This is a genomic window from Cognatundibacterium rugosum (assembly GCF_014284365.1).
GTDB lineage: Bacteria > Pseudomonadota > Gammaproteobacteria > Burkholderiales > Burkholderiaceae_D > Undibacterium > Undibacterium rugosum.
Genome location: NZ_JACOGG010000022.1, coordinates 1 through 41,910, shown reverse-complemented (window position 1 = coordinate 41,910; position 41,910 = coordinate 1). Strand labels below are relative to the sequence as shown.

The window sequence follows — 41,910 nt, the reverse complement described above, 5'->3', positions numbered from 1 at the left end:
CACGCCGTGTTTGAGTGCCATGCCCGCCAACGATACGCCAGGCTGCAGGCACGCCTTGACCAGAGCTTGTTTCGATTGCCGGTCATAGCGCCGCCGGCCATCACGTCGGGTGCCGGTAACGATCAGGCGCAACGCTGACTCATTCCAATTCTCTTGCATAGGTGTCCACCTCCATAAGTGGACACCTATGTTCCTCTTCTTTAAGTTCTTGCGCTATGTGCGGGGAAATTCGCGCTTACGATAGAGGCGTGCCCGCCATTGCATAAACGGCGTTTCTACCAATCGGAACAGTAGCCAGCCCCCCAAAACGCCGGCAGCCATGACCAGAATGATGGTGAGCGGTCTGCCTGGATCTATACCTAGGCTTTGCAATTCAGGGCGCAGCGCCATGAATACCGGTTTATGCGCCAGGTACACGGCGTATGACCATAGCGCCAGGCTGCTTGTACCCGGAATGCGCAGGCGGTTCAGTATTGAGGATGGACTAAGCGCCGAACAGGTGATGAGGGCGAAGCTGGCAGCGACCAGTGAGAAGCCGAACGTCGATGCTAGGAAGGCAGTCGGCGCTTCGTTCATGACACCATAGAGCGCCCCAGCCGCCGCAAGCAGGCCCGCTACCAACAGCGCGTTCCCGTAGCGCAGCAAGCTTGAGAAATGGGCTGGATGGAAATTCTTCAGCATGGCAAGTGCGACGCCCGGTAGCAATTCGTCGAAACGGCAGAAGCTGGAGTAGTACACCGGCGCAGAGAATACATCCTTGCCATTCATGAACGCGACACCGCGGGCAGTCATCCCGGCTGCGATGGCTGCAAAAAGGGCGACCCAGAGCAGGCGAGGCGAGCGTCTGCTGCCTACCAGTGCAAGCACTGCCAATGGCAGCACCAGGTAGAACTGCTCCTCAATACACAGTGACCATGAGTGGGTGAATGTTTCACCATAATTCAAGCCGAAATTTTGTGTGAACGTGATAAACCGCCATACCGGAGCGACGCTCTTTCCTGCAATCGGACTGTCTGGCAGCAGCAGGTAAACGGCCAGTATGGCATAGTAGTTTGGCAGCGTACGCAGCAGGCGGCGCGCGAAGAATGTCCGTAACTCCAAGCGCTCACCACGTGCGGCAGGCGCAAGCAGCTGATTGCCAATGAGATAGCCGCTGAGTACAAAAAACAGATCGACACCGGCCCAGCCGATGTTACCGATGACGCCAAAGGTGGACTCGTAGCTGACAAATCCATTGTAGTGCGACATCAATACCAGGACGATGGCAAGTGCGCGCAATGTGTCCAGCGCGGGGAGCCGGGTAGACTGTGAATCAATAGACGTCATAAAGTGAGTTGTTGAGGTGTTGTGCTGTATCTGCCAAGGCAATCAACTTTTCATATCACTTTCAAGTCGATTAACAGGTAGGTTTGCAGCCGGCGCTAGAACGAAACTGGTTCGCGGTCTCGAAACGCGTATCGAATTCCTGTCGCATCATACAGCGCATGATGTTGTGGAAATTGATTTTTTTATGAAAATCGTAGCGCATCAATGTATTGATCTCCCGACCAATGAGTCTTGGTCGGCAGGTCATCACCGCACAAGTAATCTTGTTCTTGACATGGGTGCAAAATCAAAAATACAATCCGGCCTATCGAAAAAATAGGAGCTATGATTTTGGACAGTTGCAGTCTTTACTTGCTAACTTGGGGTTTTACCCCAGCCATCTCCGCATAAGCTCCGCAGTTATCTGCCTGCCACAGCTATGAGACTGGCTGTGGTCACCAACGACTCTCGTCGAACCTTCCTTCGTTTAATATATGGCACGTGTCGGCTGACTTCGTCTGCAGTCTGTTGTCTGTGCTGGTTATCACATCGAAGGTCTGCGCTCTGAATACGCAGAGTTGATCATCACCACCACCCTTACCTGCGTGCCACGTGCCCTTCCTCGTCAGGTAGTGGCACTGAGCGGTGAGCCCAGCCAGCTGGGGGACGCGATGAAGCAGTTTGCTGTGAACACGAGTGCTAATAATCTGGTGTTCACGATAGAAAAATTTTCGGTTAACCGTGACCGTGGGCCGGTTTCCCTATACGACTGCACCTGCACGCTGAGTTGTCAGCGTGCAGGTGCAATACAGCCTGAATAAAACAAGTCCGGGGTTCGCTTCGTGTGTGCGCCTTCAGACGGCGATACCCATCAATCAGGGAGTTCAAGATGGAAGCAATTCAAAATATCAATTTTCATTCTTTTTTAGATACGCTGATCAGCCTGGGGGCCGCGTTTGTGCTTGGCGGGCTGATTGGATATGAGCGCCAATACCGGCAACGTACTGCCGGCTTGCGCACCAATGTGCTGGTCGCGGTAGGTGCTGCCGTTTTTGTCGACATGGCTAACCGCTTAGAAGGTCATGCCGGCGCAGTGCATGTCATCGCCTATGTGGTTTCGGGTATAGGATTCCTGGGCGCCGGTGCGATTATGCGTGAAGATGGCAATGTGCGTGGCTTAAATACGGCAGCGACACTTTGGGGTTCCGCTGCTGTAGGTGCTGCAGCCGGTGCTGACCTGATACTGGAAGCGTTTGCCGCGACGGTCTTTGTGCTGGCGGCCAATACTTTGCTCAGGCCTATCGTCAACCGGATTAACCGTCGTCCTATTGAGGGGGAGGATGTGGAGGTCACGAATACAGTTTATGTGATTGCGGCCAAACCTTTTCAGAAACTGGTCTTGGCGATGCTTTCCAGAGAGCTGGAACTGGCGAATTATCCTATCCGCGATCTGGAAGTGCATGCCTTTGGTAATGACGATATCGAAATTGAAGCCATCCTGACCTCTACCTCTGTCAACTCAGAAGAGTTAGATCAGATACTCAGTAAAATAGCAGACCGGCCGGAAGTGAAGCAAGCCTTCTGGAGTCCAAGTACGATGGAGTGATGTACCTGGCCAGCAGCGAACAGAGTCAGGCAGAGCGAGAAATGTCGGGCTCTGTGCACGCAGCTATGAAGCTCCATTCTGCTTGGCATCGTCGTTCATGCAGATGCTGCGATGACAAAGCAGGCTGCGGACTGATAAGCTTCGCTCTTATTCTTAATCAGTATCTTCAATCTCAAAATTCAATATGCACATACTGCTAGTAGAAGACGATAAAGTTCTGGCTGAGGGTGTGTCTCAGATGCTGCGCGGGCAGGGTATGCTGGTGGATGTCGCACATACAGGAAACGATGCGGAATATCTGATACCACGTCAACACTTTTCAGCGATAGTGCTGGATATAGGCTTACCTGATATTGAGGGGCTGGAGATACTGCGTCGTCTGCGTGGTAATCACAATCAGATTCCGGTGTTGCTGCTCACTGCAAGAGACGGGATTTCTGACCGGGTACGTGGTTTTGAACTGGGGGCCGATGATTATCTGGTCAAGCCATTCTCCACGCTGGAGCTGGTGGCACGCCTGAAGGCACTGGTCAGGCGCAGTGCCCCGCGCTCCAATGAAGTGAGGCTGGGACATTTGCTGATGGACCCACAGACTAAGCGTGTCTCTATCCGTGACAACGTGGTCGACTTGTCGGTGCGGGAATGGAATATTCTGGCTTATCTGTTGCAGCATGAATCGCAGGTCGTCTCCAAGCAGCAAATTATCGATGCCATCCTGCCGTATGGTGAAGACATAACGCTTAACGCGATTGAAGTCTATGTGTCGCGACTCAGACTCAAGCTGAATAATGCAAAAATCACGATCAGGACTATCCGTGGTTTTGGTTATATGCTCGAAGAAGAAAAGGAGCTTTGATGCCATCACGCCGCCTGAGCATACGCAAAAGCTTACTGATCTGGCTGATCGCTCCATTATTGCTGGTCAATACAGTCGGTGCAGGTTTGGTCTACTGGCTGGCCTGGACGCCGGCGCAAACTGCCTTTGATCAAAGCCTGGCAGATACAGGCTGGGCGCTGAGTACGCGATTAAAAAAAATCTCAGATCAGGTGGATGTCGATCTGCCTTTGCCAGTCGAACAGGTATTACGAGTCGATCACTTTAATATCGTCTATTTTGCCATTCGCAAACTCGATGGTCACACGCTGGCCGGAGACAAAGATTTTCCTGTGACCGGTACGCCATCTAAACTGGATGAGCCTGTTTTTTCTCATGGGCGTATGCGTGGTGAGGAGATACGCATCGTCAGTATACGGTTTATGGTGGATGGTGAGCCCGTCATTATTAATGTTGCCGAGACCCTGAGCAAACGGAATGCGATTCAATCTCATATCCTGATCGCGCTATTGCTATTAGAAAGTGCACTGACTTTGTGTCTGGTTGCCGTGGTGTGGCTGGCGGTTACACGCGGACTGGCGCCCTTGAAAATTCTGCAGCAGGATCTCAACAGACGCAGTTATGATGAGTTGTCGCCAATTCAGGAAGACCAGAATGCATTGGAACTGGCGGCTGTGATCAACGCGATTAACCGCTTGCTGCGCAAAATTGAGACTGGCGCATCAGAGCAACAAGAATTTTTAGCCAATATCGCTCATCAGTTGCGCACCCCGCTGGCGGGCATGAAAGCGCAGATAGAATGGATGCAGGGTCGGTACCGCGCTGATTCTGAGACTGCGCGCTCAACAGAACTAATGATGATTTCTGCTGAGCGCATGATACGGCAGATCAACCAGCTGTTAGCCTTAGCCCGTGCTGAGCCAAATACCTTTGAGCGCAAGCGCCTGGCGCCGGTCAGACTCGATAAAATCATTGCTGACAGTATTCATGCATTGATCATTACTGCTGACAGAAAAAATATAGATCTGGGTTTCGATTTGCAGCCAGTAACTATCTCCGGCGACGCTTTCTTATTGCGTGATTTGATAGAGAACATCATCGACAACGCCATCGCCTATACACCGCAACATGGCGTAGTCACGGTCAGGTGTTATGAACAGCAAGGTCACAGCGGCATTTTCTCAGTGGAGGATAGTGGGCCCGGTATTCCTAAAGCGGAACGCGAACTGATTTTTCAACGCAGATACAGAATCACCGAATCCCTTCCAGCCACCGGTACACAGCGCTCTAATGGAAATGGCCTGGGCTTGTCCATCGTTTCCGATATTGCGAAAGATCATGACGCCAGCATAGAAGTCAATGATGCGGCGCATGGGGGGACGGTTTTCACACTCTTATTTCCTCCGCTTCAGCCGCAATAAATTTGCGTTTGTCAGCATTTTGTCAGCTGGCTGTCACGTAACTGACAGCTAAGTCCTGCACACTGAGTAGGTTAATTGATGCTCAATGGCTGGACCTATGACAACTATCCCTCAGCGGCTCAGGCCGCACAGCACCTTATTATTGTATCCAACGTTGCTGCTTTCCTCTGTGCTGACCATGCCTGCTGCGTATGCCGCGGTCATCCCCGACATAGCTGCACCCTTGACCGCGTCTGATATCAACGCGAAACCGGATACCGTGCTATCACAACTTAGCCTGGCACAGGCGCTGAAAATCGCGCTGGCTGCAAATCGGGATCTTAAACTGAGCCAGATTGCAATCGACAGCGCTGCTGCTGCAAAAATCATCGCGGGTGCTGCACCCAATCCTACGCTCACCATACAGACTGCGGGTATGAATCCTAAGCTCGGTATCGGAGCAGGGACATTGCGTGATAAAACAGTCGATACCACTTTCCGTATCGACCAGTTGATAGAACGCGGTGGCAAACGGGATCTGCGCTTGCAGGGCGCCACGCATCTGGAAACTTCCGCGAAATTCGATAACGAAGGGCAGCTCCGGCAACTCCGTCTGGCGACCAGTTTCGCCTATTTCGATTTGATGGCGGCACAAGGCAAGTTCAGCATTGCAAACGAGCTCAGATCCATTTTCAGAACGACGTTAAGCACGGCGGATTTGCGAAAAAAAACCGGTGACATTGCGGGTGCAGATGCAGCCAGGGTCAAGGTAGACGCAATGCGCGCTGAGAACGATGCACGCCAGGCTGCGAATGACTTATTTCAGGCGCAGAGCAGCTTGCTGAGCTTACTCAGCGCGCAGTCAGCTCCATCTGACCTGAGGGCGATAGATGCTTGGGCAGACATAGCTGCTGCTGATGCGCAATTGCTCTACGCGGACATTCGTCCTCTGATTGCGCAAAGGGCAGATGTGAAGTCTGCTCAGGCCAGGCTCGATGCCGCATTATCGGCGCGCCAGCTCGCGTTGGCCGCGAAAACCAGAGATGTGTCAGTCGGTCTGCAGTTCGAGCATTATCCGGTCAGTCCGACAAATACACTGGGCTCAGGTAACAGCTTTGGCATATCGGTACAGATACCTTTATTTGCACGTTATGCCTATCAGGGCGAGATCAGTCTGGCTGAAAAGAACGTAGACAGCGCGCGCGAGATACTCGAAAAGACCAAAGAAAACGCCAGATTTGAGCTGTTGAACATACAAGAGTCGGCGCGTTCAGCGCAGGAAAAAGTACAGCGCTTTCAACAGGAATTATTGCAGGCAGCAAGACAGTCAGCCAGTGCTGCTGAATTTGCATTTAAAAATGGTGCCATCGGTGTCACCGATTTGCTGGATGCCAGACGCATTTACCGCACCACAGAATTGGATGCCATCAATGCTCAGGCTGACTATGCCAAAGCACTCAGCGCCTTACGTATCAGTATTCAGGAAGTGACTACACCATGATGAACAAGAAAAAAATCCTTATCAGCGCAGGCATTGCTGCGCTCTCCGCCATCACCTTTTTTTACGTAGGCGCAGTTGGTTCCACCGAAAAAAAGAAGGATGAACCGGCACCGAAACCGGAGACCGGACGTATCAGCTATCTCAAGAACGCACCACAATTATCTTCTATTAAAGTCGCAGCTGTGGACATAGTCAGTATGCCGCTGGCCGACGCGATGAATGCCAAGCTTGCCTATGATGAAACAGTAACTGCCAGAGTCAGCTCGCCAGTCTTGGGGCGGGTGTTGTCCTCCGCGGTCGAGGTGGGTGACAGCGTTGTAAAAAACCGTGCGTTGGCTGAGATCGATTCACCCGATCTGGCCACCGCAGAAGCTGACTGGAGCAAGGCTAAAGCGGATGAACAAAGAAAAAAACTGAGTTTTGAGCGTAGCAAGCTGTTGTTTGAGCACGAGGTGCTGGCACGTAAGGACATGGAAAATGCGGAAGCAGATTTCAGACAGGCTCAGGCTGAGACCCAACGCAGCAGCCTGCGCATGCGGAATCTGAATTCGGTTGGAAATGAAAAGGGACAATTTGCGTTACGGGCACCGATAGCTGGTGTCATCACCGATAAGCAAATTAATCCCGGCACGGAAGTACGCCCGGACGCGCCTTTGCCTTTATTCGTCATTTCTGACTTACGGCGTCTGTGGGTGTTGATTGATGTACCGGAAAAATATCTGCAATCTGTCAAAGCGGGACAGAAAATGACCGTGGAACTGGATGCCTATCCGGATCAGCTGTTTGAAGCGACTGTGGATCGCATCGGGCTGGCGCTGGATCCGAATACCCGTCGCATTCAGGTGCGTGGAGTAATCGATAACAAAGAAAATAAGCTGCGCCCGGAAATGTTTGCACGTGTTGCCTTCTTATCTGAAAGCGAACAGAAAGTCGCCAAAATACCGAATACCAGCCTGGTATCGGAGGGTATGTACAGCTACGTCTACATAGAAAAGAAGGACGGTGAGTTTGAGAAAAAACGCGTCACTGTCATCCGTAAAGGCGTGAGCTACAGCTATGCAGACGCTGCGCCTTTGACGGGCTTACGTATCGTCACGGAAGGTGCCTTATTGCTGAACGCGGAGGTGTCTGCTCATGCTCAATAAATTTGTCGATTTTGTGTTAACCCAGCGCGTGTTTGTGCTGGTACTGACACTGGCATTAATCATCTTTGGTTACCGTTCCCTCTCGAATTTGCCGATAGAAGCTTTCCCGGATGTGCAGGATGTCCAGGTACAGATTGTTACGCAATTTCCCGGACAGGCGGCAGAAGAAGTGGAACGTTCTGTGACCTTACCGATAGAGCGCGAAATGAGCGGTGTACCCGGACAGACGCAGGTACGTTCTGTATCCATTACAGGATTGTCGGTCGTGACCTTGACATTTAAAGACGGTACAGACGACTATTTTGCACGCCAGCAGGTGATGGAGAAATTGCAAGGCGTATCGCTGCCGGCAGGGGTGCAGGCAAGTATCGCGCCGTTAACGACGGCAGTCGGTGAAATCTACCGCTACATTATCGAAGCACCGGCCGGTATGTCTGAAAATGATATCCGTGCTTTACAGGATTGGGTGATACGTCCTGAGTTGCGCATCGTGAGCGGTGTCGCCGACGTGGTGAGTTTTGGCGGCACGATTAAAGAGTATCAGGTGCAGGTCGATCCAAATCTGCTCAAGCGCTATGCAGTGACACTGGATCAGGTGAATCAGGCACTCGCTAATAATAATTCGAATGTCGGCGGCGGTACTATTAAACGTGGTGATGAGGCGCTGGTCGTCAGAGGTATAGGTTTATTTAACAGTAAAGACGATATCGGCCGTGTCATAGTCAGTTCTAAAAATGGTAAGACTGTATTGGTTTCAGATGTTGCGGATGTAGAGATCAGTAACCGTCCGCGTTCTGGCATCGTGGCGTATAACCAGGGTGACAGCTATGTGCTTGGTATCGTACAGATGAGCAAAGGCGGGAACGCCGCAAAGATTATTGAGGAATTAAAAAAACGGATAGAGGTAGTCAATGCGAAATTACCTCAGGGCGTCAAGCTACGCAAAATCTATGACCGTACTGAGTTGTTGCAACACACGGTGATGACAGTGGTGGAGAACCTCATCGTCGGTGCGGTGTTGGTCACCACCATTTTGATCCTGTTTTTGAATAACTGGCGCGCTGCCCTGATCGTTGTGACAGTGATTCCTCTGTCGCTGATGTGTGCTTTTATTATGCTCGACATACGTGGCATTCCGGCGAATCTGATTTCGCTTGGTGCGGTGGATTTCGGCATCATCATCGACAGCGCCGTGGTATTGGTTGAGGCACTGATGGTCAGGCTGGCACTGAAACAGCACGAGGGCCACGAAAGCCTGTTCCTTTGGCGTAAGCACGTCTTAAAAGATACTGTGGTCGAGATGGGGCATCCTATTTTGTTTGCCAAGGCTATCATTATTCTGGCATTTATCCCGATTTTCACCTTCCAGCGCGTAGAGGGAAAAATCTTTTCGCCAGTTGCACTCACACTCAGTTTTGCGATGCTGGGTGCCTTGATATTGACCATGACCTTAATACCGACTTTGCTGACGCTGACGATGAAGCGACACAGTCTGGCAGAGCGTCATAGTCACTGGATGGACAGGCTGCAAAAAAAATATCGGGAAATTCTGCACCGGGCCACTGATAAAAGACAGCTGGTGATGGTCGTTTCCTCTTGTGTGCTGGCGTTGACTTTGGTGCTGGCACCACGACTGGGTAGCGAATTTTTGCCAAAACTGGATGAGGGGAATATCTGGCTTACGATCAGCCTGCCACCTTCAACTGCGTTGGAAAAAACTAAAGAAGTGGAGCGCCAGGTACGTGCGATTTTGCTTAGCTATCCGGAAGTCAACAGTGTAGTGTCGCATGTGGGCCGACCAGACGATGGTACCGATCCGAAAGGGCCGAATAATATGGAAATTCTGGCCGATCTGAAGCCGCATGATCAATGGAAGTTTACGGACAAAGAGAGCCTGATCGAGAATATGAGTGCGAAAATCGCAGCGCTGCCTGGCGTACCTTCCAATTTCTCGCAAGTGATACAGGACAGTGTTGAGGAATCTTTGTCTGGCGTGAAAGGTGAAATTGCGGTCAAAATCTTTGGCCCGGATCTCGATATTCTGACCCAGAAAAGTGAGCAGATCGCGGCGATTTTGAAGAGCATCCAAGGCTCGGCTGACGTCGAAAGTGTCAAAATTGGTGGCCAGACTGAGCTCAATATCGTGATAGACCGACAGAAAATAGCACGGCTCGGTATCAATGTCTCTGATGTCAATAACACGATTAAATCCGCCTTATCCAATAGTCCGGTATCGACTTTCTATGAAGGTGACCAGCGCTTCGATGTGACCTTGCGTCTGAAAGAGGGCTACCGCGATTCGATAGATCGTATCGGCAGCTTGCAAATTAGCTTACCGAACGGCTTGGGTACGATGAACCTGGCTGATCTGGCAACGATAGAAATTCGGCAGGGAGCGGGTCGTATCAGCCGTGAGGCAGGTGGCCGCAATGCTTCGGTGAAGGCCAATTTGCTGGGGCGCGATCAGGGCAGTTTTGTCGCCGAGGCACAGCAAAAGGTAGCGGCGCAGGTCAACTTGCCAGCGGGTTATTACATCACCTGGGGTGGGCAATTTGAAAACCAGCAAAGGGCAGTGAAACGATTGGAAATCATTATCCCTATCACTATTTTCCTGATTTTTGCACTGCTGTTTTGGGCATTCAGATCGGTCAGGATGGCCTTGCTTATTCTGGTCATGGTGCCATTTACGATGATAGGCGGCGTGGTTGGTCTGGCACTGGCAGGCTTGCATTTTTCAGTATCTGCAGCGGTTGGTTTTATCGCGGTAGCCGGTATTTCTGTGCAAAACGGCGTAATTATGCTGGAACAAATTTTGGAATTTGAAAGAAGCAAAGCCTCAGATTTTGCCAGTGAAATTGAAGGGGCTGTGACGCGGTTGAGACCCATATTGATGACAGCACTGATGGCTGGACTAGGCTTATTGCCAGCGGCACTCTCGCATGGCATAGGCTCTGAAACACAGCGCCCGTTTGCGGTGGTCATTGTCGGTGGAATTGTATCGGCGACGTTTTTTACTTTGCTGTTGCTGCCGCTGAGTTATACCTATTTCAAAGAAAAAGCAAAAGAGGAATAATATGTTTTCAGCGACACCAACATTATTCGCTCGTTTGTTATTCGGATGCCTGATCAGCGTGGCGCAACTGGCAGCGGCCGGGGATGCTGATACTGTGCCATGTCATACGATGGGAAGATGGCGTAATTGTGTCGCCGTTGATCTCGATTCCGTCAGTCGGGACGAGGCAGAAAAAAATTTCGACGCGCCGCAAAAAGGATACGCAAAGATCTACATCTATAGGACGACTCCTGTGCGCCCCAGAAGTAAGAGCGAAGTTTTTTTAGATGATGTGGCGCTTGCAACTTTAGGTGTGAATACCTATGCTGCATTTGATATAACACCTGGTAAGCACAGCCTGCATGTCAAGACGAAAGACAATGCTGCCATCGACATTAATGTGGAAGAAGGACATCGGTATTTTATCGATTTACAGCTTGAGTTTTTATTTTGGCGTAACAGCGAGCGCCTGGAATTGACGGATGAAGCGACTGCAAAAGCGCAGATAATGAAGTCGCGTTTAGTCAAAAAGTTTACTGACTAAAGTGATCTAAAATTTTTTTTGGCTCTAAGATAAAGTCAAAAGCGGTGTGACTGCTACGCCAGTCATACCGCACTTCTTTAAGCACGCTCAGGAATTTAAGCAGGATCTATTGTCAGCATAATGAGTCAAGAACGCGTGCTGGGATTATTGTGTTACGCTTACTCGCTTGACCGGTACGCTGGAAGGAGAACAGACGATGAGTATGTCGTTGACGAGAAACGAAACCGACTCCATGGGTAGTATCGCGGTTTCTGCCGACTGTTACTGGGGTGCACAGACTGAGCGCTCGGTGCATCATTTTCCTATCGGGGTGGCGCGTTTCCGCTGGCAACGTCCGGTCATTCGTGCACTCGGCATACTCAAGCGTGCAGCCGCAGAAGCGAATGTGGAACTCGGGGAGCTGGAACCACAGCTGGGTGTATGGATTATGCAGGCTGCTGATGAAGTCATCGCCGGAATGCTGGACCGGCACTTTCCTTTAGTGGTATTTCAGACTGGCTCAGGTACGCAATCGAATATGAATGCGAATGAGGTGATCTCCAATCGCGCCATTGAATTAGCAGGTGGTGTGATGGGTAGTAAGCAGCCGGTGCATCCGAATGATCATGTCAATCGCGGACAATCGTCTAACGACACTTTTCCGACTGCCATGCATATCGCCGTGGTGTCTGAATTGTTTTCGCAGCTGTTCCCCGCCGTGACGCAATTACGAAATACGCTGGCGCAAAAAGCGCGGGATTACCATGATGTGGTCAAGACAGGACGCACCCATTTACAGGATGCGACACCGATTACCTTAGGGCAGGAAATTGGCGCCTGGGTGGCACAAATCGACTTTGGTCTGGCCGCAGTGCATGCTGCTTTGCCCGGCTTATACGATCTGGCAATCGGTGGTACGGCTGTCGGTACCGGCTTGAATGCGCATCCACAATTTGGTGATCTGGCGGCGAGCCGGATCGCGCAACTGACAGGGCAGCCATTTCGCTCTGCGTCCAATAAATTCTTTGCCTTGTCTGCACATGACGCCATGGTGCAGGTATCGGCGGCGCTCAGAACGCTGGCCGGTGGCCTGATGAAAATGGCGAATGATGTACGCTGGCTGTCCAGTGGGCCGCGCTGTGGTATTGGAGAGTTGCGCATACCTGAAACGGAACCTGGCTCTTCTATCATGCCGGGTAAAGTCAATCCCACCCAGTGCGAAGCATTGACCATGGTTTGCGTACAGGTGTTTGGCAATGATGCCGCTGTTGCGTTTGCGGGCACGCAAGGGAATTTTCAGCTCAATGTATATAAGCCGGTGATGCTACACAATGTGATGGAGAGCATCGCCTTATTGGCAGATTCCTGCACAGCATTTGATCAGTTCTGTGCCAGCGGGATAGCGCCGGACCTGGATCGTATTCAAAGTAACCTGGAACGCAATCTGATGTTAGTGACGGCTTTGAATCGTCACATCGGTTATGACAAGGCCGCTGCCATTGCAAAAAAAGCGCAGCATGAAGGCAGCAGCCTGCGCGAGGCGGCACTGGCGCTGGCGTATGTCAGCCCGGCGCAATTCGATGCATGGGTACAAGCACTGGAAATGACCAGCAATCAATGAATCTTTGCGCCGCCTTGTTTGTTCATTAGCTGGCTTGCAAAGCCTTGATATCAAGCGCAATCGCAGTGCTCAACTGGCGTATCGCCTCGGATACGCTGGCGGCCAGCGCGGCATACTGGGACGATGCGACTGGCACCGTCATCAGCTGATGCTGGCGCCTGAGCACTTTTCTGTCCTTATCCGTTAAGACCCAGCTGATATCGAGTTCAGTTGATTTTCCGGGAATAAGCAATAAACGCTGCACTTCTATTCTGAGCCGGAAACGCGGCAGCTTGGCTTGCTCAGCAGGTTCAGTGCTGACCCATGCTGAGGGTAAGCTGGCACGCAGATTACCAGCCAGTGCAAGACTTATCTGTTCCTCCAAGGGTGCCAGCCAGCGTTGATGCTCGAGCATGCTGACCTCACCACTCTCCAGTTGAACAACCAATTGGGGCCGGTTGATCGCATCCGGAATTTTGACGCTGTCCAGCAGGATTTCGTAAGCGGGTGCCGTGGCCTGACCGGGTACGGCGGTTGTACGCTCATAGTTCAGGGTATAAAAATGCTCTGTGGCGGTACTCGCGCAGCCGTTGAGCATAGGCAGGACGGGCAGGCTAAGCAGGCAGATGCACAAGCAGTACTTACTTGTTTTCATTTTTAGGTTTTTCCTTACCGTAGATAAGTGCTTCAGGGTGGCGCTCCAGCATATCAGCCAGATTCGCTAAGGCACGTGCGGACTTCGCTACTTGCTTCAGTGATTCGCGCATATCCTGTTGTAAAGGTGCGCCTTCAGCCAGCATAGAATTGGCGTGATTGAGTGTGGTACGGGCATCTTTTAAGGTCGCGGTGAGTTCAGGCGTCACGTCGCTGTCTATGCGGCGTGTGAGTTTTTCTGTATTCTCCAGCGTCTTATTCAAGGTCGCGATGGCGGTCAGCAAATCCGCAGACATTTTGTCGAGCGGCAGACGGTCGACTTTCTTGGCGATGCGTCCTACTGTATCCTGAATTTCACCCAATCCACCTCCTATCGTTGGCAGCACCGGGACTTCGCTACGCCAGTCTATTTTTGCAGCTGGCGCATCAGGAAAAAAATCCAGTGCGATATACAGTTGGCCGGTCAGCAGATTGCCGGTGCGCTGCTGGGCCCGCAAGCCGGCGGTGGTCAGACTGTTCAGCAAAGCCTTTTCTTTAGCCATTGTTTCATCATCCGGTGCATTGGCGCCGGAGCGCAAACGCGAGCGCAGGCGATCCGGATAAATGCTGACCTCAACCGGAAAACGTGGGATCTTCCCATCACTGCCGAAATCGACACCGATAGATTTCACTTCTCCGATCACGATGCCACGCATATCCACCGGCGCGCCTTTGCTCAGACCACGCAACGATTCCTGAAAATACATGACGAAGCTGCGCACCCGGGTATCCGGCGCACGCAGTGCTTCTTCGCGGTTGTCAAACAGCGAGTAAACGCTGCCTTCAAATGCAGGCTTTTCATCCGGAATGGCATCATCCCGGTTTTGAAACGCCAGACCACCTTCGATCACCGAGGTCAGCGATTCTGTCGATAATTTGACGCCATTCGCATCCAGCGTCATCTCCATGCCGCTGGCATGCCAGAAGCGTGTATCCGCATTCACATACTGGTCATACGGTGCATTGATAAACACCCTTAGTGTGACCCCTTTGCCATCGGGATCGAGACTGTACTTGGTTACGTGACCCGCATTAATGTGGCGGAACAGAATAGGCGAGCCGTAGTTAATTGAACCTATTTGCTTACCGCGTAACACGAATTCTTTGCCGACCGAATCACGTGTCACCAGCGGTGGACTTTCCAAACCGTCGAAATCATCTTTCATATCCGGTGAGGTACCGGCATCAACGCTAATGTAAGCGCCTGACAGCAGGGTACTCAATCCTGACACAGAGCCACCCGAAATGCGTGGCCGTACCACAAAGAAGCGGGTGTCGCTGGACAATAAATCGGCAGCGCTTTTAATCAGTTGCGCTGTAACGATCACGCTTTTCCTGTCTTGCGACAGACTTAGCGCTTTGATTTGCCCGACATCGACATCCTTGAAACGTAGTTTGGTTTTGCCGACTTCCAGACCTTCCGCCGATTTGAAACTGATGGTGATGACCGGACCGCGGCTGGTGATATTGTGTATCAGCAGCCATATGCCTATCAGTGCAGCGATCAGTGGAATGATCCAGACCACAGTAGGATATTTGCGCCGTGGCCGCACCACCAGTGCATGCGCCTCGCGAACGGCATTGTTTGCCTGTGTGTCGACAGGAGTAGGTTCATTCATGATGGGTCTCAATCGTATCCCAGATTAAACGTGAATCAAAATGCTGTGCTGACAGCATAGTCAGTACCACCACAGCAGCAAAAGCGAAAGCGCCGCCACCCGGATACACTGAAGCCAGGCTTTGAAACTGGACCAACGCTACCAGTACCATCACCACATAGATATCCAGCATAGACCAGCGACCGACTGCTTCCACCAGACGGAATAGCCGGGTGCGTGGCAATGGTAACCAGCGCGAACGGCGCCAGCTGCTGATCAGTAACAGCGTGAGCGAAAATAATTTCAGTAGCGGCACCATGACACTGGCGAAAAAAACCAACAGGGCCAGCGGCCATGAACCAGTCGACAGCAGCACCACCACGCCGCTCAGTATCGTGTCATCCTCGGCGCCGAAGATGGTTTCGGTATGCATGACGGGCAGCAGGTTAGCCGGTATGTACAGGATGTAGGCAGCAATCAGATATGCGGCAGCTTTACTCAATGAATGTGGATCGCGCAGATGTAAATGGGCGCCACAATGCTCACAATGCGGGCCAGCCTGCACCTGGCATAATGCCTCACAGACCGGGCAGCTCAGATAACCGGCTTGGCTACCGTTACCAGCCTTGATCTGCAGCTGGCGTTCGTTCTGATTCAAATTAGCCATGCTCGCTCCCGCGCTGTGTCCATAGCCATAAATTGCGCGGAGTCAGCATGCTGCTCATGACGGCACTACAGACGATCAGACCAGCGCAAGACCAAAATGCGGGCCCAATGATGATTTCTGCTAAATCCTGTAGTTTGACCAGGGAAACGAGCAAGCCCAGCATGAACACTTCTATCATGCTCCAGGGGCGGATTTTCTGCAAAATCAGTATCGGCGCAGCCAGTTTGTGTGCAGACATCTGGCCGCGTAAGGCCAACACAGTGACATAGATTTCTAACGCAATTTGTAACGCGGGGACCAGCAGCGTGGTCAACATCACCAATAACGATAAGACGTGCATTTCCTTTTCCCACATCGCTAAAGCAGCACCCAGTAAGGTCGCTTCCCTGCTGGTTTGCTGCAGGTTCAGCGCCATTAAAGGAAACAGATTCATGATCCCAAACAGGATGGCCGCAGTCAGTGTCAATGCCAGTGTCTGTTCTGGAGTTGCACCTGAATGCCTGATCAGTTTCGCCTCGCAACGCGGACAGTAGGCAGACTCACCAGGGGCAAGTACAACAACTGCGGAGATCAGATCACATTCGTGACATACAAGCAGTTTGGTTGATGTGGGCATAGATCAGCACAACTCCTGAGATAACGTATTACGTCAGACATGGCGAAAAAACACTATACCTGTAAATGATGAATTGTTTAAGACTAAGTGAAGAACAGTATTTCCATAGGGTATTTTGGAACCGGTGAAGCTCAGTTTGACTGCACTATGCCAGACGGGTAAGAAAATCCTGATTGCCGGTTCTGCGCTACACTGGCTGCTTTTTTTTCAGCACGGGTATGTCGATGCACAGTGTGGCCAAAAAATATGAGTGGGTATTATTCGATGCCGATGAGACCTTATTTCACTTTGATGCCTGCCGCGGTCTGCAGACGATGTTTGCGCAATTCGGCATTCAGTTTAGTGCGTCCGATTACGCAGCCTATCAAGTCGTGAATAAGCAGTTGTGGCAGCGCTACCAGGAACATCAAATCACAGCTGGTGAGCTTCAGCAATTGCGTTTCACTAGTTGGGCGGAACGGCTGTCCACCACGCCATCCGCGTTGAATCAGGCTTTCCTGCATGCGATGGCAGAGATCAGCACCCCGCTGGATGGCGTGCCTGAATTGCTGCAAACCCTGCACGGCAACATCAGGATGGGCATTATCACCAACGGTTTTACACAACTGCAGCGCATACGTCTGGAACGTACTGGATTGCACCACTATTTTGAGGTTCTGGTGGTATCTGAGGAAGTGGGTATCGCCAAGCCTGGACGGCAGATTTTTGATTATGCACTGGAGCAGATGGGGCAACCTGCGCGTTCTGCGGTACTGATGGTGGGCGACACACTGGAATCCGATATTCTTGGCGGCATCCAGGCCGGGTTGGATACCTGCTGGCTGAATCCTGCTCAAAAAACTGCCATACCTGGTATCGCACCTACCTTTGAAGTAGCTAATCACCATACGCTCAAAACGCTGTTGACTGCTTAGCTGTGAACCTAAGCTCAACTACGGCCCTGGCGGACGTATCTGCTTCTGTATCAAACCGCACTTAAAAAAATATTTTTCGGGATGGCGCTTTCGTGGCGCACTTTGCGTCTTTAGGGCATCAGGCCGGATTCCGTGTATTTATGCAGCAGGCCAGGCATCTGGGATTTCCGTCGAATGAATGGCATTTTTCCATTCAGGCTTGAGCTTCAACAAGGTGCATAGCGATGTCAGATACAGAGATAGAAGTTCCTTTGCCGGTTGCGCAGCGCTTACAGGCTGCGCGCACTGCCTATGCCGACGCCGATCAACACTACCAGGCTTGCAATCAGGCTTTGCAAAGCCATCAGGCCGGGGTGCAGGCGATACAGCAGCAGGCGCAAGAGCAACTGCCTAAGGTGGTGCAGGCGGTGCGGCAGGAACTGCTGGCGGAACAACTGAAGAAAACACCATGGAAGCCAGCCTTACTACTGAAGGGGCTGCAACACCGGTTCCCGTTTGCCAATTGGGCAGGTTGGCTGTATCTGCTGGGTATCATGTATTTCTTTGGATTTTTTGGCGTAATGCGGGCGAATTTCGCACTTGGCCTGCCTTATCTGGTTTCCGGCTTGTTCAGTGTCACGGGATTGTTGTTTGTCTGGTTGCCGTATATCGTGATGGTACGTGCAGCCAGACGTGGCAGCGCGCTGCAATTACTGCAAAAGCCATATCAACAGCTGGCTGAACAATTGGCGACAGCCAGTATTCACGTGCTGGCGTTTGCCAGCGAAGAATCCGGTGATTCTAAGTATCCTTACTCTGCGGTGATTTATCCGGGCGAAAACCCGTCTGAGCTGGGATGTACCAGCTTCCGTCTTGGGCAGGTCGCCCGACGTTATCTGGGGGCCACGCTGCTGCAATTCACTGAGCAGGGGCAGTCAGCCCAGCCCAAGCGTGCCTGGCTGGCCTATTTACCAGAGCAGAAAAAGTTGTTGCTGGAAGGTGATCATCATTTTTTTATGGCAGAACGCTGTCAGCAGCACTGGATAGGTCTGCTCGGCCAGCATCATACGAATCTGCAGCAAGTGGTTGCGGCCAGTCAGTCTATCCGCGCTGCATATCAGGTACTGCAAACCGCACATCAGCAATTGCAGAAATGCGAACAACTGGCCAGTCTCTGGCGTGAAGTTGCAGTTCCCGATGGGTTGGCGGATAAGCTGATCAAGCTGGTCGACTTATTTGCCAGCCGCTCGGAAGTTTCACCCAAAGGTATTTTGCTGTACGGGCCACCCGGTACTGGTAAAACCACGATTGCAGAATTGCTCGCTAAGACAGCGGGCGTGCATTTCATGAGTGTCAGTGAGTCGGATCTGAAAGGCAGTTATCAGGGACATACCTCACCCAAAGTCAAAGCCGTGTTTGAAGCTGCGCGCAAACAGAGTCCTTGTATTTTGTTTGTCGATGAGTGCGAAGGCATCTTCAAACGTCGTGGCGGAGCCAATTCAGGTGGTGTGAATTTTGATGACGAACTGGTCAAGGAATTTTTAAGTCAATGGGGCGGCATCGCTCAGGGTGGGCAGGTGATGGTGGTAGGTGCCACCAATCTGCGCGATGGTATTGATGATGCCATATTGTCGCGTTTCACCAGTGTGGTGGAAGTGGGCTTGCCGGATGCGCGTAACCGCGAAAAAATCCTGAAAGCAGAATTGCTTAAAGCGAAGCTGATTGCGCCTGCGGAGATGAAAGCCATCGTACGTGAAACCAGTGGCATGAGCGGGCGCGACCTGCATCAGCTGGTGATCGCCATCGCAGCTGAGCTGGCCGGCCGGAATGATCCAGAGGCAGCTGAAATTCTTAAGGAGATCAGACGTCAGCGCGGTAAAAATTCGAGTCATGTCAGTGATCTGGGCTGGGACGACATCGTCTTGCCTGAGCTGGTCAAAAAGTCGTTCATTCATCTCGGAAAGATGCTGCGCAATAGCGAAGAGCTGAAAAAGAGTGGGATTGATACCCCGCGTGGCGCCTTGCTGTGGGGCCCGCCAGGCACCGGTAAGACCCAGTTGGCGCGGGTGTTGGCCAATGAGGCTGGGCTTGCCTTTCTGACCTGTACCACGGCTGAACTGAAGCAGGGCACAGTCGGCAGCTCGGGTAATGCGGTACGCAGTCTGTTTGAACGTGCGCGTAATCAGTCACCCTGCATCCTGTTCATCGATGAAATCGAAATTCTGGCGCCGGCACGCGGTGCACAGAACAGCAATTCAGCGACCGAGGAAGTGGTTGGCCAGCTGTTACAGGAAATGGATGGCGCGAAAAGTCATCAGGGGCTGGTGTTTGTGCTGGCTGCCTCGAATTTGCCAGATCAGATTGATAGTGCTGTGTTATCGCGTCTGGAGCAAAAACTGGAACTGCCTTTACCTGACCGTAGCGGTCGCGAAGCGATCCTACAAAGCTTATTGCGTAAAAAACCGCTGGGCTTTGAGGTAAATGAAGCCGCAGCGACACTGGGAAAAATGACGGAAGGGAAATCCGGACGCGACTTGCGTACTCTGGTCGAAGTCGCTGCACGCAAAGCTACTGAGCGCGCCTTGCTGAGTGGTGAGGATATTCACCCCGAACGCAATCCTGTTTGTCTGCAAATGGATGATTTGCTGCAGCAATTAGAAGACAGTAAGCAATCGACTAAGGTGGACAATTTAAGCTGGGATGATATTGTGCTGCCGGATGCATTGCGGCAGCAGTTTGAAGCACTGGGTCGCATGATACGCAATGCGGAGCAGCTCAAGGCCAGTGGTATTACTGCACCGCGCAGCGCCTTATTGTGGGGCCCACCGGGCACAGGTAAGACACAGCTGGCCAGAGTGCTCGCGAGTCAGTCTGGCTTATCCTTTTTTGCCCCATCCACAGCGGAGATACAGAAACAATGGATAGGTCACTCGGGCACTGCCGTCAAAGCGATGTTTGACAAGGCGCGCAGTCAGTCACCCTGCATCCTGTTCATCGATGAAATGGAAATTCTGGCAGCCAAACGGGGTGAGCGCAGCAAATCCTTTTCTGAAGAAATTATCGGTCAGCTGTTACAGGAAATGGATGGCGCACAAAGCAAGCAGGGGCAAGTGTTCGTACTGGCTGCGTCCAATCATCCGGAACTGATCGACCCGGCGGTGTTATCGCGCTTCGCCCAGAAAATTGAGTTGTCTTTGCCTGACCTGGCGGCACGCCAGACGATAGTGCGGCAATTACTGCGTGATAAACCCCTAGCCTTTGATGTGGATATCGCCAGCCTGGAACTGGCCGCACGCACGGATGGAAAATCCGGACGTGATTTACGCAGTCTGATCGAGATCGCGTCGAATCAGGCCACCACCCGTTGTCTGCTGCGTGGTGACATCGATCCGGTGACGAATCCCATCCGCATAGAATTGCAGGATCTGACCCGGCAGTTGGATGAAGTGGTGATACAGAGCGAAACCCGGTTCGTCGTATGATGCAAAAAAAGGGAGCCTGCGAGCTCCCTTTTTTTGTGATTCTATCCTGATTCTATGTCTGATTCTGTCATGACGCAAATTACCGCCTGAGTCTGCTTATTATCATCGATCAGTTAGGCGGTTGATGATCGCGGTCAGGGCGTTTCCAGGGATCGATATGCGTCATCAGATTCAGCACCCTGTGTCTTTGCATCACGCGCTGGCGCGCGAGTACCGCAATGTCGTGCCCGGCTTCAACCGTGATATTGGCATCGACTTCGATATGCGCATCGACCACGATCATGTCACCCATTTTGCGCGTATGTACATCGTGCGCATTAATCACGCCCGGTGTATCGAGCAAGGTCAGGCGTATCGCCGCGACTTCCTCTTCATCGGCCGCGCGATCCATCAGATCATGCAAGGCTTCCCAGCCAAATTCCCAACCCATGCGCGCCACCATAAAGCCCACGATTAGTGCTGCAATCGGATCGAGTATCGGATAACCGGCCATATTGCCGATGATGCCCAGCCCGACTACCAGCGACGAAGCAGCATCTGAGCGAGCATGCCAGGCATTGGCCACCAGCATGCTGGACTTCACCTTCTGCGCGACCGCCAGCATATAGCGGAACAACAACTCCTTGGAGATCAGTGCCAGCCCGGCTACCCACAGCGCAATGCTATGCACCTGTGGTACCAATTCCGGTGTTTCCAGCTTGCGAAAGGCTGACCACAGCATGCCACAGCCCACTGCCAACAGTATCAGTCCCAGTACCAGTGATGCCGCATTTTCAAAACGTTGATGTCCGTAAGGATGATCGGTATCCGCTGCCTTTTTACTGTGATGGCTGGCCAGCAGCACCACAAAATCCGATATCAGATCAGACAGCGAATGAATGGCATCGGCAATCAAAGCCTGCGAATGACTGAAGAAACCGACCATGAACTGTATGCTGGTCAGCAATATATTGACCACGACGCTGGTCCAGGTGCTGCGGCTGGCGGCAGCTGCACGCTGTGCTGCGCCTAAGGGGCCATCCTGGCCGTCTTCGTGATCATCATGAAATTCTTGGTTATCCATCTTTTTCCAGCTTGAGGGGTGGCGGATCGGTGTAAAACTGTGCACACGGTGAGGTGGCATGGGACAATGGCAAAGACCCGTAGGGTATCGGTACTTATCTTTGACCAGCTCCGTATCGCATTTCAGTTTGAAAGGAACTCATATGATCATAACGCAAACCAGGCAATCTGGCCGCACCTGGCTCAGATCCAGCGTGAATCTCGGCCTGCTGTTGAGTCTGTCATGCAGCATCGTACTGACTGCCTGTAGCTGGACTCATGCTGGAACGACGCCAACCCTAGCCATCCAGCGCGACAGTACAAGCAAAGAGCAGGCCGTGTTACAGATACAGACGGCAGCTCAGACTCTGCAATTGAGCCGGTCGCAGTTATTGGCCTCGCCCGAGGTGAAGACGATAGTGCTGGAGTCGGATGTCGCTTACGGTGGTCGTCGCACTTACCGTGCACTGCCACTCCAGGTTTTTTATCCGGATTTGCCTGCACTGAATTTGCAATTCACCGCGTTGGATGGCTTTGTTGCGACTTTACCTGCCAGTGTATTCAATACCTCTGCCCGTCCCTGGCTGGCGATAGAAGATGTAGCAGCGCCCTGGCCTGTGCTGGCGGCGGGTAAGCCCAGTGCCGGTCCTGTTTATCTGGTCTGGCAAGATCCGGAACATCAGGTGTCCAGCGAGCAATGGCCGTATCAGATCGCCAAAATCAGCCTGACGCAAACACTGGAGCAGCGTTATCCGCAGTTAATGCCACGTACCAGTGGCATGCAGCAGACGCAGGCTTTACGTGGCATGCAGGTCTATACGAAAAATTGTGCTGCCTGCCACAGCATGAATGGCGGTGGCGACGCCAGGCTGGGGCCGGATCTGAATTTGCCGCATAGTCCGGTCGAGTATTTTCAGGAAGGGATGTTGCGTCAGCTGATACGCAATCCGGCCAGTGTACGCAGCTGGCCTGCTTCAGCGATGCCGGGATTTAATCTGCAATCCTTGTCTGCGCAGGAGTTAGATGATTTGCTGCTGTATTTCAGGCAAATGGCGCAGCAAAGAGAATAGGACTGACGCAAAAGTACCCCAGTGGTATTTGGGCTCCTTGCCGGGCAATTTGCGTCTCTCCAAAAAAAACGAAAAAAATATAAAAGCACAGCCCTGAATTGCTGCTTGTGGGTATTGCGTAAGCTGTGCTCAGGCGCTGGTATTGATCATACGTCCAACTACCTGGCCGCTGCCATTGACGCTGGGCTTAGGTTTGTTTTCCTGAGCGGCACGCGCCTGTTGTAGCGCATCGGCAGACTGCGTCGCCTGTGTGGCCTGCTCCGCCTGCTGCGTCTGGGTTTCCGCCTTAACTTTCTGATTTTCCTGTTTGACTTTGTTCAGCTCGCCATCGCGTTGCCTGAGTTTCTGCACGCTATTGCTATAAGTATCCGCTTGCGATGACTGATTGTTCACGCTTCCGATATTCATGATCTTTCCTTACTGACGCTCAATATTGAGTGATGCAACGACGCGCAAGTGGCGCTGTAATTTCCAATTGGAAATAAATTTCTATGCCTAGGTATAAAAGAAAAACGTCTCAAATACAATGGAAATAAGTTAATTTCAGGTCGCTACGATATTGTTTGTTGGTATTCACTATCAGTTTTTCACCATAAATGATCGCGAATTGTCTGGGCCGCTGCAAAAACCTAAGTGCTGTACATATCTTAAAAAAATTTGGTCATGCAATTGCCATCGAGCATAGTTATACTTGCAGCCCTAGTAGGCTTGCTGCTTCGTGGTTGCTCCTATCTGGCGATAGCAAGCGTCATTTCGATTTTTATTGTCAGGATCATACGTGCTGAATTCTTTACTCCGACTGCGGTTGACACCGGCGCTGTTCATTGCGCCTTTGTTCACTTTACTGAGTGCCTGCACCCAGTTACCTAGCCCGTCTGCGACCAATACGGCAGCAGCTGCGCCTGCGACAATCAGCTATCGTGCGCCTTTAGCCGCTCCGGTGATTCTGGTGTCTATCGATGGTTTCCGTCCTGATTACCTCAAACGTGGCGTCTCGCCTACGCTCAATGCACTGGCCACCCAGGGTGTGCTGGCGGATGTGATGCGGCCCTCATTTCCTTCGATTACTTTTCCGAATCACTACACGCTGGTGACAGGGCTGCGTCCGGATCATCATGGTATCGTGGGTAACACCATGCAGGATGCGGCGATCCCCGGCGTGAAATTCACTTTGAGTAACCGTGACGCGGTGACCGATCGCCGCTGGTGGGATCAGGCAGAGCCTGTCTGGGTGACTGCAGAAAAAAATGGCGTGCGCAGTGCCACCATGTTCTGGCCCGGTTCGGAAGCCGCAATACATGGCGTGCGCCCCGGCGAATGGCGCGTGTTTGATGGCAAGGTCACGCCGGATCAGCGTGTTGATACCTTACTGAGTTGGTTAGACAAACCGGTTACAGAGCGGCCTTCCATGCTGACTTTGTATTTTGACGATGTCGATCATGCCGGCCACGATGAAGGGCCAGACAGCCAGATCGTGAATGAAGCGGTAGCACAGGTCGACCGTGCGCTGGCACGTCTGGTAGCAGGGCTGCAAACGCGTCAGATCGAAGCCAATCTGGTGATCGTATCCGATCATGGCATGGCTGCCACCAGCGCACAGCGCACGATCGTACTTGATCAGCTGGTGTCCGCATCCAGCTTCCGTATGGTCAATAGCGGCACCTACGCCGCATTTGACGCGGCACCAGGTCATGAGGCTGAACTGGAAGCCGCTTTGCTGAAACCCCATGCACATATGCAGTGCTGGAAAAAAGCCCAGATTCCGGCGCGCTTTGAATTCGGTCGCAATCCGCGGGTTCCATCTTATCTGTGTCTGGCTGAAACCGGCTGGCTGATTTTCGCCGATCAAAATCCGAAGAATCACAGCAATGGCGGGGCGCATGGCTATGACAATCTGGCACCGGAGATGGGTGCGTTGTTCATCGCTAACGGCCCGGCATTCCGCCCGGCGGCGCGTTTGCAAAGTTTGGAGAATGTGGATGTCTACCCTTTGCTGATGCGTCTGATACAAGTACCGGCGCTGGTTTCTGACGGTAAGCCGGAAGTCACGCAAGGCATTTTGAAGTAAGCTTCGCAGCCTGCAGCGTTCAGGCGCTGCAGGCTTGCATGCGGTTCAGGTATTTCACCAGTATCCGGTACGTATCGCGGTCAAAGCGCGGCTTGCCGGATGCCAGCAAAGCCGGTACCTGGGCCAGCGTCTCGGCACGACCCAGATAGCACCAGGCCTCGATCACATGATAGACCCCGGCTTCCTGCAGCAAGGCAGGTCCGGCAAATGGCCAGGCCTTAAGCTTCATCTCGGCCAACGCTTCGATCAGACGCAGATTATGTTGTAAAGCACTTTCCTGACCCACGCAGGCACCCTTGCATTGCTTGAGCTGGCGCGCAAAACAAGGTTTGCCATTGCCGCCTTTTTCCAACCCCAGCGTGGCGGCGCACAATTGATATTGTTTGACCGCTTGCAGTAAAAATTCCCGTGCACTGGCACCGCTTTTAAACAAGCCATACAACTGTTCCTGCCTGCCGAGATCCAGATCGCGGCCATACACCAGTTGCGGTTGCAGCAGGCCGCTGCCCAGATCACTCAGGCGCCAGGAGCAAAATTCGCTATTCCTGCGTAACTGACGGTTCAGGGTAGGTTGTTTTTCCTTGATCAGTCGCGCTTCGGTAATCAGCGCATCGATTTCACCCGCGCATTCTATCCATTCGATATCTCTCACCTGTTGGGAGATATTCATTTCCTTAGCCAGTGCATGATCCGCCGAGAAATGCGATAGCACACGCTGGCGCAAGGTATTGCTCTTGCCGACGTAGATAGGCAGCCGGTTTTCTCCATAGAACAGATAGACGCCATAGCCCTTAGGTAACTGGTCGACGATATCGGCATCCAGATGCGGTGGCAGCGCCGGGCGTGAACTTAGTTCTTTCACCGCTGCCAGCAAGGCGGCCTCGCCCGGCACCTGTTGTAACGCCTGCCAGAACTGCAGCAGGGCATCGGCATCGGTCATCGCACGATGTCGCTCACCGACTACAATCTGATGCCTTTCTATGATGCTGTCGAGATTGTGCTTGACGAATTGCGGGAACAGTTTGCGCGAGAGCTTGAGCGTACACAGTACCGGTGCTCGGTAAGACATCTCCAGACGGCGGAATTCGTTTTTTAAAAAACCGTAATCAAAGCGCGCATTGTGCGCCACCAGCATATGGCCTTGCAGCTGTGCCAGTATGTGCGGTGCGAGCTCTGCGAACAGCGGCTGATCCGCCACCATGGCATTGCTGATGCCAGTCAGTTGTTCGACGAATGGCGGTATCTGGGTTTCCGGGTTGATCAGTTGCGACCAGCGTTCTATATGCTCGCCGTCAAAACGGATGATGGCGATTTCGGTAATCCGGTCACGGGTGGCGATCGTGCCTGTGGTTTCCAGATCCACAAATGCCAGAGGTGTTGCTAATTTGCTCAAGATGGGACTCAGTGTTCAAGATGTGGCGTCATTGTATCGCGTTAGCTTGCACGTGGCTTTCCCCTGTGAGATCTGCCTGCTCGACAGCATGATTGAAAAACAAGCGTAACAGGATTAGAGTCGCTGTCCTAAAATATCACTTGCGTAACAAAAGTGTTTTTTATTACAGTTAATTTATAACTTTGTTAAGAAAGTTGCCCGATGAGTAAAGGTTCATTTGCAGACATGAATTGCCCGATCGCCCAGACGCTGGAGCAGGTGGGGGAGTGGTGGTCTTTACTGATTTTACGCAATGCGTTTTGCGGTATGAGCCAGTTTCAGGATTTTCAGAATCACCTTGGGATCAGTACCAATATTTTGTCCCAACGGCTAAGCCAACTGGTGGCGAACGGCATCCTGACGCGCCAGCAGGCAGCGGATGACGGGCGTGTGGTTCACTATCACCTGACCGCCAAAGGCCAGTCTTTGTACCCGATTCTGGCGGCGATGACAGTTTGGGGTGAGCAGTGGGCGCCGCATCCTCAGGGGCCAAGAATGACGATCGTGGCCAGCGATACAGGAAAAGCCATCCGCGGTGTAGGCATCATCGCTGAAGACGGGCGCGAATTGCGACCCGATCAGCTCGATACGGTTGCCGGTCCGGGCGCCGATGAAAAAACGCACATGTTGATGCGGATGAGAATGGAGACGATGAAATGACAACAGAAAAACACTGGCTCAAATCCTACCCGGCAGGGGTACCGGAGACCATAGACCCGGAACAATACAGCTCGCTCAATCACTTATTTGAAGAATCCTTCAGCAAATATGCTGCGCGTCCGGCCTATGTCTGTATGGACAAGCAGATGCCCTACAGCGAACTGGATGCCTGTTCGCGCCATCTGGCTGCCTGGTTGCAGCAACGTGGACTGGCTAAAGGCGCCAGAGTCGCGGTGATGATGCCCAATGTGCTGCAATATCCGGTCGCTGTCACCGCTATCCTGCGTGCCGGTTGTACCGTGGTGAACATCAATCCTCTATACACGCCGCGTGAACTCGAACATCAGTTGCGTGATGCTGGCGTTGAGGCCATTTTTATTCTGGAAAATTTCGCGGTTACCCTGGAAAAAGTATTGCAGCAAACGAGCGTTAAACACATCGTCGTTGCCAGCATCGGTGACATGATGGGCAGCTTCAAAGGTGCGCTGATGAATCTGGTGGTGCGTCAAGTCAAGAAATTGGTGCCAGCCTTCAGTTTGCCGGGTTCCATCCGCTTTCGCACAGCGCTGGCGCAGGGCGCAAAACTGAGTTTGCAAGAAGTAGCGGTCACGCATACCGATATCGCTTTCCTGCAATACACCGGCGGCACGACGGGTTTGTCTAAAGGTGCAACGCTGACGCACAGGAATGTGATCGCCAACATGCTGCAAAACGATGCCTGGGCAGGGCCTACGATGCGCCATGAAGCTGCAAAAGGCGCGCTGGTCACCGTCTGCGCTTTGCCGCTGTATCACATCCTGGCATTGAATGCCTGCATGCTCATGGGGATGCGTTGGGGCGCGATGAATGTCTTGATTCCCAATCCGCGTGACATGCCGGGTTTTGTCAAAGAACTCGCGAAATACCGCGTCAATTTTTTTCCGGGTGTGAATACGCTCTTCAATGGACTGTTGAATCAGCCTGCGTTTGCGAAACTCGATTTTTCCGGTTTGCGTATTACGCTGGGTGGAGGGATGGCGGTGCAGGAAGTCGTGAGTGACCGTTGGTGCAAAGTCACAGGCAGCCCTATTCTGGAAGGCTATGGCCTGTCTGAGACTTCGCCTACTGCTACCTTGTGCCCGCCTGATCAGAACGGTTTCTCAGGCACTATAGGCTTACCCGTCCCATCCACCGAAGTAGCCATCCTGAATGATGAAGGTGAGCCAGTGCCGTTCGGACAGGCAGGTGAAATTGCGATCCGCGGCCCGCAAGTCATGATCGGCTATTGGAACCGCCCGGATGAAACAGCCAAAGTCATGACCGACAACGGCTATTTCAAGTCAGGCGATGTCGGCATCATGGATGAGCGCGGCTACGTCAAAATTGTGGACCGTAAAAAGGACATGATCCTGGTTTCCGGTTTCAATGTGTATCCAAACGAAATCGAAGCCGTCATTGCCGCCCATCCGGATGTGCTCGAATGCGCATGTGTCGGTGTCCCCGATGCGGTATCGGGCGAAGCGGTGAAATTGTTTGTAGTGAAGAAAAATCCTGCATTGACGACGGATCAGCTCATGGATTATTGCAAACAGCAGCTGACCGCTTACAAGAAACCTAAATACATAGAATTCCGCCAGAACCTCCCCAAGACCAATGTGGGAAAAATCCTGCGCCGTGAATTACGCGATACAGGTGTGGTCGCGATGACACAATAATCTGCTGAGATAATCGCTGCTAGCCCAGACAACAAGCGTGAAACGCCAAATCCTGATGTCATACTGGACAGCATGACACTAGGTCGTCAGCGGGCCTCAATCGTTACCAGGCTGATTGACCGTTACACCCAAATAATCAAAGACCACGAATGATGATCACAAGTTTGCCTGAGGCACCTGCATCGGTGCTCGATGAAAAAAATGCCGTGCAGTTCGGACAATATGTCGGAGCGCCGGAACGCATAGACTGGACTGGCTTAGCCCAGCCATTTCGCCGTCACCCGCTATGGCAGGTGCTGCATCACAAGCACTGGAATTATGTGGCGCTGGCGACAGATGAGATTTTTTGTGGAATAGCGATTGTGGATGTGGGCTGGACCAATACTGCATTTGCCTATGTCTTTGACCGTCGTGCCAGGAAGATCATCGCCAGTTATAGCCAGGATGGTTTGCCCGGTTTGACGGCACGCTTACGGCCTCAGCCTGCGGCGGGTGCTGCCAGTCACTTTCAGTTCCTGCACAATCGCATCCATTTTCAACATGTGGCTGAGTCCGGTCAGTATCAGCTCTCGCTGGCTTGTGGTGATTTCCGGATAGAGGCGCACATGCTGACTGAGGATGCCGCGCGTCCCTTGTTTGCGGTTGGGACGGCAGAGGGAGGCACCGTGCATGCGACCTTGAAATCGGCAGGTATGCGTTTGCAAGGCAGTGTCAGCGTGGCCGGACGCCAGTTTGAGTTGGCCGGTGGAATTGGCAGTTACGACCACAGCAATGGCTTTCTGGGACGGGAAACAGCCTGGCGCTGGGCTTCGGCGCATAGTCTGGGTCTGGGCTTTAATTTACAGGCTGGATATTTTGGGCAGAACGAAAATGCACTGTGGCTCGATGGCGAGCTCATCAAGCTGGGCGCGGCGCATTTCGATTATCAGCCTCAGCGTCTGATGGATAGCTGGCATATTGTTACCGATGATGGGCTCTTGAACTTACATTTTCAGCCGGAAGGTCTGCGCCAGGAAAACAAAAACCTCCTGATTGCCGCCAGTCGCTATGTGCAGCCTATCGGTTGCTTTAATGGTTGGGTGAAAGCGCATGCCTCGGCTCCGGCACGGCCAGTGACGCAACTGGTGGGCGTGACGGAGGATCATTTTTCACGCTGGTAATCATGGTGGAAGTGCTGAAAGGGCATCAGCACCGCTATCCGCACAAAGTTTGATCTGGTCGCTATGGTGGAAAAAGCAGGCATGTTACAACCGCATTTTCTTCCTGTTTTTTCTACGGCGGCGCCATCATGTTGACCTTACAGCTCAGTGAATTTTCTCTAGACCGCTTTCTGGCGGAATATTGGCAGCAAAAGCCGGTGTTGATACGCCAGGGTTTCCCAGCTTTTCGTGATCTGATCAGCCCGGACGAACTGGCCGGGTTGGCGTGTGAAGCGCAGATAGACTCGCGTCTGATTAGTCGCCATAACGGCGAGTGGCAGGCAGAGCGTGGCCCGTTTCAGAATTATAGTCATTTGGGAGAACACGACTGGACACTGGTGGTGCAGGCGGTCGATCACTGGTCGCCGGACGTCGCTGAGCTGGTGCAGGCGTTTGCGTTTATTCCCAAATGGCGACTGGATGATGTGATGATCAGCTTCGCCGCACCGGGCGGCGGTGTCGGGCCGCATATTGATTTATACGATGTGTTTATTTGTCAGGGCTCGGGTAAGCGGCACTGGCGGGTCGGTGATCGTGGCGCGCATCGCCAGTTCGCAGCCCATCCCGCGCTGCTGCATACCGATCCTTTCGCGCCCATCATCGATGCTGTGGTTGAAGCGGGTGATGTGCTCTATATCCCACCCGGTTTCCCGCATGAAGGCGTGAGTCTGGACAGTTCCATGAGTTTTTCGGTTGGCTTTCGTAGCCGTTCTGCCAGCGATATGCTGAGTGGCCTGGCGGATTACCTGATCGACCACGAACTCGGCAAGAGCCTGATCAGCGATCCACGGCGTGAGGCACATCAGCAGCAGGGCTACATCAATCGCAGCGACTTCGCCATGATACGGGCGCAGATGCAAAGCGTACTGAACGACGATGCGCTGATGGCTGACGTTATCGGGAGCTTGCTGTCGACCACGCGCAGCGAACTGGATTTGCAGGCGGTGGAGCCACCACTGGAGGCGCATGAATTGCTGTGCGCCTTAGAGGAGCAGTCACTGCGCCGTACTGGTGGCCTGCGCTGTTTTTATCTGGAGCCACAGATTAGCGAAGGTGTTTGCTATGTCGATGGTGAGCGCCATGCTTTCGGCGCAGCCCTCAGTGAGGCGGTGCGCTCACTGTGTAATCACGATGTGATCGGAATCGCGAATCTGGGTTCGGCCCTACAGCAGACGCAGTTCCTGACTACGCTGCTGCAATGGGTGAACCAGGGCTATTGGTACCTGGATGAGCCGGATTAAGCATAAGTTTAAGCCAATAAAAAACGCCGCTGAGCGAAATCTCAGCGGCGTTTTTATTAGTGCTGGGTATCTACATCAGCCCGGTAAAGCGATCTGGTTATCGGTACTGAATTGGTAATCACGGAATACATGTTCAGCACTCAGTAACTGGTAGCTGCCATCCGGATTTTTACGTGTGGTGTCTTTCAGACGATACGTGGTTTGGCCGCAAGTCCAGCATTTGAAGTTACGCATATGGGTACACAGACAGGTCTTGTCCATCACCACTACTTTTTTCGCATCCGGATGCGCAGCGACTTCGCGGTTATACGAGGTAATGTAGGCGCAATTGCCGTTGCCATCGAGCAGATAGCCGTAAGATTCACAACCCGGACGCACACCGTCACCGATGGCCGGCGTATTTTTCAACATGCGCATAGGATAGCCAGTCGGGGAAATATGATTGACTTCGATATCCTGTTCGCTGGCTTTGAAATATTCCTGTTTCACATCGGCGGGTAAACCACATTCATTGGTCACAGTGAAGCGGGTTGCAACTTGCACGCCAGCCGCACCGTTTTCCAGGAAGGCGACGGCATCGCTACCGGTGAAAATACCGCCTGCAGCGATCAGCGGAATATCGAGCTGCTCAGCCTGCAGCCATTGATGAATTTCAGTGATGATGGTTTGCAGATCAAATTCTGCCCAGTCGTCACCGAAACCCAGATGGCCGCCAGCCAGCGGGCCTTCGACCACCACGTAATCCGGCAGACGGTTCAGTTTGGCATTTTTACGCAGGAATAACTGCAGCGCGCGCAGGGACGAGACGATAATGCCCAGCTTGGCGTCGCGGAAGCGCGGATGATCTGCCATCAGTCCAAAGGAGCTCAGATGCAGACCTGCACTCAGGGTGATGCCATCGATACCGGCGTCCAGTGCGGCTTCCAGCCTGACCTTCAGGGTTTCACGCGGACCGTTCATGGTCAGCTTTTCCATGCAGTTCACGAATATCATGCCTGAGCCTTGTTTGGCTTCCATGGTTTTCCCTACGTGCAGACGGGTCGCTTCGGCCAGGTGCTCAAGATTGAACTTGACGTCCGTTTTATCAGAGTTATTGATGTTGTACTTATAGAAGCGGGTTTTTTCTTTGATATAGCTGGTGTCAAAGCGGCGGTCAGACACATCATGCACCATGGCGTCAGAAATATGCCCGATGCCACCCAGGCGTGCGGCGACCAATGCCAGTTCAGCGGTGGAAATATCCACGCCCATCCCACCAATCATGATAGGAACCAGTTCATCTTTGCCTAGCTTCAGGCGGAAATCATCTACTCGTTTCATTGCTATCCTTGACACATTGAGCTCAAAAGTCGCACCTGGTTACGGGGTCGCGCATCCGGTGAAGCCGCCTGCCAGAGTGACGGCGCCCCAGATTGTATGCCAGCCTACGACGCGATTGTGAATAATTTAATGTAGCGAACTGCTGAATTTTTGTGCAAACTTTGCGTGAAATGGATGTGAAAAAAATTGCATAAAAACTATCGTCCCCGATGTTGTGAACAGCTAAGCGATGAAGACATGTAATTGTCTAGAGTTAGACTGTTTTCTCTAATTTAATTTCTTTGCCTGGATGAGAGAAATGCGGGCAATGAAGCTGAAAACGCGTCCCATACCAGCAATATTTTTTCTGCTGACTTGATTTTCATCAAGCGATTTTGCGCAGATTTTACCTGCACTGCAAAAATTCTGCTGCAACCTAATCTGCCTGAAAACTATGTCAGGCGTATGAAAAAACTTAGATGTGACTCCCTAGTGATTAGGATTGAGGCAGAAGCTGAAGCACAGTTCAATAGCGTCTCTGTCTTACCCATGATGCTGACGCGGCGATCCTGTCGTCAGCATAATTTGAGGACAGACGTAAGGCCGTTTGCATGATGTGATGGCGTTTGCCTGATCATCCTGGTGCGATGTTGCCAGGGGTTCTGCTGCCATACTTTGTGAGAATTGGATTGCGTCCGTTCTTTTGATTGTGTTTTTTGTTTTGAACTCAAGGAAAAACAATGAAATCAGTCTTCAAAGTGACAGCGCTCACACTCGCTCTGTGCGCCAGTTTGCCAGCTTCGGCATTTCAGCAGGAAACCCATAGACGCATCGCGATTGATGCCGTCAACTTCATGAAAAATAATCCGGGCAAAACCAATTTTGCTAAATTGCAGGCCGGATTGAACAAAGCAGGTATTACTCTGGATCAGTTTGCCACCGCCATGGGCCAGGGTGCCTATGACGTGGATGATTTTGCTGACACCTATCTGTGCGGTGCCACCACCGGCAGCTGTGTACTGGCTCCGGTTTGGGGCGCTGCGCAAAGCATCGTGAAATACACGTCTTACTGGCATTTCCAAAACCATACAGCAGGTGCCGACGTGCATGGCAATCCGTTTGGCGGCTATAACTATGCCAAGCTGACTGTTGCAGGTGATATCGACAAGCTGGCGGCGACCTGGCTGGTGGGTGATTATCTGGACGATGGCCCTGGCGGCCTCAAGGGCTGGTTTGGCGACAGCAGCAAATACAATAGCTACGGCATTACGGAAGCACGTTATCGCCATGGCGGTTATTCCACACCACAGCAATATGCCGATTTTGAAACTGCACCGTTTCAGCCTATCGATAACCTGGCGCAGTACTGGTTCCAGCAATTTCTGACTAAGCCCAGCTTGCAAAGCCTGGGTTTTGTGATGCACTCGACGGACTTGCTGCAACCGCATCACACCTGGACCACGTCAGCACGTAATCACTCGGGTTGGGAGCAATGGGTCAATGATTATTACTACAGCCAGAATCTGAACGACAGCGCATTGGTCAATGCTGCACTGGCCGACTTCACTCCACTGAGCGCAACAGCGACAGACATTCGTCCTTTGTTAACGCAGGGCGGCACTTACTCCTATCAGAATGGCGGCATCGTGTTGTCATCGACCGATCAGAATGACCGGGTACAAGTGGCTAAAAAAGTGGTGCCGCATGCGATCGCAATGATGGTGCATGTGCTCAACCGCGCAGCAGAACGTCTGGCGAACTAAGATGTGGAACTCACGCATAGCGCGTGCCAACAAGCGGTGCCTGCACCGCTTGTTGTGCGCAGCAGTTGGCTTACTGACTGCAGTCGGACTGGCCTCTGTTGCCAGTGCCTCGGTATTGGCGAAAGTAGATGGACAGGCGGTGCATCAGCTGACCGTGGATGTGATGCTGCAGCTGGCGCAGCAGCAGGATGCGAGCAGGACGAAAGCAGCGGTACTGGAAGAAATTATCAGTAACCGCAGTCTGGTGCGCGCTGCGGAAAAACGTTTTGCAGGACTGGATTTGCAAGCCGGAGCGAAACGGGTGGGGTTTGATCCTGCCGTTGCAGCGGATGATCAGCTCGCGGCCGCTTTGCGTTCGGCATATCTACAGCCTTTGGAGGCTGGATTGAAAGCGCTGCCCGGTGCCAGTTTGCAGGGCAAAGTGAGCGCAGAGTATCCGGTCACCGAAAAGGATTGGAAAAAACTGCTGGGTGCGGAGGATAAGCTGATTGTGGAATATCGCTGGAATGAAGCACAGTTGAAAACAGCGCAGCAAATCGTCGTGCTGCGTTCAAGCCTGGCGCCAGGCGGTGTGATCACGCTGGCCGATGTGTATCAACGCCAGAATGTACAGGGACGGGTCGAACTGTTTGCGCGTAATCAGGCTTTTGTGCGCCAGCAAGCCATGCTGTATCTGAGCCAGCGTTATGTGCAGGATTGGGCAGAGCAGCGCTTTGGCAGTGCCGCCGTGGCGGATTTGCGGCAGGCTTTAGGAGAGCAGAATCAGGTCAGTGCTTTGCTGGCATTGCATGGCATAGGCGCTGATATCGACGCCGAGAGTCCTGTGTTGAATAGCTTGGCAAAACAGGTTAAAACGGCTGAGATTCAGACCTATTACCGTCAGCATAAAGAAGAATTCAAACGCATCGCCACGATACGCGCCAGACATATCCGGGTCGCGGATCAGGCGAGCGCAGAACGGATAGTGCAGGAGGCACGCCGTGGTCAGGATTTCGCCGCACTGGCGCGTCAGTGGTCGATTGCGCCAGACGCGGCCAGCGGTGGTGATCTGGGCGAAATCCGCCATCAGGGCAAACTCAGCTGGCTGCAGGAACTTGCAATGATGCAGGAACCGGGACAGGTGTCGCCACCGTTTCGGGCTGCAGTCGGGCCGCAAGAGCCAGCCTACTGGGAAGTGCTCCTGGTCAGTCAGCGTCAGGATGGCTATCAGCCTGCGGATTCGGAAGCCGTGCGCTATCTGGCCAGCCGTGCCATCGCGCAGGAAAAAGCCGTGCAGCAAATACGTGTGTTACAGCGCAGAGCAAGGCAGGCTGCCAAGGTCGACTATCTGACAGCTGGGAGTACCACATGATGCGACGAGCCTGGTTCTGGGTGCTGATGCTGGTATTGGGCTTGTTGCTGGCCGCACGCCTGTTGTTTGACGATAGCAGCGTGCCGCAAGCGGCAGATCAAAACCTGACGGCCGTGCGCAGCTCGTCAGGCACACAACTGAACCAGCAATACAGCGCGAAAACTGCAAGCTGGCCGCCGCCATTTCCGGAACTCAAACGTGTACCTTTACTTGACACGGGGCCCGCCATGCCAGCGGCGCAGAGTCTGGCTGCGACCCGCTACGGCGATCCGCGCAGCCCGCCGATAGCGCGCGATACCCAGCGTCTGCTACAGCCTACACGCGAAGAATTGGCCGATCCCCAGGCGTATCAACGTTACGAGGCGAATCAGCATCAGCAATTGCTGGCATCGTTTGCCGATGCGGCGCAACAGGAAGTGCCGCGCCTGTTGAGTGACATAGAGCGTGGGCGACAAAGCGGGATTGATCCGGTGGCGATCGCTAGGATGGAAGAAAAAGCACGCAGGCTGGCTGCGCTGGAGCAGGAATTACGTCAGCAGCATCCGGAATGGAAACGCACTCAGCACTAATTCAGCACTAATTCAGTGTTAAAAATTAACGCTGATTCCAGCGCAGTTTTTTCCAGCTGCTTTGCTGCGCCGGGCTCAGGAAAGTCCAGGCCAGCAGGCGGCTTTGCTTATTGCCCTGACCCATAGCGATTTCGCGCCAGTCCTGAACCTTGAGTTGTTTGAGTCGTGCTTTGAGTGCAGACAGATGTTCAGCCTTGGCCACCAGGCTGGAATACCAATAGCAATGGGCAGGGAAGCGTGCGCTTTCATCCATCATTTGCAGGATGAAGGCCAGTTCACCGCCGGGGCACCAAAGCTCGGCATCCTTGCCGCCAAAATTCAGTACAGCAGTTTGTGGTGCCTGTTTTTTTGGGGCCGCGCTGGCCTTACCTAATTGGCGCCATTTACGCTCTGAGCCTGCCGCAGCTTCTTGCGGCGAACCATGGAACGGCGGATTGCACAGTGTCACATCAAACCATTCTCCTTGCTGCAGGATATTGTAGAAAATAGTGCCAGGGTCAGGCTGCTGCCGTAAAGTGATGCGGCTGGCATGGATGGGATTGTGGCTCAGTACAACGCTGGCATGGGCCAGCGAAGCCGGATTGATGTCGGTCGCGACAAACTGCCAGCCATAGTCTGCGCTGCCTAGCAAAGGATAAATCAGACTGGAGCCGGTACCGATGTCCAACACCTGTATGCCGTTCGCAGCGGGCAGGCGGCCGCCATGACTATCCCTCAGTAAATCCGCCACATGATGCAGGTAATCGGCGCGGCCCGGTATCGCCGGGCATAGCTGTCCTGGCAATACGGACCAGTTTTGTATGCCATAGTCAGCCTGCAGGATGGCGCGGTTCAGCATGAATACCGCAGCCGGGTTGGCAAAATCGACGCTGAGACCATGTGCAGTCTGCACCAAAAAATCCTTCAGCCCGGGCTCGCAGGTACTCAGGTTGCTCAGGTCATAACGTCCCTGATGGCGGTTGCGTGTATGCAGCTGAGCGCTGACTGTCTTGTCGCTCTTGCTGGCTTTGTTGGCTGGAGGTCTGGGTTTGCGGGGTACAGGCATGATAAGTCCGTGGGGCTAAGTCCTGCATTTTGACATAAACCCCCGCTGCATCCCGAAAAAAAGCCTCCGTCACAGACGGAGGCAAGATTGAATGCCGGGAGTCATTCAGTCCAGGTTCAGCCTGGGGATAGGCTGAACCTCGGTTTACAGCCTGATCAGCTGATTGCTACTGCTGCTGTGCCAGTGTTGACGGTAGCCGTGGTTACACGCGCAATCACATTGCTTGGCGCAGTCATGCTGCCGGTGTTAACCAGCTTGTTCACTTGCTTAAACTGAGCCACCAGATTGCCCGGTGTGACTGTCACAACGGTATAACCCTGTGCATCGGCATTGATGTATTTCATCCACTGGTTATTCGCCAGTGCTGCCAGTTGCTGTGCCAGTCCCAACAGGTTGGTATTAAAGCTGCTGTCGGCTTTCAGTCCGGCCAGTACGGCCTGTACGGTGCCTGTCAGAACGGCACCTTCAGGCACGCCTTTCGCTGCCAGCGCGCCGGTCAGTGGCACGCGGATTTGTTCCAGCAAGCCATCCAGGGTAGGTGCCGCTTTACCCATGGTGTAGTCGAGCATATTGGCATTGACGGTGATGGTGCCGATATTCGGAACCGGGATAGACAGCGGATAGAAAATGATCGTTGCCAGTCCGGTCGAGCCCGCGCCATCCATCATGTATTTGAAGAAGGAGTCGGAACTGATACCGGCGCTGACCAGATCCACCATCGCTGGCGTACCGCCACCGGCTGCATCGAAGTCATGATTGACCGTGCCGGCAAAGAAACCATGGATATCGCCCGTGACAGACACCACATTGCTGACTTTCTTATCCAGCAAATGCTGCATCAGGGCCTTACGTTCTGCATTGTAGCCATCCCACTGATCGCAGTTGAGCAGGAATTTAGTGAAGAAGGCAGACAGTGCAGCTTGCTGGCCAGATGCGATCACGAAGGTAGATTTTTCTTTATTCGCCTGTACATCCGGTTTGATGTAGCCGAAAGCGATCGTCTGCGCGGCAGCACCGACCTGCGTAGTCGTACCTGCCGGTGCTGCGGCCTTGGCTGCGCCATAGGCAGCCACTGCGATACCAGCCTGGGCTGTGCTCAGGCCCGCAGCCACTGCCGCCGCTGGCAGGGAAGCGTTGCTGGCATCTGCCGTTGCGATGGCGATTGCTGCGGCCGCAGCCGTCGCCTGTGCTGCGCCTGCAGTCGCCGCTGCCACCAGTGCGGACGCGACTAACACATTGCCTTGCAGCGCAGGATTGCTGAGTGCGTTACTGATGGTCATCGCCAGCGTGGACACTGAGCTCAACGCGATCAGGGTTGCAATCGCGTCCGTGCCATTTAAGCCCATACGCATCAGGGATACTTCATTGCCCCATACCTTCCAGGTCGCGGAAGACGACGCCATTTTGTCTTTCCACCAGTCGCGCTGGGTTTTGCCGAGCATGGAGGTGTAAGCCAGCGGGTCGGCGGTCATCGAAGTTGCGGTCGTGACTTTCTGAGCTTCCAGCGCATTGAATACGTCTTGCGGTACCACATAGCGCGAACCGATGCTGCTATTGAGTGGTTTGCCAGTCGCGGGATTAAACAGACTTTCCGGTACCACGTGATCAGTGCGATACAGGCGCTCATCTGTCATCACCAGTTGCATCAGTTTGCCGAACTGGAAGTCGCGATAGATCTTGATGTTCTGGAATCCATTGTCGGCTGTATCCAGATTCACATCTGCCGGCATAAATTCGAACCAGGCCTGATTGGCAGAGCGGCGACGCTGTGGCAAGTGCTGGTTATCGCCCAGTTTATCGAGGCTGTTATTGTCGTAGGTGATCGCATCTTGCCAGCCATCGTCGGAGAATTCATGGTCATCCCAGATCGCGATATAGGCGAAGCGTTCATGCAGTGCTTGCTGACGCGGATCGCTACGATACATTTTGTACAGATAGCGGTAGTCGGCCAGCGTGGTCGCGTATTTGGCCTTGGTTGGAGTGCCGGACGCGTCGTTCAATACGGTTCCATCCGGTAATTGCAGTGCCGTGTGGCGTGCTTCGACATTACCGACCTGGAAAGAAGCTCCGACGGTTTCGTAAATATAGTCACCCAGGTGGATGATGAAATCCAGACTTTCGTTTTTGGCGATGTAATCCATCGCGCCCCAGTGATTGACACTCCAGTCCTGGCAAGTCAGGTAAGCAAACTGCAGTTTCGCTACATCGCTGCCAGCAGCTGGAGCCGTTTTAAAGCGACCTACATTCGAGCGAACATCACCGGCGATGAATTGATAGAAGTAAGTCTGACCCGCTTGTAAGCCTGTGACTTTATTGCGTATCGTGTTGTCGAAGCTGGCCAGCACAGGCAGACGGGTATCAACAATTGCCGTACCTGTTAATGCAGTATTGCTGCCGAGTGCGGCGCTATTGTCTGCCGCCGTAACGATCAGGCGGATAGAGACATCATTGCCAGCTGGTGCGGCGGCAGCTACGTCCAGCGAAGCCGGTACCACGCGGGTCCACAATACAGCGCTGTCCGGACGCGGGTCACCGGAAGCGATACTTTGCGGGAATTTCCAGGCGCTGCCATTGGCTGCCGGTAAATCTGTGTTAGCTGTTGCGGTTGAGCTGGAACCACCGCAGGCCGTTAAGCCACCTGTCGCCACTGTCACAGAAAAAAATCCGCTGTACTTCAAAAACTGTCTTCTATCCACATTGATCTCCTGATTATTGTTATTGGAAATTTTTTGTAACTTCCCCCCCTTCTCCATCGGCGGGAAGGGGTAGAAAAATTCCCAGTTGATAACAATAGACTAAAGCTTTAGAGATTAGAGAAACTATGTTTCCTCCTGATGACAGGATGCTTGGTGGAAATACTCTATGTAAGTACTCCCTCGCTGTTTAAGCGCGTCAATACAGGTATTTCAGATAATTGTGTTGATAAGTGACCAATGGTCAATTTGTTGGTTTTTTTTCTCATATGAGCGCTTGCGTGGGCAAACGCACGCTGGCCGCCGCCACTGCGAGGTGGTACGGGCGGCGAGCTGATTCAGGAATTCGACGTTGCGATAAATGCCATCAAACTGCATCCCTGTTCAGGCTGGGATGCAGTTTGATCTTGGGATAGCGTGGAATGTGATGAGCAGAGTGGGACTGCGGCTTACTGATAAAAGCAACGGCCACAGACATGGTGATAGCGCTCATTGCCGCCGATGGAGATTTGCTCGCCCGCCTTGAGTCGCTTACCTTGCTCATCGACACGGATATTCATGGTCGCTTTTTTACCGCAGGTACAGATGTTTTTCAATTCTTCTATGGTATCGGCTAAAGTCAGCAGATAGCTGGCACCGGCAAACGGCTCACCCAAAAAATCACTGCGTAATCCATAGCAGATGACCGGTACGCCGCGCAGATGCGCAAGCTGATGCAATTGCCTAACCTGTTGCGGCGTCAAAAATTGGGCCTCGTCCACCAAGACGCAATTCACCTGAGGTGCCTGCTCAAAAAAATTAAACTGACTGTCAAAAACGGCGGCTTCGCGCTGCGGCCCCAGTCTGGACGTGACTTGACCGACGCCATAACGGTTGTCGATCGCGGCGGTGTACAGGAACACGCTTTGTCCCTGTTCTTCATAGTTGTGTGCGACTTGTAGTAAGGCAGTGGATTTACCGGCGTTCATCGCCGAATAACGAAAATATAGCTTGGCCACAGGTGCTCTTTCGGAAAAATGTGTGGTGGCTAGCTGGCTTTTTTCAAGCAAAAAACCGGCAGCAAGGTGAAAAAAATTTTCGCTATTGTAGGCGCAAATCAGCTCTTGAAATCAAAAAACTCTGCCTTATCTGGAGTGCATCAGATGCTCAATGAGGTCTGATTCATCCGCATCAGAGATGGGATGAAAACACTGTATTTACTCAATCATCGCTTCTGTTAACAAGGATATCATCATGCGTAATTTTGACTTTGCCCCTTTATACCGTTCAGCTATCGGCTTTGACCGTCTGGCACAACTCTTCGATGATGCACAACGCAGTGACACAGCCAGCAACTACCCACCTTACAACATAGAGCTGATCGCTGAAGATAAATATGCGATCACCATGGCTGTGGCTGGCTTTAGCCGTGAAGAGCTGGAGATAGAGAGCGAGCGCGATACACTGAAAGTAGTTGGTCGTCGTCACAAAGACGAAAGTCAGAAAAATTATCTGCACCGTGGTATCGCCGCACGTGATTTCGAACACCGCTTCCGCCTGGCAGATCATGTGAAAGTCGTCGGCGCCCGTCTGGACAATGGCTTACTGCACATAGAATTGGTGCGTGAGATTCCGGAAGCCTACAAACCACGTCGCATCCTGATTGATGGTGACAACCTGCAATTAGTGGAAGCCCAGCACGCCGCCTGAGCGTAAGGTACACGTCGTTTAAGCCGGATTTAGACCAAAAAAGCCAGTCATGCATGAAGTGACCCCATTTAGTTGGACAGCTTGATAGTTACGTGGCCAAGGGCTGATTCCTGTATTGAACAGGACTCAGCCCTTTTAATTTCAGTTTTATACGGTCATGATTATAGTAGTGGATGTAGT

General features: G+C 52.7%; 34 protein-coding genes. 21 read left to right on the top strand and 13 right to left on the bottom strand.

Annotation, left to right across the window (positions count from 1 at the left end; all coding sequences use genetic code 11):
- Positions 1-213: 213 nt before the first annotated feature.
- A complete protein-coding gene (locus H8K47_RS15965; RefSeq protein WP_186882393.1) occupies positions 214-1,326 on the bottom strand; it encodes an acyltransferase family protein in 1,113 nt (370 codons plus the stop codon).
- Between the two features lie 557 nt (positions 1,327-1,883).
- On the opposite strand from H8K47_RS15965, the gene H8K47_RS15960 reads away from it, so the two are divergent.
- The 9 genes from H8K47_RS15960 to fumC all read left to right on the top strand — a co-directional run bounded on the left by H8K47_RS15960 (position 1,884) and on the right by fumC (position 12,988).
- Entirely contained in the window at positions 1,884-2,126 is a 243-nt protein-coding gene (locus tag H8K47_RS15960; RefSeq protein ID WP_186882392.1) for a hypothetical protein, read from the top strand.
- A gap of 68 nt (positions 2,127-2,194) precedes the next feature.
- Positions 2,195-2,911, top strand: a complete 717-nt coding sequence (locus H8K47_RS15955; protein ID WP_186882391.1) for an MgtC/SapB family protein — start codon at positions 2,195-2,197, stop codon at positions 2,909-2,911.
- Between the two features lie 184 nt (positions 2,912-3,095).
- Positions 3,096-3,767, top strand: coding sequence for a response regulator transcription factor (locus H8K47_RS15950; RefSeq protein WP_186882390.1), 672 nt, complete (start codon positions 3,096-3,098; stop codon positions 3,765-3,767).
- Entirely contained in the window at positions 3,767-5,167 is a 1,401-nt protein-coding gene (locus H8K47_RS15945; RefSeq protein ID WP_186882389.1) for a sensor histidine kinase, read from the top strand. The genes H8K47_RS15950 and H8K47_RS15945 overlap by 1 nt, the downstream gene beginning before the upstream one ends.
- A 97-nt stretch (positions 5,168-5,264) precedes the next feature.
- Positions 5,265-6,647, top strand: coding sequence for a TolC family protein (locus tag H8K47_RS15940; RefSeq protein WP_186882388.1), 1,383 nt, complete (start codon positions 5,265-5,267; stop codon positions 6,645-6,647).
- Positions 6,644-7,792, top strand: a complete 1,149-nt coding sequence (locus H8K47_RS15935) for an efflux RND transporter periplasmic adaptor subunit (RefSeq protein WP_186882387.1) — start codon at positions 6,644-6,646, stop codon at positions 7,790-7,792. The genes H8K47_RS15940 and H8K47_RS15935 overlap by 4 nt, the downstream gene beginning before the upstream one ends.
- Entirely contained in the window at positions 7,782-10,865 is a 3,084-nt protein-coding gene (locus H8K47_RS15930; protein WP_186882386.1) for an efflux RND transporter permease subunit, read from the top strand. Before H8K47_RS15935 ends, H8K47_RS15930 begins: the two co-directional genes overlap by 11 nt.
- A 1-nt stretch (position 10,866) precedes the next feature.
- Positions 10,867-11,388 (top strand): DUF2846 domain-containing protein, encoded by a 522-nt coding sequence (locus H8K47_RS15925; protein WP_186882385.1) that lies wholly within the window; start codon positions 10,867-10,869, stop codon positions 11,386-11,388.
- Positions 11,389-11,590: 202 nt separating this feature from the next.
- A complete protein-coding gene (fumC, locus tag H8K47_RS15920) occupies positions 11,591-12,988 on the top strand; it encodes a class II fumarate hydratase (protein WP_186882384.1) in 1,398 nt (465 codons plus the stop codon).
- 25 nt (positions 12,989-13,013) lie between these two features.
- Here the strand turns inward: fumC and H8K47_RS15915 are convergent, their stop codons facing one another.
- Genes H8K47_RS15915 through H8K47_RS15900 form a run of 4 tightly spaced genes read right to left on the bottom strand, consistent with a single transcriptional unit; the run spans position 13,014 to position 16,541 of the window.
- On the bottom strand, positions 13,014-13,622 hold the full coding sequence (locus H8K47_RS15915; RefSeq protein WP_186882383.1) for a PqiC family protein: 609 nt from the start codon (positions 13,620-13,622) through the stop codon (positions 13,014-13,016).
- A complete protein-coding gene (locus tag H8K47_RS15910) occupies positions 13,609-15,279 on the bottom strand; it encodes a PqiB family protein (RefSeq protein WP_186882382.1) in 1,671 nt (556 codons plus the stop codon). Before H8K47_RS15910 ends, H8K47_RS15915 begins: the two co-directional genes overlap by 14 nt.
- On the bottom strand, positions 15,272-15,889 hold the full coding sequence (locus H8K47_RS15905; RefSeq protein WP_408057907.1) for a paraquat-inducible protein A: 618 nt from the start codon (positions 15,887-15,889) through the stop codon (positions 15,272-15,274). The genes H8K47_RS15910 and H8K47_RS15905 overlap by 8 nt, the downstream gene beginning before the upstream one ends.
- A gap of 28 nt (positions 15,890-15,917) precedes the next feature.
- Entirely contained in the window at positions 15,918-16,541 is a 624-nt protein-coding gene (locus tag H8K47_RS15900; protein WP_186882380.1) for a paraquat-inducible protein A, read from the bottom strand.
- Positions 16,542-16,759: 218 nt separating this feature from the next.
- Here H8K47_RS15900 and yjjG point away from each other — a divergent pair, with 218 nt between their 5' ends.
- Entirely contained in the window at positions 16,760-17,455 is a 696-nt protein-coding gene (gene yjjG / locus H8K47_RS15895; RefSeq protein ID WP_222612818.1) for a pyrimidine 5'-nucleotidase, read from the top strand.
- A 224-nt stretch (positions 17,456-17,679) separates the two neighbouring features.
- Positions 17,680-20,916: an AAA family ATPase gene (locus tag H8K47_RS15890; protein WP_186882379.1), complete on the top strand. Its 3,237-nt coding sequence runs from the start codon at positions 17,680-17,682 to the stop codon at positions 20,914-20,916.
- A gap of 109 nt (positions 20,917-21,025) precedes the next feature.
- On the opposite strand, the gene H8K47_RS15885 is transcribed toward H8K47_RS15890, so the two are convergent.
- Complete coding sequence (locus H8K47_RS15885) at positions 21,026-21,979, bottom strand: cation diffusion facilitator family transporter (RefSeq protein WP_186882378.1); 954 nt, start codon at positions 21,977-21,979, stop codon at positions 21,026-21,028.
- A 142-nt stretch (positions 21,980-22,121) separates the two neighbouring features.
- On the opposite strand from H8K47_RS15885, the gene H8K47_RS15880 reads away from it, so the two are divergent.
- Positions 22,122-23,027, top strand: coding sequence for a cytochrome c (locus H8K47_RS15880; RefSeq protein WP_186882377.1), 906 nt, complete (start codon positions 22,122-22,124; stop codon positions 23,025-23,027).
- A gap of 129 nt (positions 23,028-23,156) precedes the next feature.
- Here H8K47_RS15880 and H8K47_RS15875 read toward each other — a convergent pair whose 3' ends face one another.
- Positions 23,157-23,435, bottom strand: a complete 279-nt coding sequence (locus H8K47_RS15875; RefSeq protein WP_186882376.1) for a hypothetical protein — start codon at positions 23,433-23,435, stop codon at positions 23,157-23,159.
- A 370-nt stretch (positions 23,436-23,805) separates the two neighbouring features.
- On the opposite strand from H8K47_RS15875, the gene H8K47_RS15870 reads away from it, so the two are divergent.
- Positions 23,806-25,095: an alkaline phosphatase family protein gene (locus tag H8K47_RS15870; RefSeq protein ID WP_186882375.1), complete on the top strand. Its 1,290-nt coding sequence runs from the start codon at positions 23,806-23,808 to the stop codon at positions 25,093-25,095.
- A 19-nt stretch (positions 25,096-25,114) separates the two neighbouring features.
- Here the strand turns inward: H8K47_RS15870 and H8K47_RS15865 are convergent, their stop codons facing one another.
- Positions 25,115-26,488 (bottom strand): 3'-5' exonuclease family protein, encoded by a 1,374-nt coding sequence (locus H8K47_RS15865; protein ID WP_222612816.1) that lies wholly within the window; start codon positions 26,486-26,488, stop codon positions 25,115-25,117.
- A gap of 201 nt (positions 26,489-26,689) precedes the next feature.
- On the opposite strand from H8K47_RS15865, the gene H8K47_RS15860 reads away from it, so the two are divergent.
- The 4 genes from H8K47_RS15860 (at position 26,690) to H8K47_RS15845 (ending at position 31,321) form a co-directional block, all read left to right on the top strand.
- The gene (locus H8K47_RS15860) at positions 26,690-27,187 is read left to right on the top strand and encodes a winged helix-turn-helix transcriptional regulator (RefSeq protein ID WP_186882374.1); all 498 of its coding nucleotides are present in this window, start codon (positions 26,690-26,692) and stop codon (positions 27,185-27,187) included.
- Positions 27,184-28,881, top strand: a complete 1,698-nt coding sequence (locus H8K47_RS15855; RefSeq protein WP_186882373.1) for a long-chain-fatty-acid--CoA ligase — start codon at positions 27,184-27,186, stop codon at positions 28,879-28,881. Before H8K47_RS15860 ends, H8K47_RS15855 begins: the two co-directional genes overlap by 4 nt.
- A gap of 149 nt (positions 28,882-29,030) precedes the next feature.
- Entirely contained in the window at positions 29,031-30,041 is a 1,011-nt protein-coding gene (locus H8K47_RS15850) for a DUF2804 domain-containing protein (protein ID WP_230410227.1), read from the top strand.
- A 128-nt stretch (positions 30,042-30,169) separates the two neighbouring features.
- The gene (locus H8K47_RS15845; RefSeq protein ID WP_186882372.1) at positions 30,170-31,321 is read left to right on the top strand and encodes a ribosomal protein uL16 3-hydroxylase; all 1,152 of its coding nucleotides are present in this window, start codon (positions 30,170-30,172) and stop codon (positions 31,319-31,321) included.
- Between the two features lie 75 nt (positions 31,322-31,396).
- Here the strand turns inward: H8K47_RS15845 and H8K47_RS15840 are convergent, their stop codons facing one another.
- Positions 31,397-32,641 (bottom strand): nitronate monooxygenase, encoded by a 1,245-nt coding sequence (locus tag H8K47_RS15840; protein ID WP_186882371.1) that lies wholly within the window; start codon positions 32,639-32,641, stop codon positions 31,397-31,399.
- Between the two features lie 719 nt (positions 32,642-33,360).
- Between H8K47_RS15840 and H8K47_RS15835 the strand changes: the two genes are divergently transcribed.
- From H8K47_RS15835 to H8K47_RS15825, 3 genes are read left to right on the top strand one after another with little or no spacing between them, the layout of a single operon-like run.
- The gene (locus H8K47_RS15835; RefSeq protein WP_162019846.1) at positions 33,361-34,383 is read left to right on the top strand and encodes a phospholipase C/P1 nuclease family protein; all 1,023 of its coding nucleotides are present in this window, start codon (positions 33,361-33,363) and stop codon (positions 34,381-34,383) included.
- A gap of 1 nt (position 34,384) precedes the next feature.
- Positions 34,385-35,734 (top strand): peptidylprolyl isomerase, encoded by a 1,350-nt coding sequence (locus H8K47_RS15830; RefSeq protein WP_186882370.1) that lies wholly within the window; start codon positions 34,385-34,387, stop codon positions 35,732-35,734.
- Positions 35,731-36,303, top strand: a complete 573-nt coding sequence (locus H8K47_RS15825) for a hypothetical protein (RefSeq protein WP_186882369.1) — start codon at positions 35,731-35,733, stop codon at positions 36,301-36,303. The genes H8K47_RS15830 and H8K47_RS15825 overlap by 4 nt, the downstream gene beginning before the upstream one ends.
- Before the next feature lie 25 nt (positions 36,304-36,328).
- On the opposite strand, the gene rlmF is transcribed toward H8K47_RS15825, so the two are convergent.
- The 3 genes from rlmF to H8K47_RS15810 form a co-directional block, all read right to left on the bottom strand.
- Positions 36,329-37,348 carry a 23S rRNA (adenine(1618)-N(6))-methyltransferase RlmF gene (rlmF, locus tag H8K47_RS15820; RefSeq protein WP_186882368.1) on the bottom strand — a complete coding sequence of 340 codons (1,020 nt, stop codon included), beginning with the start codon at positions 37,346-37,348 and terminating at the stop codon, positions 36,329-36,331.
- 155 nt (positions 37,349-37,503) lie between these two features.
- Entirely contained in the window at positions 37,504-40,044 is a 2,541-nt protein-coding gene (locus H8K47_RS15815) for an alkaline phosphatase D family protein (RefSeq protein WP_329604180.1), read from the bottom strand.
- 446 nt (positions 40,045-40,490) lie between these two features.
- Positions 40,491-41,039: a thymidine kinase gene (locus tag H8K47_RS15810; RefSeq protein ID WP_186882366.1), complete on the bottom strand. Its 549-nt coding sequence runs from the start codon at positions 41,037-41,039 to the stop codon at positions 40,491-40,493.
- A 235-nt stretch (positions 41,040-41,274) separates the two neighbouring features.
- Between H8K47_RS15810 and H8K47_RS15805 the strand changes: the two genes are divergently transcribed.
- Complete coding sequence (locus H8K47_RS15805; protein ID WP_186882365.1) at positions 41,275-41,730, top strand: Hsp20 family protein; 456 nt, start codon at positions 41,275-41,277, stop codon at positions 41,728-41,730.
- Between the two features lie 88 nt (positions 41,731-41,818).
- On the opposite strand, the gene H8K47_RS15800 is transcribed toward H8K47_RS15805, so the two are convergent.
- Positions 41,819-41,910: IS3 family transposase (locus H8K47_RS15800; protein ID WP_186881635.1), on the bottom strand; the 92-nt coding region annotated here is incomplete at its 5' end.

Coding starts and splice junctions, on each gene's coding strand:
- H8K47_RS15890 (WP_186882379.1), top strand. CDS start 17,680: ATGTCAGATACAGAGATAGAAGTTCCTTTGCCGGTTGCGCAGCGCTTA.
- H8K47_RS15925 (WP_186882385.1), top strand. CDS start 10,867: ATGTTTTCAGCGACACCAACATTATTCGCTCGTTTGTTATTCGGATGC.
- H8K47_RS15885 (WP_186882378.1), bottom strand. CDS start 21,979: ATGGATAACCAAGAATTTCATGATGATCACGAAGACGGCCAGGATGGC.
- H8K47_RS15855 (WP_186882373.1), top strand. CDS start 27,184: ATGACAACAGAAAAACACTGGCTCAAATCCTACCCGGCAGGGGTACCG.
- H8K47_RS15840 (WP_186882371.1), bottom strand. CDS start 32,641: ATGAAACGAGTAGATGATTTCCGCCTGAAGCTAGGCAAAGATGAACTG.
- H8K47_RS15965 (WP_186882393.1), bottom strand. CDS start 1,326: ATGACGTCTATTGATTCACAGTCTACCCGGCTCCCCGCGCTGGACACA.
- H8K47_RS15875 (WP_186882376.1), bottom strand. CDS start 23,435: ATGAATATCGGAAGCGTGAACAATCAGTCATCGCAAGCGGATACTTAT.
- H8K47_RS15825 (WP_186882369.1), top strand. CDS start 35,731: ATGATGCGACGAGCCTGGTTCTGGGTGCTGATGCTGGTATTGGGCTTG.
- yjjG (WP_222612818.1), top strand. CDS start 16,760: ATGTCGATGCACAGTGTGGCCAAAAAATATGAGTGGGTATTATTCGAT.
- H8K47_RS15940 (WP_186882388.1), top strand. CDS start 5,265: ATGACAACTATCCCTCAGCGGCTCAGGCCGCACAGCACCTTATTATTG.
- H8K47_RS15955 (WP_186882391.1), top strand. CDS start 2,195: ATGGAAGCAATTCAAAATATCAATTTTCATTCTTTTTTAGATACGCTG.
- fumC (WP_186882384.1), top strand. CDS start 11,591: ATGTCGTTGACGAGAAACGAAACCGACTCCATGGGTAGTATCGCGGTT.
- H8K47_RS15930 (WP_186882386.1), top strand. CDS start 7,782: ATGCTCAATAAATTTGTCGATTTTGTGTTAACCCAGCGCGTGTTTGTG.
- H8K47_RS15860 (WP_186882374.1), top strand. CDS start 26,690: ATGAGTAAAGGTTCATTTGCAGACATGAATTGCCCGATCGCCCAGACG.
- rlmF (WP_186882368.1), bottom strand. CDS start 37,348: ATGCCTGTACCCCGCAAACCCAGACCTCCAGCCAACAAAGCCAGCAAG.
- H8K47_RS15900 (WP_186882380.1), bottom strand. CDS start 16,541: ATGCCCACATCAACCAAACTGCTTGTATGTCACGAATGTGATCTGATC.
- H8K47_RS15835 (WP_162019846.1), top strand. CDS start 33,361: ATGAAATCAGTCTTCAAAGTGACAGCGCTCACACTCGCTCTGTGCGCC.
- H8K47_RS15845 (WP_186882372.1), top strand. CDS start 30,170: ATGTTGACCTTACAGCTCAGTGAATTTTCTCTAGACCGCTTTCTGGCG.
- H8K47_RS15935 (WP_186882387.1), top strand. CDS start 6,644: ATGATGAACAAGAAAAAAATCCTTATCAGCGCAGGCATTGCTGCGCTC.
- H8K47_RS15950 (WP_186882390.1), top strand. CDS start 3,096: ATGCACATACTGCTAGTAGAAGACGATAAAGTTCTGGCTGAGGGTGTG.
- H8K47_RS15910 (WP_186882382.1), bottom strand. CDS start 15,279: ATGAATGAACCTACTCCTGTCGACACACAGGCAAACAATGCCGTTCGC.
- H8K47_RS15805 (WP_186882365.1), top strand. CDS start 41,275: ATGCGTAATTTTGACTTTGCCCCTTTATACCGTTCAGCTATCGGCTTT.
- H8K47_RS15915 (WP_186882383.1), bottom strand. CDS start 13,622: ATGAAAACAAGTAAGTACTGCTTGTGCATCTGCCTGCTTAGCCTGCCC.
- H8K47_RS15880 (WP_186882377.1), top strand. CDS start 22,122: ATGATCATAACGCAAACCAGGCAATCTGGCCGCACCTGGCTCAGATCC.
- H8K47_RS15850 (WP_230410227.1), top strand. CDS start 29,031: ATGATGATCACAAGTTTGCCTGAGGCACCTGCATCGGTGCTCGATGAA.
- H8K47_RS15945 (WP_186882389.1), top strand. CDS start 3,767: ATGCCATCACGCCGCCTGAGCATACGCAAAAGCTTACTGATCTGGCTG.
- H8K47_RS15830 (WP_186882370.1), top strand. CDS start 34,385: ATGTGGAACTCACGCATAGCGCGTGCCAACAAGCGGTGCCTGCACCGC.